Below are 57,671 nucleotides of genomic sequence, written 5' to 3' on the forward strand. Positions count from 1 at the left end.
TAAATACGGCGCTGAAATTGTACCGACCGATGGTTTCAACCAGTCTATTGATCTGGTTGTCCAGGGGCGTGCTGACGCCACCATTAACGACAACCTCTCTTACCTGGACTTCAAAAAACACAAACCGTCAGCGCCAGTAAAAATCGTCGCGACGGAAGATAACGCGGAAAAATCCGGCGTGCTGATCCGTAAAAACAATCCGGAACTGAAAGCCGCTATCGATAAAGCGCTGGAAGAGATCAAGGCCGACGGCACCTACGAACGTATTTCTCAGAAATACTTCGGTGCGGATGTGTCGAAATAAACGCTGTGTCTTATCTTCTGCAAAACCCCGCCTGGCGGGGTTTTTTCGTTTTATTCGCCATAACAGGTCAGCCAGTCAATAAAGGTTCTGACCGTGTCATCGTCCCGCTCGCCGGGCAGCAGGAAATAATTGCCGGTTTTTATTTTTTGCTGCGGAAAAGGTGAAACCAGACGCCCTGCGGCAAGATGCCGGGCGCAAAACAGATGCGGGATCACGGCCAGGCCGAGGCCATCTTCCGCGGCCTGGATGGCAGCGAACGTTTGATCGAGCGTGATCGGCTGCACATCAGGATCGAGCCTTACCCGATGAGCGTCCAGCCAGTACTGCCACAAATCTTCCCGCGCCCGGATATGGATCATGGTATGCCCGCGAAGATCATCCGCTGCACGTACAGCGTGCTGTTGCAGATAAGCCTGGCTGCAAACCAGCACGCTGTGTTCCTGCAGAAAAGGGATCGCTTTCAGCCCGGTAAAATGAGCCGGATCGCGGCGGATCGCCACATCGAAAAGCGCGCTGCGGTTCACCGCGCCCATACCGGTTGTGACCTCCACCGAGATATCCGGATGTGCCTCATTAAACGCCGCCAGCCTGGGCATCAGCCAGTGCATGGCAAACGTTGGCAGGCTTTGCACTACCAGGATGTGCGAGCGGGCATGCGCTGTTACGGCCTGTTCCGCTGCCGCGAGCTCTTGCAAGAGACGCGACGCCACTCGGGAAAAGACCACGCCAGCTTGCGTCAACCGGACGTACCGGTGCCCGCGATAAAACAGCGCCACACCTAACTTCGCCTCCAGGCTACGAATGTGTCGGCTCACTGCGCCAGTGGTCAGGAACAGTTCTTCTGCCGCAGCACTGAAACTTTCCAGCCGCGCCGCCGCTTCGAATGACGGAAGATGGGGTAGAGAGAGTAATCTTTTCATTGGTTGATTTTAGCTCAACCAACCTTAAGAAAAATGATCGTTTGTCACGCCCCGGAAGCCGTTCTTACCATGTGCTATTCAGTGAGATCCGGTGTGGCCAAAAATGAAACCCTTTCACGCGTTATGTATCAGTCGAGTGGGTACCTGCCTTGGTACAATGGCTTTTGCCGGTGCATTGCCGGTTTTTAGCCGCGAGTGGCAACTGAATGCGACCGACGCCGGAAGCATACAGACAGTGTTCAGTCTTACTAACGCGGGCGCGTTATTGGTGACCTCCTGGTTGAGTGACACGCATGGCGCACGCAAAATTTACCTGCTTTTTTCATGGCTGGGCTGCATCGCATTATTGCTGTTTGCTCTTTTTGCCGACTCGTATGCCAGCGCCCTGTTGATGATGGCCTTTGTCGGCCTGACCCAGGGCGGTGCTTACACGCCCGCCATGCTGCTGGCAATAAAGATGAACCGCGCGCCAAAGCGCGGCTATGCGCTGGGCATGATCCTTGCCGCCGGGTCGCTGGGATACCTGCTTTCGGTGTTTCTCTCCGGCTGGAGCGCATTGCGCTGGGGAGCATCTGCAGTGTTTTACCTGTGCGCGGCAGGCGCATTTATCGGCGCGTTATCCGGCACGCTGGCGCTCGCCTCGTTCGATGCGCGAACCCCGGTTTTCGCACCATGTTATGTTCCAGCAAAAGGCTATGCACTCAAAGGTGGCGCATTTTTACTGCTCGTCGGTTACATCGCCCACTGCTGGGAATTACTGGGAAACTGGGCGTGGACGCCAGCCCTCCTGGTTCAGGTCTTACAACCTTTCTCTTTTTCGCCCCTCATCGCCGGGTTTATCGTGGCAGTGGTTGTGCATCTGGCGGGGATGTTTGCCACACTTATCGTTGGCACAATTTCAGACTATTTTGACCGTTCTATCATATTGATCTTTATCGGCGGGATCGGTGCAGTGTGCTCTTTGTTGCTGGGATGGTCAGTGAGTTGGGGGGCGGGCTGGACGCTGTGGCTGGCTTTTATAGCGAGCTTTTTTATTCTCGGCGATTCCGGCGTGCTCTCAGCGGCCATTGCCGACAATGTACCCGCTCCCGTACTGGGGCGGATCATGGGGCTGCGTTCGTTGCTGGGGTTTGGTATTGGCTCGCTTGCCCCGCTCTCATTTGGCATGGCAATGGATGCCAGCCACCGCTGGGATGTGGCCTACAGTGTGCTGGCTGCCGGTGGCGCGACGGCGTTCATCTCTGCCCTGTTGCTACATTTTTATGGCCGGCAACGCACTGCATCGTGACAATCCATCCCTGCCTGTAAGGAATGTAGCAGCGACAATAAAAAACCCCGCATAGCGGGGTTTGTGTTGTCTGATGGATAAAATCAGAACGGAATGTCGTCGTCGAAATCCATCGGCGGTTCGTTAGACGGAGCCGGGGCAGATTGCTGCTGCGGGCGAGACTGCGCGCCGCCGCTGAACTGGTTGCCGCCCTGCGGCTGTTGAGGCTGGCCCCAGCCGCCCTGCTGCTGGCCGCCGCCTGCCGGTGCACCGCCGCCCTGGCGACCACCCAGCATTTGCATCGTACCGCCAACGTTAACCACCACTTCAGTGGTGTATTTTTCCTGACCGGATTGATCGGTCCATTTGCGGGTACGCAGCTGGCCTTCGATATATACCTGAGAACCTTTACGCAGGTATTCACCCGCGACTTCGGCCAGTTTGCCAAACAGCACAACACGGTGCCATTCAGTCTGCTCTTTGGTTTCACCGGTCTGCTTGTCACGCCAGGATTCGGAAGTAGCCAGCGTAATGTTGGCCACTGCGCCACCACTCGGCATATAGCGTACTTCCGGGTCCTGGCCCAGATTACCGACGAGAATCACCTTGTTTACGCCTCTGCTGGCCATGATCGTGTCTCCTGAAAACGTTTCTTAGTAGTGTAAACGCGCGAGTGTACCATTTCCATATGGCTTATTGATAGCTGCGAAGCTGGTTCCAGAGATCTCTCGCGGGGGGCATATTTTGACATACTTGCACGGAACATGCATGTGAATACTGTATATTCATTCAGGTTAAATTGTGTCATAATTAGCCGTTTCAGACCGCCGGTTGTCCTTCAAACACACCGGGCAAAAAGTGTTCCTCCGGGTAAAAGGTGAATGGATTGGATAAGATAGAAGTACGGGGCGCCCGCACCCATAATCTCAAAAACATCAACCTCGTCATCCCTCGCGACAAACTGATCGTTGTCACCGGGCTTTCGGGTTCTGGCAAGTCCTCGCTGGCTTTTGACACGCTTTATGCAGAAGGGCAGCGCCGTTATGTTGAGTCGCTTTCCGCATATGCACGCCAGTTTTTGTCGCTGATGGAAAAACCGGACGTCGACCACATTGAAGGCCTGTCGCCTGCTATCTCCATTGAGCAGAAGTCAACCTCGCATAACCCACGCTCGACCGTCGGTACCATTACAGAAATCCACGATTATCTGCGTCTGCTGTTCGCCCGTGTTGGTGAACCACGCTGCCCGGATCACGACGTGCCGCTGGCGGCGCAAACCGTCAGCCAGATGGTGGATAACGTCCTGTCACAACCGGAAGGCAAGCGCCTGATGCTGTTGGCGCCGGTGATCAAAGAACGTAAAGGCGAGCACACCAAAACGCTGGAAAACCTTGCCAGCCAGGGCTATATCCGCGCCCGTATCGACGGTGAAGTCTGCGATCTGTCCGATCCGCCGCAACTGGAACTGCAAAAGAAACACACTATCGAAGTAGTGATTGACCGCTTCAAGGTGCGTAGCGATCTGGCGCAGCGCCTGGCGGAATCGTTTGAAACTGCGCTGGAGCTTTCCGGCGGTACGGCCGTGGTTGCCGATATGGATGAGCCGACCGCAGAAGAATTGCTGTTTTCCGCCAACTTCGCCTGCCCGATTTGCGGCTACAGCATGCGTGAGCTTGAGCCGCGCCTGTTCTCATTTAATAACCCGGCGGGGGCATGCCCGACCTGTGACGGCCTGGGCGTACAGCAATATTTCGATCCTGACCGCGTTATCCAGAACCCGGAGTTATCCCTGGCTGGCGGTGCGATCCGCGGCTGGGATCGCCGCAACTTCTACTATTTCCAGATGCTCAAATCGCTCGCGGAGCACTACAAGTTCGACGTGGAAGCCTCGTGGGACAGCCTGAGCGCCAACGTACAGAAAGTTATACTGTTTGGTTCTGGTAAAGAGTCGATTGAATTCAAATACATGAACGATCGCGGGGACACCTCCGTGCGTCGACACCCGTTTGAAGGCGTGCTGCATAATATGGAGCGGCGCTATAAAGAGACGGAATCCAGTGCGGTGCGCGAAGAGCTGGCGAAGTTTATCAGCAACCGTCCATGCGCCTCGTGTGAAGGCACACGCCTGCGCCGCGAAGCACGCCATGTCTTTGTCGAAAATACCCCGCTGCCGGCCATCTCCGACATGAGTATTGGCCATGCGATGGACTTCTTCAACAACCTGAAACTTTCCGGCCAGCGGGCAAAAATCGCTGAAAAAGTATTGAAAGAGATTGGCGACCGTCTGAAGTTTCTTGTCAACGTCGGCCTGAATTACCTGACGCTGTCCCGCTCGGCGGAAACCCTTTCCGGCGGCGAGGCGCAGCGTATTCGTCTGGCGAGCCAGATTGGCGCAGGTCTGGTAGGAGTGATGTACGTGCTGGATGAGCCCTCCATCGGTCTGCACCAGCGCGATAATGAACGTCTGCTCGGCACGCTGGTTCACTTACGTAATCTCGGCAATACGGTCATCGTCGTTGAGCATGACGAAGACGCTATTCGCGCAGCGGATCATGTTATTGATATTGGGCCGGGCGCCGGTGTACATGGCGGCCAGGTTGTCGCAGAAGGCCCCCTGGACGCCATCATGGCCGTACCAGAATCGCTGACCGGCCAGTACATGAGCGGTAAGCGCAAAATTGAGGTGCCCAAACAGCGTGTGCCGGCCGATCCGGCAAAAGTCCTGAAACTGACCGGGGCGCGCGGCAATAACCTGAAAGACGTGACGCTGACGCTACCTGTAGGCCTGTTTACCTGTATTACCGGGGTTTCTGGCTCCGGTAAATCAACGCTGATAAACGACACGCTGTTCCCCATCGCGCAGCGCCAGTTGAACGGCGCCACCATTGCCGAACCCGCGCCTTACCGCGATATTCAGGGGCTGGAACATTTCGACAAGGTGATCGATATTGACCAGAGCCCGATTGGTCGTACACCACGTTCCAACCCGGCAACCTACACGGGTGTGTTTACGCCCGTGCGCGAATTGTTTGCCGGTGTACCGGAGTCCCGTTCACGGGGTTATACACCGGGTCGCTTCAGCTTCAACGTCCGCGGGGGTCGCTGCGAAGCCTGCCAGGGTGATGGGGTCATCAAAGTGGAGATGCACTTCCTGCCGGATATCTACGTGCCGTGCGACCAGTGCAAAGGCAAACGCTATAACCGCGAAACGCTGGAGATCAAATACAAAGGCAAGACCATCCACGAAGTGCTGGATATGACCATCGAAGAAGCCCGTGAATTCTTCGATGCGGTTCCGGCTCTGGCGCGTAAACTGCAAACGTTGATGGACGTTGGCCTGACGTATATTCGTCTTGGGCAGTCCGCCACCACGCTTTCCGGCGGTGAAGCACAGCGCGTGAAACTGGCGCGCGAGTTATCGAAGCGCGGCACCGGGCAAACGCTCTATATCCTCGATGAACCGACAACCGGCCTGCACTTTGCCGACATTCAGCAATTGCTGGACGTGCTGCACCAGTTGCGGGATCAGGGCAACACCATTGTGGTGATTGAACATAACCTGGATGTAATCAAAACGGCGGACTGGATTGTCGATTTGGGGCCGGAAGGTGGTAGCGGCGGCGGAGAGATCCTTGTCTCAGGTACGCCGGAAACCGTCGCCGAATGCGAAGCCTCGCACACGGCGCGATTCCTCAAGCCGATGCTGAAGTAATCACACGGTATATTGCTGTCTGAGCGGTTCAGGCAGCAATTCCATCGCCTGCTGATAGGAAGCATCCACCAGATAGTAAATCTGCGAATCCGGTAACGATCCATCAAGATACACCGTGCTCCAGTGAGCCTTATTTAAATGGCGACTGGGGCGCACATCCGCATGCTGTTGGCGCAACAGTTCCGCTAATTCCGGGCTGGTTTTTAACGACACTGCCGGGCGACCTTCGATCTCCTTCACCATCGCGAAAAGCACATCAGCGACCTTGATCTGCGTCGCTTTCCAGTCACTGTGCACGCTCTGCTCAGCCCCGGCTTTCGCCATGCAATATTGGAGTAACTCCGAGATTGTCATCTTTTTTTTCCTTGTCATGCCGCGGCCCGTTACCGCGAACGGCTGAAATGGTTATTTAAGCGTAGTGCATTGAAGAAAAAATCGACGATTGTTACAAATCCTGACACTCCGGGTGCCCTTACCGGACAGTAAACATAGCGGAACGGGCAAGAACAGCTGCATAAACGCGCTCGCGTTACGTTGCGATCGGGCAACAGAAGCGCGCCAGGAGAAAGTAAGACAGGTTTTTATTCCCCTTGCAGCGTCGCGATAATTTTCCGTGCCCCGCCGTGAATGCGATGCTCTCCCAGCCAAATCCCCTGCCATGTACCCAGTTGTACCTTCCCGTTTTGCACCGGCAACAACAGCGAGACGCCAAGCACCGAGGACTTAATATGCGATGGCATATCATCCGGCCCTTCGTAATCATGCTCGTAGTGCGCATTGTCCGGCACGGCTTTCAGGAAATGCTGTTCCATATCGAGGCGCACGGTGGGATCGCAGTTTTCATTAAGCGTGAGAGACGCCGACGTATGCTGAAGCAGCAGGTGCAATAAGCCAACGCGCACGTGGGAAATATCGCGGATTTGCCCCAGCACCTCCTCAGTGACCAGGTGAAAACCGCGCGACTTCGCACCAAGCGTAAGCGTTTGTTGGTACCACATAGGCAGTTCCTTAATCGACAGTGAAAACGCTTTAAGTGTGCAGCATCTCGCCGAAAGGTAAAGCCTGTTCAATAATCGGAATTAACGATCACCTCTTCACCCAGCGCACCGGCCTGCGGTAAAGGCCGATAAGTGGAGTTGGATGCGCGTAATACGCGGATTGGCCGGGCTTCGCTCTCGCGCGCAGCGGTGATGTCGCTGTCGGAATCGCCGTAGAAAATGCGGATCTGTTTGGCCTTCAGCCACTGGGTTTTATTGTTCTGCCCTGGCTGATCACCCGCAAAGATCACCGGGTTCATATTCGCTGCAGGAATGAGAAAATCATCCTGCAGTGTTTTTGTTACCGTTTCGGTTTTTGTCGCGCTGCGGCCGGTAATGAAATAAATGCTGTCGCCGCGCTTCACGTGCATGGCAATCAGTTGACGCGCGACCTCTTTCGGAATGCTGAATTCATCCCAGCCATTGTTCATCTTTTCCCAAAATGCCGGGTTATGTAGATATTCGTCGCTGTTGGGTGACCAAGTTTTTTTACCGCGCCAGAAGCCAGGACTGGAAAACAATACGGTGTCATCAATATCAAACCCGACCGCCATCGGCGGGCGCTCGACCAGCGAGCGTTCGATTTGGGCAACCGAGACCCAGTGAACAGGGGCTTGTTCAGCCAGTTTTGCGACAGTGGTGCCCTCGCTGGCAGGCGTTGGCGCTGAGGCATATGCCAGCGCGCCGCCGAAGGTAAACCACAGGCAGGCGGCGCTGAGAGCGAGTGTGAACTTTCGCATATTTATCCCTAATTTATCAGTTCGTTATATTTTATAAATGTTGCGAATGGTCAAAAGCCTTTCCGACCATAACCCCAGCGGCAGGTGAAACAAAGAATTTTCTGCGGATAAATACAGGAATGAGAGAGTACGGGAGGAAATTATCCCCTGCCGGGAGCAGGGGATCGGGCCTAAAAGTAAGTATTCACTTACATTACGGCGGCAAATGCCTGCGCAACGCGATGCACATTGCGGCCATTCAACCCGGCAACACAAATACGCCCGCTGGCGACCAGATAGACGCCAAACTCTTCGCGCAACCTTTCAACCTGGGCTGCGCTCAGGCCAGTGTAGCTGAACATACCGCGCTGCTTGAGCAGGTAGTCAAAATTGCCGCCCGGCACCGCCTCTTTCAGCACCTTCACCAGTTCCTGACGCATGGCCAGGATACGTGTACGCATGGCTTCCACTTCCGCCAGCCACGATGCTTTCAGACCGGCATCGCTCAGTACCATCGCCACCAGCTGCGCGCCAAAATTCGGCGGGCTGGAGTAGTTACGGCGCACCGTTGCTTTTAATTGACCAAGCACACGGTCCGCCGCCTCCGCGTCTTCGCAGACCACCGATAAACCGCCAACACGCTCGCCATAGAGAGAAAAAATCTTCGAGAAAGAGTTGCTCACCAGTGCAGGCAGCCCGGCACGGGCCATCGCGCGGATGGCATACGCATCGTCTTCCATGCCTGCGCCAAAACCCTGATAGGCAATGTCGAGGAACGGGATCAGATTGCGCGCTTTTGCCACCGACACCACCTCATCCCATTGCGCGTGGGTCAAATCCGCGCCAGTAGGATTGTGGCAACAAGGGTGAAGCAGGACGATGCTTTGTTCCGGCAGCGTGTTCAGCTTTTCCAGGAACGCGTCGAAACGCACACCATTGGTGACTTCATCGTACCAGGGGTAAGTGCTCACTACGAACCCGGCGCCTTCAAAAATGGCGATGTGGTTCTCCCATGTTGGATCACTGACCCATACTGCGGAGTCCGGGAAGTAACGTTTCAGAAAATCTGCGCCCACTTTCAGTGCGCCGGAGCCTCCCAGCGTCTGCACGGTGGCGACGCGTTTTTGCGCCAGTACCGGATGATCCGCGCCGAACAGCAGCGGAGCGATAGCGTGGCGGTAGCTGTTCAGCCCTTCCATCGGCAGGTAAAGTGAAGCGCCATGCGGCTGTGCATTAAGGCGGGCTTCCGCTTCAGCCACGGCTTGTAAGCGCGGAATGATGCCATCTTCGTTGTAATACAGCCCGATGCTGAGGTTTACTTTGTCGCTACGCGGATCTTCTTTGAAACGCTCCATGAGCGAGAGGATCGGATCGCCAGCATAGGCGTCAACTTTCTGAAACACGCGTGTATTCTCCAGGTTTACAGTAGGCAGGAACCACCACAATAAACTGGAAGTTCAGCCAGGTCGAGAGGAGTGCTGGCGGCAACAAAAAATAAGCGCGTCAGCTGCCTGCCACGGCGAGAATTTGCGCTACGCGCTGACTGACAGAACCCCGTACCCGCATAAAAGGTACGCCGCGCTGCGTCAGCTGTTCCACATACCAGGCCTGCTGGCGCTGGCGGAAGGTCTCATCCTGGCGCGTGCCATCCTGAACAAAGGGAAAATCATCCTCGCAAAGCACCACCAGATGATAGGACCGCTGCGCCAGCGTAAAGAGTGCATCAGGCGCTTTGCCGAACATCTCCAACGTATAAAATAACGTCGTCAGCGGCGAGGTATCGCACACCAGCCAGCGCACGGCATCGGCGTTGTCTTCACGGGCAACCTGGGTTTGCGCAATCGGCAGCATATCGTCATACGCCAGTTCACCGCCTTTTTCTTCCCAACGCTCACGTCCGTACTCCGCAACAAAAGCAGTGCCGAGCGCCTGGGCCAGTGCTGCGCTGAGCGTACTTTTACCGGTGGATTCCCCGCCAAGCAGGCAAATACGCTTTACAAAATCACGGTACACCACCGGCGACAACATCTGACGCCAGCGATGAACATCGCCGCGGATCAGCGTGCCGGACGGCGCGTGTGCGCCCTGCTCACGCTGCAAACGCACATGTGTTACAGGCTGTGCAAAACGCTCACTGAGTACCTGCGCAAACCCTTCACCATACGCTTCAGCCGTGAAGACTGCCTGCGGGCGGCAGCGCAGCACCTGCAAACAGAGATCGGCCATATAGTGCCGATGGAGGGAGTCTGGTGCGTCGTTATGCGGTAACGCGCCCAGTCCCCAGGACGTTACGCGCTCAGGCGTCAGCACGACAACCCCGCACTGCGGGAATCGCGCTTGCAGCCAGTGTTCGCGTTTGTCGGGTTCACAACCGGGCAGTTCTGGCTGCGAATAACTGATCAGCCAGACACGCTCACACTGCGCCAGCGCAGCATTGATTAGCCGCTCATGCCCACAATGCAAGGGCGCAAATTTACCGACCACCAGCCCGCTGGCGAAGCGCTTCATCGTGCCGCCAGCGCCTTACGCCACTGGTACAACCCATGCCAGGCATTACACCAGAACACAAGATACAACCCGGCGGTTAGCCACAAGTCGCGTGCGGCATAGAGCGGAACGGCGATAGTGTTGACCAGCAGCCAAAAGTACCAGCTCTCCAGCCGACGCCCCATCAGCATAAACTGCGCCAGTACGCTGAACACCATAATGGTGGAGTCCAGCCACGGCGACCACGCATTGGTAAAACGGTGCAACAACCAGGCATATCCTGCGGCCACCACCAGCGCACCAGCAAACATTGGCAACAGGTGACTGAAAGGCGTTTTGCGTACGGCCAGTTCATGGCCATGATTACCTTTCAGCCAGTTGATCCATCCGGCGATACTGCTGGCAATAAAGAACAGTTGCAGCGTGACGTCGGCATACAACTGCACGGAGTAAAACACCCAGCCATACAGCACACAACCGATGATCCCTGTCCACCAGGTGTGCATATTGTTGCGGGCGGCAAGCCATACAGAGAGGGCATACGCCAGGCAGGCGGCAATTTCCATCGGTGACACGCGGCGTTCCTTTTAATCGAGGTATTTCAGTGTCGCCCTGGTCGTCAGGCGAGTAATAAGTTCGTAAGCACTCACATTCGTGACGTCTGCGATGCGCTCAACGGGCAGCCCTTCTCCCCAGAGCATCACTTCATCCCCGGCGCGGTCCTGCGCCTGCGGCCCCAAATCAACGCAAATCATATCCATTGCCACACGCCCAACGATGGGCACTTCGCGACCATTTATCAGTACGGGCGTCCCCGAAGGTGCTGCCCGCGGGTAACCGTCGCCGTAACCCATGGCGACCACGCCCAGGCGGGTGTCTCGCGGGCTCTGCCACGTTCCCCCGTAGCCAACAGGATCGCCCGCTTTATGCTCGCGCACGGCAATCAGCTTTGACGTTAGCGTCATTACCGGCTGGAAACCAAAATCGGCCCCACGGGAGTGCCCCCCGAGCGGCGAAACACCGTAGAGGATAATGCCAGGACGAACCCAGTCGAAGTGCGATTGCGGAAACAGCAGCGTACCGCCGGAGGCCGCAATGCTGCGTAAACCGGGTTTACCGTCCGTAAAGGTCGTGAAGAGATCTAACTGGCGTTCTGTCGCACCACACTCCGGCTCATCAGCACGGGCAAAGTGGCTGGCAACATTCACCGGCAGGCGGACATTTTTGCATTGCGACAACCGGGTATAAAACGCGTCGGCTTCGTGGGGATGCACGCCCAGGCGATGCATGCCGGTATCAAGTTTCATCCATACCGTTACCGGTTCGCTGAGGGTGGCGCTTTCCAGTGCCGCCAGTTGTTCGACGCTGTGGATAATCGTCTGCAGGTGGTGGTCAGCCACCAGAGGCAAATCCTCCGCCGAGAAGAACCCCTCCAGCAATAGGATCGGCTGGGTGATCCCCCCCGCACGCAGTTCAAGGGCTTCTTCGAGACGGGAGACGCCAAAAGCGTCAGCATCAGGGAGCGTTCGCGCGGTCTCAACAAGACCGTGTCCATAGGCGTTCGCTTTCACGACCGCAACCAGTCGGCTGGCAGGAGCCAGTTCGCGTAGACGTTGCAGATTGTGTCGCAGAGCGCGGCGATTCACTACTACGGTTGCCGCTTGCATTTTTTTCCTTAATAACAGAATGTCCGGCAGCTATGAGGCCGGGGTGAGCTGGCGTAGTCAACGCCCCTGCGGCACAAAAGATGAAGAACCATTATTCGTCATCGTATTGCGGCCCCGCATAATTATCAAAACGCGACCATTGCCCGTTAAATGTCAGACGTACCGTCCCGATAGGGCCGTTACGCTGCTTACCAATAATGATTTCCGCAATGCCTTTTAAGTCACTGTTTTCGTGATAAACCTCATCACGGTAGATAAACATGATTAAGTCGGCATCCTGCTCAATGGAGCCGGATTCACGCAAGTCGGAGTTTACCGGTCGTTTGTCGGCGCGCTGTTCAAGTGAACGGTTAAGCTGCGACAGCGCAACGACGGGCACTTGCAACTCTTTCGCCAGCGCTTTCAACGATCGGGAGATTTCGGCGATTTCCAGTGTACGGTTGTCCGACAATGACGGAACGCGCATGAGCTGAAGGTAGTCGATCATAATAAGCCCAATGCCGCCATGTTCGCGGGCAATACGCCGCGCACGGGAGCGCACTTCCGTCGGCGTCAGGCCGGAGGAGTCATCAATATAGATATTGCGTTTTTCCAGCAGGATCCCCATGGTGCCGGAAATGCGCGCCCAGTCTTCATCATCCAGTTGGCCGGTACGAATACGCGTCTGATCGACACGCGACAGTGAGGCCAGAGAACGCATCATAATCTGTTCGGAGGGCATCTCAAGACTGAAGATCAGGACCGGTTTATCCTGCAACATGGCCGCGTTTTCGACGAGGTTCATGGCAAAGGTCGTTTTCCCCATCGATGGACGCGCGGCAACGATAATCAGATCCGACGGCTGCAAACCGGCTGTTTTTTTATTGAGATCATCGTACCCGGTGTTCACCCCGGTCACGCCATCGTGCGGTTGCTGAAAAAGTAGCTCAATACGCGCTACGGTCGCTTCCAGTACGTCAGCGATATTTTTCGGGCCTTCGTCTTTATTGGCGCGGCTTTCGGCGATTTTAAATACCCGAGACTCTGCCAGATCGAGCAAGTCTTCACTGGTACGCCCCTGCGGATCAAAGCCGGCGCTGGCGATTTCATTCGCCACAGCGATCATCTCACGGACAACCGCACGTTCGCGCACGATGTCAGCATAAGCGCTAATATTCGCTGCACTTGGCGTATTTTTGGACAGCTCCGCCAGGTAGGCAAAACCGCCCACAATGTCTAACTGCCCCTGTAGCTCCAGAGACTCCGCCAGGGTAATGAGGTCGATGGGTTTACCCATCTCCTGCAGGCGGTGCATCTCAGTAAAAATATGGCGGTGCGGGCGGGTATAAAAATCGTCGGCAACAACGCGCTCGGCGACATCGTCCCAACGTTCGTTGTCCAGCATTAAACCGCCCAACACCGACTGCTCCGCTTCGATGGAATGCGGAGGCACTTTCATCCCCTCGACCTGGAAATCACGGGGCTCAGTCTGTTTGTTGAAGGGTTTATTTCCTGCCATAGTGAATGGAGCTACCAAGGTAATGAATGGTTCGAAAGATTATCACAGCACTGAGTTCAGGAGGAAGCATGGCGACACGAATAGAATTTCACAAGCATGGCGGCCCCGATGTACTGAAAGCGGTAGAGTTTACCCCAGCGGATCCGGCGGAACACGAAATCCAGGTCGAAAACAAAGCCATTGGCATTAACTACATCGACACCTATATCCGTAGCGGTTTGTACCCGCCTCCGGCCTTACCGAGTGGCCTGGGCACCGAAGCGGCGGGCATTGTCAGCAAAGTGGGAAGTGCCGTCACACACATTAAAGCGGGCGATCGCGTGGTGTATGCGCAATCAGGGCTGGGTGCCTACAGTTCAGTGCACAACGTGGTTGCCGATAAAGCGGCAATCCTGCCTAATCCCATCTCGTTTGAGCAGGCTGCAGCCTCTTACCTGAAAGGATTAACGGTCTTTTATCTGTTGCGTAAAACCTGGGAAATCAAACCCGACGAAGTGTTTCTGTTCCATGCGGCGGCGGGCGGCGTCGGGCTTATCGCCTGCCAGTGGGCGAAAGCGCTGGGCGCAAAACTCATTGGTACCGTCGGCTCAGCGCATAAAGCGCAGCGCGCGTTGCAAGCTGGCGCCTGGCAGGTGATCAATTACAGCGAAGAAAATGTGGTAGAGCGCGTTAAGGAGATCACCGGCGGCAAAAAAGTGGGCGTGGTTTACGACTCCGTCGGCAAAGACACCTGGGAAACCTCCCTCGACTGCCTGCGCCGTCGTGGGCTGATGGTCAGTTTTGGCAATGCTTCCGGCCCGGTGACTGGCGTGAATATCGGTATTCTCAACCAGAAAGGCTCACTGTATGTGACCCGCCCGTCGTTGAATGGCTATATCACGACCCGCGAAGAGTTGCAGGAAGCCAGCAATGAGTTGTTTTCCCTGATTGCCAGCGGCGTGATTAAAGTGGATGTTGCAGAAAGCCAGAAGTTTGCGCTGGAGCATGCGCAGCGCGCACATGAGGTGCTGGAGAGCCGTGCAACTCAGGGTTCCAGCCTGTTGATCCCCTGAGCTATGTAGCAGAAAGAATTAGGGCTTCCCGCGGGAAGCCCTTTCTTTTTTTAGTTCGGCTGTAGTGTAGGGTACAGCGCGATGAATTCGTTAACGTCGCGATAGTGACAGATTTGATAAGTAAATCCTATGCGGTTCTAAGCGATGCGCCTGTAAATGTTTCAGGGATGTGACGCACCACTCAATACTTTAGTAACGCCAACGGTTATTGCGTTGATAACGTGGGAGCTTCGGCTCTTTAATCGCGCGGATCACCCAGACAACCGCAATCGCCAGCAACAACCATGGCAACATTTTGATCATCAGCGCAAAAAGCCCACCGAGAAACATCACTGCCGTCGCCACCAACAGCGCGACGATGATGCCCAGCAGCGAAACGCCGGTCACCAGTAACATGACAAAAAAGCCGATAATAAATAACAGTTCCAACATGGCGCTCTCCTGGAAATAGATCGTTTGCTTTGCTATTTCAAGAAACATGCCAAAACGAGTTAGTTGATTAATAAACAAAAAATCCCGCACAGCGGCGCGGGATGTGGTGAATTTGACGAGAATGTAGTGAATTTTATCGCTTTGAGGCGACCAGATTCAGTGCGTGCTCAACAACAGTAATGTCTGCTCCGGCTTTATGGGCGTTTTCACTCAGATAGCGTCGCCACTGGCGAGCACCCGGGATCCCCTGGAATAGCCCCAACATATGACGCGTGATATGACCGAGGTATGCCCCCTGGCTCAGTTCACGCTCAATATAAGGATACATGGCACGCACGACGGCAACCGGATCGGCATCGATCACGTCTGCACCGAAAATCTCGCGGTCAACCGACGCCAGTATCCCCGGGTTTTGGTAGGCTTCGCGCCCTACCATTACCCCATCCATGTGTTGCAGATGCGTTTTAGCCTCTGCCAGAGATTTAATACCGCCGTTGATCGACATTGTCAGATGCGGAAAATCTCGCTTCAACTGGTATACGCGTGGGTAATCCAGCGGCGGAATTTCGCGGTTCTCCTTCGGACTCAGTCCGGAAAGCCAGGCTTTGCGCGCATGGATAATAAAGGAGGAGCACTCGCCTTTACCGGCAACCGTACCGATAAAGTCGCAGAGGAAGGCATAGCTGTCTTGATCGTCAATACCAATGCGTGTTTTTACGGTAACGGGAATAGACACCACGTCACGCATGGCTTTAATGCAGTCTGCCACCAGCTGCGCTTCGCCCATTAAGCAGGCACCAAAGCGCCCGTTTTGCACACGATCGGACGGGCAGCCAACGTTAAGGTTAACCTCATCATAGCCGCGCGCTTCAGCAAGTTTTGCACAATGCGCCAGCTGCGCCGGATCACTGCCGCCAAGCTGCAGGGCTACCGGATGCTCTTCTTCGCTGTACGCCAGATAGTCACCTTTGCCATGAATTATCGCCCCGGTAGTCACCATTTCGGTGTACAGCAACGTCTGGCGCGACAGCAAACGCAGAAAGTAACGGCAATGTCTGTCCGTCCAGTCGAGCATCGGCGCAATAGAGAAGCGATGAGCAGGGAAAGTAGCGGACTGATTTTCTGGCAACATGGCGAATAATTAAGCATCGAAGGAAAAAGGGGCGCTACTATAGCACAAGCAAAACCGGAGGCGCAGCGCCTCCGGTTATTCATCAGAATGTCAGGCTCAGCTGTGCGCCCGCACCCCAGGTTTTATCTTCGCCCACCAGCCCCATCAGATCGACATGGACACGGTTAAACGGAGCAAAGCCAACACCGCCAGTGAAGACGTTTTTGTCATCGCCTTTCACATCAGCACGATAACCGGCGCGTACTGCCAGCCAGCTCAGCGGGCGAACTTCACCACCTACGCCGACATACTGAGAGTCTTTCTCGCTCTTGAAGCCCTTGGTTTCGGTTAAGTCACCATCCGCGCTCAGGGTCACGAGATCGTTATGCCAGGCCACACCCGCTGTTACTACCGGGCTGATCTGGTAGGTATCTTTGTAATTTACCGTATTGCCGGTTCTGCCATTACGGATCAGTACATCTTTGGTGTCGATATCACGGGAGATCAGGTTCGTGCCAGTTAACCCGACGGTAACGTTGTCGCCAAAGTCCGCTGCGGCACCCACATCGACGTTAAAGCCGCTGTCATCGGTACGGTAACGGCTGTTGCGCCACTCGCTGCTGCGATAGTCATAAATTGAGGTGGTGTAGTTCCAGACCCAGGTTTTTTGCAGCTTTGGCGTGACGCCGAGCGACAAAGGCACACCGGCGACTTCAAACTGACGCGCGATGGCAATCCCGTAATCAGAGACGATAGCCGCACGGCCTGACGCTGTGGAGTTGAGGTTTTTAGTGATTTCATCGCTGCCGTTCGGTGAAATCACCGCGTTTAACGCTTCGGTCGTAGCGGTAACCGTATTGTTCTGAATGCCGCGCAGATAGGTAATATCCTGCTGATCTACCGCCGTGCTCACGATCGCATGCGCGTAGGCTTTGGTGACAAACGCGACCGAGAGCACATCATTCGGGATACTCACCGCGATACCCGCTGCCGCTTTTGCCCGCGCCGTTTTCCCATCCAGGAAAGTCAGCTCGTCTGCCAGGTCTTTCGCGGCGCTCTGGAACTGGCCCACGGTACCGAGCGGGTTGGCAATGACCTGCGCCGCCGTCAGGTTATCAACGACATCACGATAGCCATCAATCTTGTCGCGGATATCATCGATCTCATCGCGCAGGTTATCTTTATCCGTGATCTGCGCCTGTACACTCGGCAGGATAACGGTGATGTCATCTTCCGGTTTTGCTTTTGCGAGCAATGCCGGGTTGATCAATACCCCACTGCCATAATTTGCGGAGGCAACACCCGTCCCCCCCATTGCATCGTTACGCGCTTCCGCCCAGGTATTGGCTGCTCCCGCCTGATTTGCCACAAAAAAGGAGACAGCTAAAGCGACCACCGAAAGTTTGAGATTTTTTTTCACAGTATGCGTCTCGTAGTCAGAATGAGTTTTTTTAAGCCTGATTAGTATTTGCTAAACAGGAATGCTCTATTGCTGCGAATAACAGAGGAAAAAGTAGCTAAATCTTCTGAATGTAAGAGAAACATGCAGAAGTTATTTTTGTGATTGACGACACTATTTATTTATAGAAGAAGGTAGAAGTTTCGTGAATATATTGGCGAAAAAGAGATCCCAGGTCGCGATCTCGGCGTTTACCGCCGAACATGGTAAAGTAGCGGTTTATTGTTTTGCCAACTGAGAGCGCCTATGGACAACACCACTTCGCAAGAGATGTTAGTGCAGGCTGAAAAGCTGTGCGCGCAACGCAACGTGCGCCTGACCCCTCAGCGCCTTGAAGTGCTGCGATTAATGAGCCTGCAACAGGGGGCGATCAGCGCTTACGATCTGCTCGATTTGCTGCGCGTGAACGAGCCGCAGGCTAAACCGCCGACGGTTTACCGGGCGCTGGATTTCCTGCTGGAGCAAGGGTTTGTTCATAAAGTCGAATCGACCAACAGCTATGTACTGTGCCATTTGTTCGATCAACCCACACATACGTCTGCTATGTTCATTTGCGATCGCTGCGGGTCTGTGAAAGAGGAACAGGCGGAGGGCGTTGAGGATATTATGCACGCACTGGCGGCAAAGATGGGCTTTGCACTGCGTCACAATGTTCTGGAAGCACATGGCTTATGTGCGGCCTGTGTGGAAGTAGAATCCTGCCGTCATCCCGATCATTGTCATCATGATCACAGCATAATGGTGAAGAGAAAACCACGCTAAGCGCGATCTTAGATTAATAACGGGATGATACTCTGAATGTTCTGAGTTCACCAAAAGCTGGGAGGTACATCCATGTACCGTTGGGCAGGAGCCGTCAGAGGGTTAACACATTGAGGGTCAGTGTTGTCGGCTACCAGCGATAATCGTTACGCGTTTCCCAGTCTTTCACTTCATTCTCGGCCTGGTCTTTCGCGTAACCGTAACGTTCCTGGATTTTCCCAACCAGTTGATCACGTTTACCTTCAATGACGGTCATATCGTCATCGGTAAGTTTGCCCCATTTCTCTTTAACAGTGCCTTTAAACTGTTTCCAGTTACCGCCGACTTCGTCTTTATTCATCATTGACTCCTTATCGTTCGGTTAAAAGTTACGTTCTCGTTGTGTTGAACGTACTGATAATTGTAGTCAGGAATATCGACCTTCGGGATACATTCGGAATCTTTAACCATCCAGGGCATCCCGGACAGTGGAAACGAGGCGAGAGTCATTATTAAAAATCGAGGAGAATGAAGAGCGATAAGCGCTGTCAGGAATGCCCAGTGTCAGAAAACCAGCTGCCGTTGCGCCAGTGACGCCGCCACAGCCACGCCAGTGTTAGCCCACGTAGCGCCAGAAACACCGCCAGCGATAACCACAGAGCATGATTACCCAGCACGGGGAGAGTCAGCAGCGTCAGGGCAAACCCTGCGGCAGCGACAGCCATACTGTTTCGCATCTCCGCTCCTCGCGTCGCGCCGACAAACATGCCATCCAGCAGATAACACCACACGCCGACCACCGGCAGGATCACCTGCCAGAACAGATAGAGCCCGGCCAATTGTTGCAACGCGGGCAGCGAGGTCAGCAGTGCAATGAGGTGCTTCCCTGCCAGCGCATAGAACATCGCAAAAGCCAGCGCTACCAAACCGGCCTGACGGCAAGCCGCATGCCAGACATGCATTAACTGGCTACCGTCTCTGGCTCCGTACGCCTGCCCGGAATGGGCTTCTACTGCGTAAGCGAAGCCATCCAGCGCGTAGGCAGTGAAGGTCAAAAACATCATCAGCACGGCATTCGCCGCCACCGTCTCGGGCCCCAGCCGCGCACCAAAAACGGTAATGGAGCCAAAACAGAGCTGGAGCAGTAAAGAGCGCAGCATAATATCGCGATTTAGCGACAGTAACCGCCTGACACCACCACGCCAGGCCTGGCGCAGCATCGGAATCGTTATGCCATGCATAATCAGTACGCGCCGCGCCATAAGCAACCCAATGACGAATGTCGCATATTCCGCGACCGCGGTTGCCAGCGCTGCGCCCTGCACATTCATGTGCAGCCCCATCACCAGCCAGACATCAAGCACAATGTTCAGCGCATTGCCCACCACCAGCAATATCACCGGAGCACGAGCATACTGCACGCCTAACAACCACCCCAGCAGTACCAGATTACCCAGCGATGCCGGCGCGCTTAGCCACCGGATCTCCAGGAAGCGCCGCGCCTGTTCCAGTACAGCCTCACTGCCACCAGTGATGTGCAATGCAAGATCGATTAACGGCGTACGTAGCATGGCAATTAGCACACCGACGACCAGAGCCAGCAGCAGTGGCTGGATCAGTGCGCGGGCCAGTGCAGAAGTGTCACGGGCACCAAACGCCTGTGCTGTAAGGCCGGTCGTGCTCATGCGCAGAAACAACAGCAGCATAAACAGAAAACTGGTTGCCGTTGCGCCAATCGCCACACCGCCAAGATAGACAGGGCTGTCGAGATGACCGATCACTGCTGTATCCACCAGCCCCAACAGCGGAACAGTGATATTGGAGAAGATCATCGGCAGCGCAAGTCGCCATAGCGCTTTATCGGAGGCACTTAACAATGACATAGCCGTGTAGGAATCAGTCGGGGAGAAAGGTTTTACGCTGCGGAGCGTATAACAGCACCGCAGCACATAAGCGGGGCGTTACAGCCACTGCCCATTGCGAATGACACCGACCGCCAGACCTTCAATGGTGAAGTTTTGATCGCGCAGGTCAACCACGATTGGGGTGAATTCGCTGTTTTCCGGTAACAATTCTACGGTGTTACCGTGTTTTTTGAGGCGTTTTACCGTGACTTCGTCTTCAATACGCGCCACAACAACCTGGCCGTTACGCACATCCTGCGTTTTATGCACGGCCAACAGGTCGCCATCCATAATGCCAATGTCTTTCATCGACATCCCGCTAACGCGCAACAAGAAGTCCGCATGCGGTTTAAAAAGTGAGGGATCGACCTGATAGTGACCTTCAATATGCTGCTGTGCCAGTAACGGTTCGCCCGCAGCAACACGCCCGACCAGCGGCAAACCTTGATCTTCTTCTTCTCCGAGCAGCAGGCGAAGACCGCGCGATGCGCCGGAAACTATTTCAATTACCCCTTTACGCGCAAGCGCTTTGAGGTGTTCTTCAGCCGCATTTGGGGAACGGAACCCCAATTGTTGTGCGATTTCCGCACGCGTCGGTGGCATACCGGTTTGATTGATGCGTTCGCGGATGAGATCGAACACCTCTTGCTGCCTGGCCGTTAAAGCTTTCATTCCGCCCCCTGGGTGTATATACAGTGATGCTGTGAGTATATACAGTTAAAGGCGATTTTGGAACCAAATTTAAGCAAAAAACCAGGCTCTTAACGAATTCCGGAAGCATTATCGAAAATATGACCAAAGCAACGAGATCCAGGTAAACAGCGCCAACAGGATAGACATCAGCACGGCGGCAGAGCCCATGTCCTTCGCACGCCCCGAAAGCTCATGGAATTCGGTACCAATTCGATCGACGACCGCTTCAATCGCACTATTCAGGATTTCCACAATCATCACCAGAGAAACCGAACCAATCAGTAACACGCGCGTGATCGCGTCAATATCAAGCCAGCAGGCGATAATAATGGCCAGCGTCACTGCAATCGCTTCCTGGCGAAACGCCGCTTCATTTACCCATGCAGCGCGCACCCCTTTCCAGGAATAACCGGCAGCTTTAATGATCCGGGTTAATCCAGTGGTATTATTAGCCATGAAAAAGAACCTTTTTATGTAATGAGCGTCAATGTCTATGTAAGCACGCAGCGGTACAACAGAAATTATGCGCGCTTTCTGATATTCTTTGCGGCGCAATGGCACTATTAACCAGAGGCTTTACATCCTTTATGTCCGGCTGGCCACGAATTTACTACAAATTACTGAATTTACCATTAAGCGTGCTGGTAAAAAGTAAATCGATCCCCGCAGAACCTGCACAGGAACTGGGTCTCGATACGTCACGCCCCATCATGTACGTGCTGCCTTACAACTCTAAGGCGGACTTACTGACACTCCGCGCACAATGCCTGGCACATGAGTTGCCAGACCCGCTGGAACCGCTGGAAATCGACGGCGCGCTCCTGCCGCGCTACGTGTTCATTCACGGCGGACCGCGTGTATTCACCTATTACACGCCGAAAGAAGAGTCCATCAAACTGTTTCACGACTATCTGGATTTACACCGCAGCCATCCAGACCTGGATGTGCAAATGGTGCCTGTGTCGGTGATGTTTGGCCGCTCGCCTGGGCGTGAAAAAGGTGAGGTGAATCCGCCGTTGCGCATGCTTAACGGCATTCAGAAATTCTTCGCTGTCTCCTGGCTGGGTCGCGACAGCTTTGTGCGCTTCTCGCCGCCAGTTTCCCTGCGTCGCATGGCGACTGAACACGGCACAGACAAAATTATCGCGCAGAAACTGGCACGTGTCGCCCGTATGCACTTTGCCCGCCAGCGTCTGGCCGCTGTAGGGCCGCGCCTGCCTGCCCGTCAGGATCTGTTTAATAAGCTGCTTTCCTCCAAAGCGATTGCCAGGGCAGTGGAAGACGAAGCGCGCAGCAAGAAAATCTCACACGATAAAGCGCAGCAAAACGCGATAGCCCTGATGGAAGAGGTCGCGGCGAACTTCTCGTATGAGATGATCCGTCTGACAGACCGTATCCTCGGCTTTACCTGGAACCGCCTTTATCAGGGCATTAACGTGCACAACGCCGAGCGTGTGCGCCAGCTAGCTCATGATGGCCATGAAATTGTCTATGTACCCTGCCACCGAAGCCATATGGACTATTTGCTGCTGTCCTATGTGCTTTACCATCAGGGACTGGTGCCGCCGCACATTGCTGCAGGCATCAACCTGAATTTCTGGCCAGCCGGGCCGATTTTCCGTCGGCTGGGGGCGTTCTTTATTCGTCGTACCTTCAAGGGCAATAAGCTCTATTCCACCGTGTTCCGCGAATATCTGGGCGAGCTGTTCAGTCGTGGCTACTCCGTGGAGTACTTCGTGGAGGGCGGTCGTTCGCGTACCGGGCGTTTACTGGATCCGAAAACCGGTACACTGTCGATGACCATTCAGGCGATGCTGCGCGGCGGCACGCGCCCGATCACGCTGGTGCCAATCTATATCGGTTATGAGCATGTGATGGAAGTGGGCACCTACGCTAAAGAGCTGCGTGGTGCGACAAAAGAGAAAGAGAGCCTGGTGCAGATGGTGCGTGGCCTGAGTAAGCTGCGCAACCTGGGTCAGGGTTATGTGAACTTCGGCGAGCCGATCCCGCTGATGAACTACCTGAACCATCATGTACCGGAGTGGCGCGAGTCTATTGATCCTATCGAAGCGATTCGTCCGGCATGGTTAACCCCGACGGTGAACAATATTGCGGCCGACTTAATGGTGCGTATTAACAACGCCGGCGCGGCTAACGCGATGAACCTGTGCTGCACGGCGTTATTGGCCTCTCGCCAGCGTTCATTAACACGTGAGCAACTGACCGAGCAATTGACCTGCTATCTCGATTTGCTGCGCAATGTACCTTATTCACCGGATTCAACAGCCCCTTCTGCCAGCGCCAGCGAGCTTATCGATCACGCGTTGCAGATGAACAAATTCGAAGTCGAAAAAGACACCATCGGCGATATCATCATTCTGCCGCGCGAGCAGGCAGTCCTGATGACCTATTACCGCAATAACATCGCGCATATGTTGATGTTGCCGTCGCTGATGGCGGCGATTGTCACTCAGCATCGCGCAATTTCGCAAAGTGAGATTCTGCGCCATGTAGAGCAGCTTTATCCGATGTTGAAAGCGGAATTGTTCCTGCGTTGGGAGAAAGCCGAACTGGCGAGCGTTCTGGAGAATCTGACCCAGGAGCTGTTACGTCAGGGGCTGATCACGCTGAAAGAGGATCGTCTGAGTATCAACCCGGCGCACTCACGCACGCTGCAGTTGCTGGCGGCAGGCGCCCGCGAAACGCTGCAACGCTACGCCATCACGTTCTGGTTGCTGAGCGCCAATCCGTCGATGAACCGCAGCACGCTGGAAAAAGAGAGCCGTACTCTGGCCCAGCGTTTGTCCGTGCTGCACGGCATTAACGCGCCGGAGTTCTTCGATAAGGCGGTGTTCAGTACGCTGGTGCTGACGCTGCGAGACGAAGGCTATATCAGTGATACCGGTGATGCGGAACCGGCACAGACGCTCAGCGTGTACCAGATGCTGGCGGAGCTGATTACATCGGATGTGCGTTTGACGATTGAGAGCGCAACACAGGCAGACGTGTAACGGTAAGATCCCCTCTCCCTGCCAGGGAGAGGGGAACAAATCAGAGCAGGTAGCTTAACGCCAGGCCTAAAAACAGCACCAGCCCAACGTAATTGTTGTTCAAAAACGCTTTGAAGCAGGCATCGCGATCACGGTTGGCAATCAGTTTCTGCTGATACACAAACAATGCCCCCGCCACCCCTACCGATGCGTAGTAAATACCGCCCAACCCGTTTAGCCAGCCCACTGTCGCCATCAGCATCATCACCGCAACCTGTAAAATACCGATGATCAGCTTGTCATGACGGCCAAACAGGATCGCCGTCGACTTGATACCGATTTTCACATCGTCATCCCGATCGACCATCGCATACTGCGTGTCGTAAGCCACCGCCCACAAGATATTGGCAAGGAACATAATCCAGCAGCTCAGTGGTACCGACTCGCTGACAGCCGCAAATGCCATCGGTATCGACCAGCCAAACGCTGCCCCCAGCACCACCTGAGGCAGGTGCGTATAGCGCTTCATAAACGGATAGACCCAGGCCAGCGCCAGCGCGGCAACTGACAGCAGGATCGTCATCATATTCAGAGTCAGTACCAGCGCGAAAGCCAGCAATACCAGTACCACGAACAGCGTTCGTGCCTCATTCTCAGTAACATCACCGCTGGGTAAAGGGCGGTTAGCCGTCCGCTTTACGTGACCATCAAATTTACGGTCCGCATAATCATTTACCACACACCCTGCTGCGCGCATCAGCCAGACACCCGCAACAAACACCAGCAAAATCCACAGCGGCGGCAAGCCCGGCGTCGCAACCCATAACGCCCATAATGTTGGCCACAGCAGCAGCAACGCCCCAATCGGTTTGTCCGTACGCATCAGCCGGTGAAAGGCCAACAGCTTATTCTGCGTGAGACTCCACTCCATTTTCATTTTCCTCTCAGTACAACGGCGACGCAGGCAAAAACAGTTCGGTCAGTATGAGCGGTTTTCCGCCCAGACGCAGACGGGAACGACGTCCCCACAGCTGCTCATGACGACCGATTTCAATAAAGTCACGCGTAAGCGTAGAAGAGGTAAAGAGATATCGCCCAAGCGGCGTAGTGCCCAACTGTTGCAACGCCAGTTCCGGGCCGCTCAGGGTAGACTCTGGCACCACTGTGCGCCCGGCAAGCCAGGGTTCACCATCGGCACACAGCAAGATTTCCCGCAGCCAGTAACGGGGTTCGGCAGGCAACAAGCCATGCTCCTGCTCAATGTCAGCCGCGCTGACAAAGGCTTCCCGAATTAACGTAACGCTTACCGTTTTGCCCTGCTGCTCAAAACGTTTAGTCATGGAATCTTCCAGCAACAGCCAGTCCAGTTGTTGCGGTTCTAGCGCAGGAATAGCATCGAGATAGCGCAGCGCACGCAGTTGCGTTAGCGCGGGGTGTGACATGCCTTACTCTCCGGTACATAACGTAGCATTATTGTATCGCAGAACGGGACATGCAGGCGGGAAAGTTCATTCAGTTTTCATCAGCGCAACAGATACGCAACAGTGCGCTACTGTGCCGGAAAAAAAGGTGCGTCAGGCGACGCACCAGTTGCTGCAAATATCAACATTGTGGGGAGACTGTTACCCCTTGCCTTTTACACTGCTGATAAAAGTGGAACGGGCTGACTTCGACCCGAGGCGCTCTGCTTCATCTAACAATTTCAATGCCTTATCAACATCCCCCTTCGCAACAGCCTGCTTAATAGCCCGGTTAAAATAGCTCTCCGTATCATTAAGCATTGGCTCGCTTTTCGCCGCAGGCGCAGCAGCCGGGGCCGCTACAGGTGCCGGTTGCGCGTTGTAAGCCGGTGCTGCGGTATTGCCGACAGTCACCGGGCCCGGGCCGGAGGAACCAAACAGTGGGCCAACCAGGATGCTGGAGCTGCTACTGTTTTTCACTTTCAGGTTCACCACCCCTTCCGCAATATGGCGCGCTATGGGATCCGGGATATCAGGGATCGCGTTGCCCACGCCTTTCGCATAGGCTTTAGCGGGATCAAGCAGCGTGGTGGTTTTCTGCAAATCACTTTCGGTGGTGAACGCAAGGATATAGAGCTTCTGCTGGCCCAGCGCAGGCGTAAGGCGCATAACCCCTTCCAGTCGGTCTGCACTTAAGACTCCCGGTTCCTGGTAGGTAAAATAGCTACTCGGGAAATAGGCCGCAGGTGACATATTCTGATCAAAGACCAGCACGTTTGGCGCAAATACACCGGTATTTTTATTAACATCGCTTGAAAGCGTCAGCGAAAGTTCACCGATGTTAGCTGGCACGCTAAACGCCGCAACTGGCCCGGTAATCCCCGGAACATTCAGATGCTGACCGCCAGTGGCAAGCCGCACCGTCTGGCTTTTGGACGTGTCGACGGGCGTCCAGGTGAGTTGTTGCAGTGCTGATGTCGGAATCGACGGCGCTGCCGCTGTGTTCTGTGGCACGATATTCACATCAGCCAGCGCGACACCCGGTACCGCCGCCAGCAACCCCGCGGAGAGGCACAGGGCAATGAAGTTTTTTTTCATTTTCATTTTAATCACCTTCAGGATGCAAAACAGCGGTGGCCAGGCAATAGCGCGCTGTTTGTAAGAATCAGAGGGGCTTACGCCCCTCTTTTGTTTACGCGAGTGAAACCCTTACCACCAGATTTCCATCTGAGCACCGAAGCTCCATTCGTCACTGTCGCCACGGCCAAAGCTTGAACCGCCTGTACCATTGCGGGTTGCCAGACCATAGTTGGCGTTCGTGCCCGGATTACCGCTGGTGTTGTAACCCCATTTTTCGTCCCATTTCGCATAGGTTGCGAAGACGCGAATGGCCGGGCGAGACCAGATGCTGTCGCCTGCCTGCCACTGTTGTGCGAGGGTGATTTTGTACTGGTTGTTCGTGTCGTTGGTGCGCTGAGACTTCACGTTGTCATAGCCCACTTCCAGCAGGGTGCTCATGATCGGCGTCCATTTGAACATTGGGCGCACACCCACCGTCCACCATTTGGTGCCGTTGTTGTTATCCCAGTCGATGTCCTGATACATACCGACATACATCAAATCCCAACGGTCGCCGAGAGAGATGGCACCGTGGTCGAGGATACGCAACAGGCTGCCGTTGTTATTAGTGCTGTAAGGCAGCTTACTGTCGCTTTCAATACCGATACCGGAGCCTTGCGATAACCCTTTGCCCTGCGATGTCAGCGCATCGGTCGCATATTGCACGACGAACTTGTTATAGCCTTTCAGCATGCTCTGAACGTGCTCAGCCGTGAACATCCAGCCGTCTTTCGTTTCGGTATTATCATATAAATGGTAGCCGTCACGGGTGTTAGCGCGGCCATAGTCAACGCCAAACTCCAACGTACCGCCCGGGTTGATGGCCATCTGCGCTAAACGCACGTCAAAAACATCGTTGGCGGTTTTTTCGGTGTAATCGTAAATGCTGTTGCTGGCGAAGGTAGAAGAGCCGCCAGCTTCTGTCGAACGGGTCGCAGCCAGAGAGAGTTTACCGAAGCCGAGATCGACGTTTTCCAGACCTGCGCCCGGGCCGGAAATATCCCAGTAGTAGAAGTCAATCATGTGCACGTCATGACGCTGGTAGAAACGTTTACCCGCCCAGATGGTCGAGCCTGGCAGCGCATCGATCAGGTTTTTACCCTGCACGTTAGCTTCACGGAATGCCGGGTCTGTTGCTTCCCAGTCATTTTGCTGGGCTACGGAATAAGCCACGTTAGTGTCGAAGTAGAAGCTTTTATCGCCCTCCTTCCACACTTCCTGGCCGAGTTTTAATTCAGCGTAGGTTTCACATTCGTTGCCGAGACGGTATTTAGAGCCTGCACCCGTCGCCTGGAAGCATTGCTGCTCGCCGCCGCTGCCTGTCCAGCCAATGCCGGAACGGGCATAACCTTTAAAGTCGACGGCGCCCGCCTGAGCAGACAAAATGCCTGCCGTAATGGCGAGAGCCAGTGGAAGTTTGCGCAGAGTAATCATCATTCTATCTCCTGAGATCATTGCTTTTCTTTTTACACATCCCCTTTTGCGCTATCTCTTGAGTGGCTGCAGCGAGATAGCGCGAATGGCTTTGTGTAAGTTTTTTGGAATGCTTAAACGCCAGGTTCTTTATGCAACCGGCGGCAGGCGGTGCCATCTTCACGGAACAGATGGCAACGCTCCGGCGGTAAACCGATGGCGAATGTGGCACCCTCTTCTACCAGCACCACGTCGGTCTGGCGGTAAACCAGGTTCTGACGTATTGCGGGGATCTGGATATGAATTTGTGTTTCGTGACCGAGCTGTTCTACGACCTGAACTTCACCCTCCAGCGTGACATCGGCGATGTCGCTGGGAAGCAAATGCTCCGGGCGAATGCCCAAAGACATGTTGGCGCCGACCTGCACATTGGCGCTGTCTACTGGCAGCCAGACTTGCTGGCGGTTAGGCAACTCAACCTGCACCTGCTCAATGGCAGTAGCCGTCACTTTTACCGGCAGGAAATTCATCTTCGGCGAACCGATAAACCCGGCGACAAAGCGGTCAGCCGGATAGTGATAAAGCTCCAGCGGTTTACCGACCTGCGCAACGCGGCCGGCATCCAGTACCACGATTTTGTCGGCCAGCGTCATCGCTTCGACCTGATCGTGGGTGACGTAAATCATCGTGCGGCCCAGTCGCTTATGCAGACGCGAAATCTCAATGCGCATCTGTACACGCAAGGCGGCATCAAGGTTGGAGAGGGGTTCATCAAGCAGGAAGACGCGGGGTTCGGCCACCAGCGTACGGCCAATCGCTACGCGCTGACGCTGACCACCGGAGAGTGCTTTCGGTTTGCGGTCCAGCAAATGCGCCAGTTGCAGGACTTCGGCAACCTGCGTGACACGCGTTTTGATGGTTTCTTTCTTCTCGCCCGCTAATTTCAGGCCAAAAGACATGTTTTCCGCGACCGATAAATGCGGATAGAGTGCGTAAGACTGAAATACCATACCAACGCCGCGTTCAGCGGGAGGAACCTCATTCATACGGGTATCGCCAATCAGCAAATCCCCGCTGGTAATGGTCTCCAGCCCGGCAATCATGCGCAGCAGCGTCGATTTACCACAGCCTGACGGGCCAACAAACACCACGAACTCACCTTCGTGGATCTCAAGGTTAATGTCTTTCGACACCACCACATCGCCCCAGGCTTTCGTTACATTACGCAGCTGTACGCTCGCCATGCCCTTCTCCCTTCGTTACAACCTTTCACCAACAGAAACATTCAACGTTGGCTGACTATGGGGCATCGGTACAGTGTGCGAATCCTCCACCCCCCCGGTTTTTTATGGGGGAGGAGATGGGAGGATGAGCAGGATGGCTCTGCCCCCCGGACGGGGGTGCTGCGGGCATTTTCGTGATGCGCTTTGCAAAAATCAGCGCTTTTTTGTGTGCGCTGAGACACATAACGAAAATTTATGCAGCACAGATCACACAAATCACCCCGGGGGCGTAGGTTTAAGGAGGATGAGAAGCGCTTGCCAAAAAAGGAGACTAATCCCGTCGAACCACCCTGAACGTATCCACGAGCACATCACCTAAAGGACGGGATATATGAAAATCAAAACAGGCGCACGCATCCTCGCATTGTCCGCAGTAGCGACGATGGTGTTTTCTGCCTCTGCCCTCGCCAAAATAGAAGAAGGCAAACTGGTTATCTGGATCAACGGCGATAAAGGCTATAACGGCCTTGCCGAAGTGGGTAAGAAATTTGAGAAAGACACCGGGATTAAAGTCACCGTCGAACACCCGGACAAACTGGAAGAGAAATTCCCACAGGTTGCCGCCACGGGCGATGGCCCGGACATTATTTTTTGGGCACACGACCGCTTTGGTGGCTATGCGCAATCTGGCCTGCTGGCGGAAGTCACTCCGGACAAAGCCTTCCAGGACAAGCTCTATCCCTTCACCTGGGACGCAGTGCGTTACAACGGCAAGCTGATCGCTTACCCGGTAGCCGTGGAATCCTTGTCGCTGATTTATAACAAAGACTTGCTGCCAAACCCGCCAAAAACCTGGGAAGAGATCCCGGCGCTCGATAAGACGCTGAAGGCGAAAGGCAAAAATGCCCTGATGTTTAACCTGCAAGAGCCATATTTCACCTGGCCGCTGATCGCTGCCGACGGCGGATACGCCTTCAAGTTTGAGAACGGCAAATATGACGTGAAAGACGTTGGCGTAGACAGCGCGGGTGCCAAAGCGGGCCTGAGCTTCCTGGTGAAACTGATTAAAGACAAGCACATGAACGCCGACACCGATTATTCAATTGCCGAAGCGGCGTTTAATAAAGGTGAAACCGCACTGACCATCAACGGTCCGTGGGCATGGGCCAATATTGAGAAGAGCAAAGTCAATTACGGCGTCGCCCCGCTGCCAACCTTTAATGGCAAACCGTCGAAACCGTTCGTCGGCGTCCTGAGCGCGGGCATCAATGCCGCCAGCCCGAATAAAGAACTGGCGAAAGAGTTCCTTGAAAACTACTTGCTGACCGATCAGGGTCTGGAAGAGGTGAACAAAGACAAACCGCTGGGTGCCGTGGCGCTGAAAACCTATCAGGATCAATTAGCAAAAGATCCGCGCATTGCCGCCACTATGGATAACGCGAAAACCGGTGAAATTATGCCGAATATCCCGCAAATGGCTGCCTTCTGGTACGCCACCCGGACTGCGGTTATCAATGCCGTGAGTGGCCGTCAGACCGTGGATGCTGCGTTGAAAGACGCGCAGGGTCGTATCACCAAGTAAGTCACAGGACAGGTGGCGCGGCGGGCAGGCCAGAGAAGCGCCGCGCCACCTGTCACTCGTTTTCATCGTTGTAAAAGGATGTTCCCATGGATGTTGTAAGAAAACGCCACTGGTGGCAAAGCCCGAAAATCGCCTGGGCCGCCATTACCCTTACCGGGCTTCTGGTGGCTTACCTTGTCGTCTTGATGTATGCCCAGGGGGAATACCTTTTTGCCATCACCACCTTGATCCTCAGTTCCGCAGGTCTGTATATCTTTGCAAACCGGAAGGCCTACGCCTGGCGTTATGTTTACCCAGGGGTAGCAGGCATGGGGCTGTTTGTGCTATTCCCGTTGATTTGCACCATCGCCATCGCCTTTACCAACTACAGCAGCACCAACCAGCTTACCCAGGAGCGCGCGCAACAGGTGTTGCTCGATCGTTCTTATCAGGCAGGGAAAGCCTACAATTTCGGCCTTTATGCGTCGGGTGACGCATGGCAACTGGCGCTGACCGATAGCGACACCGGCAAACACTACCTTTCCGACGCGTTCAAACCCGGTGGCGAGCAGAAAATCACCTTAAAAGAGGTGAATGCCCTGCCCGACGGTGAGCGCGCGAACCTGCGTGTCATCACTCAGAATCGCCAGGCACTCAACCAGCTGACGGCCATTCTGCCGGACGAAAGCAAAGTGATCATGAGTTCACTGCGCCAGTTCTCCGGCACCCGCCCCCTGTATCAATTGAGCGACGACGGGGTGCTGACCAACAACCAGAGCGGTGCGAAATACCGCGCAAATAACGCTATCGGCTTTTTCCAGGCGATCAATGCCGACGGAAGCTGGGGCAGCGAAAAACTCAGCCCCGGTTATACCGTGACCATCGGCTGGGACAACTTTACCCGTGTCTTTACCGATGACGGTATCCAGAAGCCGTTTATCGCCATCTTTGTCTGGACGGTGGTGTTCTCTGTGCTGACCGTGGTGCTGACTGTTGCCGTTGGCATGGTACTGGCGTGCCTCGTCCAGTGGGAATCGCTCAAAGGGAAAGCCATTTATCGTGTACTGCTGATCCTGCCCTATGCAGTGCCGTCGTTTATCTCGATTCTGATCTTCAAAGGGTTATTCAACCAGAGCTTCGGCGAGATCAACATGATGCTGAGCGCGCTGTTTGGCATTAAACCCGCATGGTTTAGCGATCCCACTACGGCGCGGACCATGATCGTGATCGTTAATACCTGGCTCGGTTATCCCTACATGATGATCCTCTGTATGGGGCTGTTAAAAGCGATCCCTGACGATCTGTATGAAGCCTCGGCAATGGACGGCGCCGGACCGTTGCAAAACTTTTTCCGCATCACCTTACCGCTGCTGATCAAACCGCTCACACCGTTGATGATCGCCAGCTTCGCCTTTAACTTTAATAACTTTGTGTTGATCCAGTTGCTGACTAACGGCGGCCCGGATCGCATTGGCACCACCACGCCTGCGGGCTATACCGATCTGCTGGTGAGCTACACCTACCGCATTGCCTTTGAAGGCGGCGGTGGTCAGGACTTTGGGCTTGCTGCCGCGATCGCCACGCTGATTTTCCTGCTGGTCGGTCTGCTGGCTATCGTCAACCTGAAAGCAACCCGCATGAAATTTGATTAAGGAGGACGACGCAAATGGCTATGGTGCAGGCGAAATCGCAAAAAGTGCGACTATTGGTTACTCACTTGTTATTGCTGGTATTTATTGCCGCCATTATGTTCCCGTTACTGATGGTGGTCGCTATTTCGCTGCGTGAAGGTAACTTTGCGACTGGCAGCCTGATTCCGGAAACTATTTCCTGGGAACACTGGCGTCTGGCGCTGGGCTTTAGCGTGGAGCACGCCGATGGTCGCGTTACCCCGCCGCCGTTCCCGGTGCTGCTGTGGCTGTGGAACTCGGTGAAAATCGCCGGAATTACCGCCGTGGGGATTGTTGCGCTATCCACCACCTGCGCCTACGCTTTTGCGCGTATGCGTTTTGCCGGTAAAGCCACGCTGTTAAAGAGCATGCTGATTTTCCAGATGTTCCCGGCGGTGCTGTCGCTGGTGGCGTTATATGCGTTGTTTGATCGCCTCGGTCAGTACATTCCCTTTATCGGGTTGAATACGCATGGTGGGGTGATCTTTGCCTATCTAGGCGGGATCGCGCTGCATGTGTGGACGATCAAAGGCTATTTCGAAACCATCGACAACTCGCTGGAAGAGGCCGCCGCCCTGGATGGCGCAACCCCGTGGCAGGCCTTTCGCCTGGTGCTATTGCCGCTGTCGGTGCCAATCCTGGCGGTGGTGTTTATTTTGTCGTTTATTGCGGCCATTACAGAAGTTCCTGTCGCCTCGCTACTGCTGCGCGACGTCGACAGTTACACGCTGGCCGTGGGGATGCAGCAATATCTCAACCCGCAGAACTATCTGTGGGGAGATTTTGCTGCAGCGGCGGTGTTGTCCGCCATTCCGATTACCGTGGTCTTTTTACTTGCGCAGCGCTGGCTGGTTAATGGCCTGACAGCAGGCGGCGTGAAAGGTTAAGTTTCATCGTTGTTATTACGCCCTGAAGATGTCGGGTGAGAGCAAGGCGGCGACGGTATTAATCCCTGAAGCTGATTAACGTCAGTAGCGGGGTAAATAACGGGAGCCACCACCGCTGTCACCCGAACGATGACGGGCGATGCCACTGCACCCTCAACTTGTATGATCCTAACTTGTGACTGTTGTTTGGCGATCCCCCGGATCGCCGTTTTTTTATTCGCGCTTCAGCCGTTTTGAGTTGCACAACCACAAGGTGATCACCAGCAGCAGGATCGCTGCAGAGTAGATCAGCACATCCATCGGCGACTGGTGATCGACAATGATCAACCGTACGATCGCGGTTATGCCGATGTAAATAAAATAGCGCAGCGGGAAGTGAAAGCCGGACTGAAAATACTTCACGATCAAGGCAATAAACTCGAAGTAAAGGAAGTAAACGACCAGCCCTTCTACCAGTTCATATTTACTGGTTTGTACCGGCGCAAACAATACGTCCGCCAGGTGCAGCGTCTCTTTGCCCAGAAAGACGATTAGGATCAGGCCCAGACTTAACAAACCCAGGTTCAGCACGGTTTGTAAAAGGGTCGATACAAACTCAGCGCGGGGGCGAGTGAGCGATGTCATAGCGGCACCTCATTCTGGAGTAAGACCCTTTGTATAACGTAAAAATGTGATCTTGATCTACATTATTTGCTTATATTTTGTGACACAGCGTGATGACATGTTGCATCGGTAAATTTCACGCAGGGAGCCTTAAACAGTGCTGACTATACGTAAAGCCCGCCCGGACGACGCCGCGTTATTGAGTGAGATGGGCTATGCCAGCTATACCCACCACTTTGCGCATCTGTGGCATGAACAACAGGAGCTGCAGGATTTTTTGCAGCAGGAATACTCCCTTAACGCTTTACAGCAGAGCCTGCAAAGCCAGGCCAGTGAGTGGTTTGTCGCACTGAGTACCGTGCCGGCAGGCTTTGCCAAAGTCTCCTGGCACTGTGCCATAGAGGGCGAAACCCAGGCGGGTACGCTGCTGCATAAGCTCTACCTGCTGCCGGGAGAAACCCGCAAAGGTTATGGAGAACAGATGATTGCCGAAATAGAACGCATGGCGAAAAGCCGGGGCGAAACCTTTCTCTGGCTGGAAGTGCTGGACGCCAACCCGCAGGCTTACCGTTTTTATCTTCGCCAGGGCTTTACGCACATCAAAGATACCGTCTTCAGCACCCCCTCTCAGCAAAGCACTTTGCATATTCTGGGCAAAGCCATTTAAGGAGCGAAAATGGATCTCCGCCAGACCGCCGTGCGCAATGTTACCTGCGGCGAAAATGTCGTTATTTATCAACCGGCAAATCTGTATAACTGCACCCTTGGCGATGATGTGTTCATTGGCCCTTTTGTTGAAATTCAGAGCCATACACACATTGGCAACGGCAGTAAAATTCAGTCACACAGCTTTATCTGCGAATACGTCACCCTCGGCGAGCGCTGTTTTATCGGCCACGGTGTGATGTTCGCTAACGATATGTTCCGCGACGGCAAACCCAATCCCGACCGCAAAAGCTGGGGGCGCATTGTGATTGGCAATGATGTGTCGATTGGCAGCGGCGCCACGATCCTGGCGGTGACGATTTGCGACGGAGCCGTTATTGGCGCAGGCAGCGTCGTGACCAAATCGATTAGCGAAAAAGGGGTGTATGCCGGGAATCCTGCGCGGTTACTGCGCAGGCTCTAACCCCTCTCCCGTAAGGGAGAGGGGCCAGGTATCACTGGAAGTTCAGTGTCTTATCGGTGGTCATATTATAGAGTTCAAACTTACGACCCAGTTTCTGGCCGCCATCACGCGTTAGCGGCGTCCAGCCGATACCTGCACGGCTGCGGGTCGCGCCAGTACTGAAGAGATCCAGCGGTACAGAGATATACACGCCTTTGGTGAAATCCCCTTCCCCATACTGTGCCGCCGACACGTTCGTCAGGGTCGCGTATGCACCCACTACGACGCCACTGTCGAAGTGTTTTGAGATATCCAGCGTGCCGCCTTTATCTCCCGCCAGATACTGCCCGACGCTGGCTTTCACCAGTACATCCTGGGCAAACCACGGCGTCCAGTAAGTGGTGAAATGGCCGGTCTTCGCGCTGTAGTCGGTGAACTTCATCATGTCCTGCGCGCTACGCCAGTCACGCTGTTTCACGTAGTTGGCATCAATACCGAACGCCCAGTTACTGTCTACCGGACGCCACAGCAGTTCAGCCCCTGCGCCGCCGTACATGGTCTCCAGATAACCGGCATACACCTGGCCATAGATGTCATTACCCAGGTACTGGAAGTAGTTGGCCTGCATGTTGTTAACGTACACATCGTTCTGCACGTATTCACGCACGCGGGTACGAACGCGCGGCAACGCCGAGTCCCTTGGCGGGTTGGTATAGTTGAATTTGTCGTAGTTATTGGCAAGGTTGGCAAACAGACTGCCGGTGGTCAGCAGGTGATCGGTCAGCCACCAGTCCGCTGTCGCCATCACACCAATCTGGTACATATAGAAGCCTTCCGGCCCACCAAGAGACTGGTTAAGCACCGGATCGATGTGGAAACCAAAACTGGCCTTATCCATGTACCAGCCTTGCTCTGTATTTTCCGGAACAATCGGCGTCACACGTTTTTGCGCCAGCACGGTATCATGACCCAGCGTTTCGCCTTCAAGGTGGCCTTTCAGGCTGGCGACATCCGTTTCGGTCGTCACCTGCGGCAGGTTCAGGCGATTTTGCGTCACGCGAATGGTACGAATGCCATCCGGCAAGTCGTTCATAATAATGCGGTTCGCACGCTCTATCCCTTCCTGCGTATTACGGTATTTCACCTGCTCGCCCGTCACATACAACGTATCGCCCTGAACCTGAATCTTCGGATCCGCCAGACCGGCATTATATTTCAGCAACGTAAGCTGATTGGCCACCACCGAGTGCTGCAGAATCGCATCCTGCGGCTGCGGCTGATACCGTGGACGCGGGTTGTCCCGGTAGGTGGGGCGCAGATTGTTGAAGTTGTTACGCAGGGTAAACCCAAACATCCAGGTATTCCCACGCTCATAGCTTAAATTGATGTCAGCCCAGTCGGTCACACGGTAGATAGCGCCAACGTTAAAGTTACTGCGCTGCGGCAGCTTACCGGCATAATCCTGCTGATAGTTGTTGCCTTCATATTCCAGTTTCAGGCGCAGCGGGTGCCAGGGCGTTTGATATTCCACACCGCCGAACAGCGATGCCGGGCCGCGAAACATTTGCGAAGTGTCGGTGGAACCTGCGGCTTTGTTGCTGTTATCACGGGTACAGAATTTTGCGTCGTAGGTACATAGCGGGTTTTTAATATTGCCGCTGGTCCCCAGGTAGCCCCAGCCAATACCGAGGGAAAAATCGAGCGGCCCCCAGTTTTTATTCGCTACCAGATATTCGCCATCAAACAGGCCAGTACCCCCAACGTCACGCGCCCCCACAGCCACCTGCGGCAACCAGTAACTTTCTTCCCACAACCGCACTTTTAAATCGAAGGCTTTATCTTTGTAGGATTGATCGCCGGAGAAGGCTTCAACCGAGCTGTATTTTCGCGTACGCACGTCGGTATAACGCAGCGTGGTTTCCAGCCAGGGCAGAAGCTGCACCGAAGCCGAATAGAAACGGTATTGATCATTGTCGCGGTAGTTAAGGCTAAGCTCACCTTCTGGCGCTACACGCGCCGTCGGGGTTTGCAACAGACCCACGCCGCCAAAATCCGACTGAGACGGGCCAACCGGGTCCGGGAACGTTTCGGCGTGACAGGCCGCGCTGACTCCCAGCGCCAACAAGCTTATTACAAACGATTTTTTCATTATTATTCCGGTATCCGATGCGTCAGGGACTCAAGAATGTCAGCGTTGAGCTCGTCATAAACGTTGTTCCACAGACCCGGTGCAAAGCCCACAAAAATGACGCTGCCAGGCATCGGCTCGACATGGCGTCGGTTCCAGTAAGCAACAGGCACTTTCTGCGTCAGGCCTGTGGGATAAACCACCCACGCATAGCTACGTTCGGCACCGCTCAGCAAGCTCATCTCATCCAGATAACTCACCACGTCCCGCCCTGGCGTGAACGGCTTTTTACCCGGACTGCTAATCAACCCCACCACCGTAATCGTGGTGGGGTGCGGCCCAACCCACAGGGAGTATTCGCCCTGCAGCGGACGGTTTGAGAGACGATGCAGACGAATATAATCCGGATCGAGCGGCACAATCTGACGCCCGGTGATTTTCATATCCTCTAACTGACGACGCAGAGAGATGATTGCCGCAGCATCGTCACCGCCTTCGTCGGCGGCAACCGTACTTAAGCGAGCCAGCAATGCCTGGTGGCGCGCCTGCTGTTCGACAGTTGCCTGACGTTCGCTCACCACCGCACCGGGCCACCAACTGTTCGCCAGCCGGGGCTGCCCGACCAGGTCACTTAAGTGTTCGGCATTAGTGAGTTTTTTCGGGCTGGCGTCTCCGGACATGTAAACATCCACACTGCCGGCTGCCAGAGCCAACGGTGAAAAGAGCGTTAAAAGCAGCGGAAGCAAAATACGTGTTTTCATTATTTTGCCGCCTTAATCAGGGTCATTCTCACCGGGAACCAGCCAGCACCCAGATATTGCACCGACTGGCGAATAAGCCCGTCCTCATCCACCCAATAGCGGTTGCGCCAGCTTTTCTGATCCGTGGTGACGTCTTCATCCAGAATGCGTACCGTCGTAACATCGCTGGCCACTTTGACAGTGTCCGTGCCGTTCCAGCGGAACTCAGAACGCGCAGTGGCGTAGCGTACCTGGCTGTGTTCGGTCCAGCCCATGGTGCGCGTCCAGCTGGCACCGTCCACAATCTGATTCGGTTTGGCGAGCGGGTCGGAACCCAGGTTATTCACTTCAATTAAGTTATCGCCGCCGAGCTTATCGCCGCCCAGCTGCGTTTTTACAATCCGTGAGTGCTGTGTCACAACAACGGCCTGATCCTGTGTCACCCATTTCTGCTGCCCGTTTTCTGCGAAAGCGAGCACCACAAACAACTGCGGGCCATCGTTAATCTGCATGTACTGGCTGGCGTAAGGCATATTCAGCAGTTCGTCATCCGTCAGATGAACACCAGGGGTACCAAACACACTATTCCAAAGCGACGTTCCCAGGCCTTTAATCGGGCCAGAACATGCCTGAAGGAGCAGGCAAAGCAAAATGATTCCAGGTCGCTTCACGACTCTTCTCCGAAAGGGGCGAAATAACCACACCGAAGTGTGGTTATAGTTAATGTCCCCGTGATTAACGGGTACTGGTTGTTGTGGTGGTCGTGGTTCCGGTGTTGGAGCCATCACCGCCACCGACTGCCGCAAGAGCGACACCCGCCGCAGAGCCTACGGTGCTGACGCTCGTCGCTGCAGAACTGCCTGCAGAGATAGAGGTCGCCGCCGACCCTGCTGCTTCACCGATTTGCACCGGTGCCGCGAAGGCAGACGTAGCCGCAAGTGCGGATATGGCAAAAATGCCATACAGGACTTTTTTCATATCAATTTCCCTTCATTGAATGAATGGAGATTTACCTGAAAAAGCTCAGGCGAGATCGAGTATACACAACTAAAGCAGATGAATTACGCCTCGGGAAATAGGCGGATGCGTTTTAGGAAAATTGGTATCTGGTGAGGTTTAAGAAAAGAATTGAAGAATAAATGTGATATTTATCAAATAATTAAATTATCACAGAAACATGACGCAATGAGGCTAGTCCTAAAATTTATAGCAATGATTGATGGCCTTGCTGCCATTTTCAGATAAACCTGATCAACCATTTCGCCATGAACAAATCCGCTCGTTCTTTATCATTTATCCGTAATAAAAATATCAATATTGGCTTTGCTTATATATGTCAAAGACAACGCCGCCAATATTTCTGGCGGCGTTTAATATACGGCAAAAAAAGCGCCGCCGGAGCGACGCTTTACCGATTAACCGCGCCAGGACTTGTAGCGGTTAATCAGGCCATTGGTTGAACTGTCGTGGCTGGAAACGGCGCTGGTATCGCCCAACTCCGGCAGAATGCGGTTCGCCAGCTGTTTACCCAGTTCAACCCCCCACTGATCAAAGGTGAAGATGTTGAGGATTGCGCCCTGAGTGAAGATTTTGTGCTCATACAGCGCAATCAACGCACCGAGGCTAAACGGGGTGATTTCGCGCAACAGGATAGAGTTGGTCGGGCGGTTGCCTTCAAAGACTTTGAACGGCACGACGTGATTCAGCTGAGCCGGATCTTTACCCTGATCGCGATACTCCTGCTCTACCACGTCGCGGGATTTACCGAACGCCAGCGCTTCGGTCTGAGCAAAGAAGTTAGACAGCAGCTTCTGATGATGATCGGAAAGCGCGTTATGGGTTTTTGCCGGGGCGATAAAATCGCACGGCACCATTTTGGTCCCCTGATGGATCAACTGATAGAACGCGTGCTGACCATTGGTGCCCGGTTCACCCCAGATAATAGGACCAGTCTGGTAATCCACCGCGTTGCCATTACGGTCAACGTACTTGCCGTTGGACTCCATGTTGCCCTGCTGGAAGTAAGCTGCAAAGCGGTGCATATACTGGTCATACGGCAGGATAGCTTCGGTTTCGGCACCAAAGAAGTTGTTGTACCAGATACCAATCAGCGCCAGCAGTACCGGCAGGTTTTTCTCAAGCGGGGTGGTGGAGAAGTGCTTGTCCATCGCGTGCGCACCGGAGAGCAGCTCCACGAAGTTGTCATAGCCCACAGAGAGAATGATCGACAGACCAATAGCGGACCACAAAGAGTAACGACCGCCAACCCAGTCCCAAAATTCGAACATGTTTGCAGTGTCGATACCAAACTCGCCCACCGCTTTCGCGTTGGTAGAGAGCGCCGCAAAGTGTTTCGCCACATGTTTATTATCACCCGCGGTTTTCAGGAACCAGTCACGCGCACTGTGGGCGTTGGTCATGGTTTCCTGCGTGGTGAACGTCTTAGAAGCCACCAGGAACAGGGTGGTTTCCGGGTTCACTTTTTTCAGCACTTCGGCGATATGGGTGCCGTCGACGTTAGAAACAAAGTGCATATTCAGATGGTTTTTGTACGGACGCAGCGCTTCGGTCACCATAAACGGGCCAAGGTCAGAACCGCCGATACCGATGTTCACCACGTCGGTGATCGGCTTGCCGGTGTAACCTTTCCACGCACCGGAGATGATCGCTTCAGAGAAGGATTTCATCTTCTCCAGCACCGCGTTCACTTCTGGCATAACGTCTTTGCCATCAACCACAATCGGGGTATTGCTACGGTTACGCAGCGCAACGTGCAGCACCGCGCGATCTTCCGTGCGGTTGATTTTCTCACCAGAGAACATGGACTTGATGGCGCCAGCCAGTTCTGTCTCTTTTGCCAGCGCCAGTAAGGCGTTCAGCGTCTCTTCGGTAATGCGGTTTTTGGAAAAATCCACCAGCATTAAATCGTCGAACGTTGCGGAAAACTTCGTGAAGCGATCATTATCTTTCGCGAAAAGATCAGCGATCGTAACGTCCTTCATGTCAGCGTAATGTTTCTGTAATGCCTGCCAGGCAGAGGTCTGCGTTGGATTGATGTTTTTCATAGCAATACTCTTCTGATTTGAGAATTGTGACTGCGGTCGATTGTAGCGCCTGCCAGGGAAAATTGTGATGGTTTTTGTTTCGCACCCGGTGCGCAATGCGCAAAACGCCCGCAATAAGCGGGACATTTGCACACAACATAAGGCATTTTACTGATCCCCAAAGCACCATGAAAAATCCGCATAATCCCGTCGTTGACAGCGTACCCGCTGACGCTTTATTTATAACGGCACACTCCGCGCGTACGCGGCGTAAATTGAGTTGTATTACCGAGCCGTAAAAGGCAAAGGTACTTATTACCAGCGTATTTCGCGCATTTCGTCAGCAGCAAGGCGGCAACTGAGCGCATCTCCAGGAACTTACATCGGTAAGTGACTGGGGTAAGCGAAGGCAGCCAACACCGCTGCGGCGCGAAAGGCGAAGGTAATAGCCAGAAGAGGCGCGTTGCCCAGGTACACGGTGTTCGAAGTGCCAGACTAAAGACGACACCTGAGGGGGAGCAACGCCGAGATAACAACACGCCTGGCAGCGCTTGTTATCGGCTACAGAGGCTGAATCCTCTGGGTTGTCACCAGAAACGTTCCCAGTCGGGCGTTTCGCAAGGTGGAGCACTTCTGGGGAAAACGTAGTTGCTTTGATATCTGCGCCCACCCCGTTTTTCGCTCTTCCCTTGTGCCATGGCTGAAATAGTGGATCCCCTGACACGAGGTTGTTATGTCTAATTTAGTTGTCGCCAAATTCGGCGGCACCAGCGTTGCCAATTACGATGCCATGAACCGCAGTGCGGACGTGGTCCTGTCCGATTCACAGGTACGCCTGGTGGTGCTTTCTGCTTCCGCTGGCGTGACGAATCTGCTGGTCGCTCTGGCAGAAGGCCTGGAAGCCAGCGAGCGTTTCGTCAAGCTCGACGCCATTCGCAAAATTCAGTTTGATATCCTCGAACAGCTCTCGAACCCGGATGTGATCCGTGAAGAGATCGAACGCCTGCTGGAAAATATCACCACACTCGCCGAAGCCGCCTCTCTGGCAACCTCTACCGCGTTGACCGACGAACTGGTTAGCCACGGGGAGTTGATGTCGACCCTGCTGTTTGTTGAAGTGCTGCGCGAACGTAACGTGCAGGCACAGTGGTTTGACGTGCGCAAAGTGATGCGCACCAGCGATCGTTTCGGCCGTGCCGAGCCGGATGTTGCCGCACTGGCGGAACTGGCCTCTGCGCAACTGGCTCCACGCCTTAGCGACAGCCTGGTCGTGACACAAGGGTTTATTGGTAGCGAGGCCAAAGGGCGCACCACCACGCTGGGCCGCGGCGGTAGCGACTACACCGCCGCCCTGCTGGGTGAAGCGCTGCACGCCACGCGCGTGGATATCTGGACGGACGTGCCTGGCATCTACACCACCGATCCTCGCGTGGTGCCAGCGGCAAAACGCATTGATGAAATCGCCTTTGAAGAAGCAGCAGAGATGGCGACCTTTGGCGCGAAAGTGCTGCATCCTGCCACATTGTTGCCAGCTGTTCGCAGCGACATTCCGGTGTTTGTTGGCTCCAGTAAAGATCCTAAAGCGGGCGGCACACTGGTCTGCAATAAAACGACCAATCCACCGCTGTTCCGTGCCCTGGCGTTGCGCCGCAAACAGACGCTGCTGACGCTACACAGCCTCAATATGTTGCACTCCCGTGGTTTCCTGGCAGAGGTGTTCGGGATTCTGGCGCGGCACAATATCTCCGTTGACCTTATCACCACGTCCGAAGTCAGCGTCGCACTGACGCTGGATACCACCGGATCCACCTCAACGGGTGATACTTTGCTGACGCAGGCGCTGCTAACCGAGCTGTCCTCATTGTGCCGCGTGGAAGTGGAAGAGAACCTGGCGCTGGTTGCGCTGATCGGCAACGATTTGTCGAAAGCCTGCGGCGTGGGTAAAGAGGTCTTTGGGGTGCTGGATCCGTTTAATATCCGCATGATCTGCTACGGTGCCTCCAGCCATAACCTGTGCTTCCTTGTGCCGGGGGCAGAAGCCGAGCAGGTGGTGCAGAAGTTGCACCATAATCTGTTCGAGTAAGCCTTGCCGGATAATGGTTTTGCTTTATCTGGCCTGCGCAGACTGCAGGCCAGATAAGCTCAACACGCCATACCTTACGTCATGCCATTACCGTCTGATACAGCAACCGATCGAGTTCGCTTACCTTACCGCTACGGCTTTCCGGCAGTGTTTCCGGCTCTTCGCCTCGCGCCAGCTCATGCTGGATAAAGGCATGCAACAGTGGCCGACGCGCGCCATATTGCGCCTCTCCTGCCCGCTGTTTTATCGCTAACAGGTCGTCGATTTCCGCGCGTAATGGCATGCCCAAATCGCTGCCGTCCAGCAAAGTGGCAAAACGCATCGGCGGCATGCCTTTTCCGGCTTCTATCCATCGCACGGCCAACAACGGGCGCAGCACGTAGAAGTATTTCTTGAGCCGTACCTGCTCATCCTGCAAATAGTCGCGAAAGTTTTTCTTTGCCATCGAATAGTAATGCCAGCGTGCTCTCACCGGGGAGAACCAGTGCGGCACCTGAGCACGCAGCGCGGCCAGCGTGGCGTCATCCTGCAGGTAAACAACCGGCGAATCCAGCCACTCTATCAGGGTCGGGTTGGCCCCCTTCAGCAACCCCAGCGCTTTTCGCCACTCCCAGCCGCACACGTCCAGTTCAGCGTCTATGGGCAGCTCTATCACATCACGTTGTGGTTCAACGCGCAGGTACCACTGCGGTTGATGCACATATAAAAAACGCACATCGTAGTCGCTGTCCGGGGAGGCAAAGCCCCACCCGCGACTGCCGGATTCGCAGGCATACAGCACTTTCACGCCATATTTCTGCTCAACCTCGTGTAAAACCTGCCGCACACGCTCGCGCATTGCGGCATCAACACTGTGAAACGCCATACCTTTTATCCTTTTACACACACCACCTGGCGCAGGGTATGCACCACTTCCACCAGCGAGGCTTGCGCCGTCATCACGGCATCAATATCTTTATAAGCCATGGGGATCTCATCGATCACATCGCTATCTTTGCGGCATTCCACATGCGCCGTTGCACGGATCTGGTCTTCTACGGTAAAGCGTTTCTTTGCTGCCGTACGGCTCATTGTTCGACCTGCGCCGTGGCTGCACGAACAGAAGCTCTCTTCATTTCCCAGACCGCGCACGATAAAACTCTTTGCGCCCATCGAACCAGGAATAATACCCATCTGGCCTTTCTGAGCGGAAACCGCCCCTTTACGCGTCACCAGGATCTCTTCACCAAAGTGCGTCTCTTTTTGCACATAGTTATGATGGCAATTGACGGCTTCCTGCTGCGTCATAAACGGTTTGCTGACAATGCGCGACAGCGCAGCAAGCACGCGCGACATCATCACTTCGCGGTTATGACGGGCAAAATCTTGCGCCCATTCCACCGCCTCCAGGTAGTCGTCGTAATGCTGACTCCCTTCCTGGAAGTAGGCCAGGTTTCGGTCCGGCAGGTTGGCGATATGCTGCTGCATATCCTGCTGGGCCAGCGTGATAAACACATTGCCAATGGCATTCCCCACGCCACGCGAACCGCTGTGCAACATCACCCATACCCGCTGTTGCTCATCCAGGCACACTTCAATGAAGTGGTTACCGGTACCCAATGTTCCCAGGTGCTGGTAGTTATTGGTTTTTACCAATCCGGGATATTTATCCGTCAATCGCTTAAAGCGCGGCGCCAGTTGCGCCCAGTGGTTATCCACTTCCTCTGGCGGTGTTTCCCACGCCCCTTTATCACGTTTCGATCGGTTAACTGAACGCCCGTGCGGCACCGCCTGCTCAATGGCGCTACGCAACCCGCTCAGGTTATCCGGCAGATCGTTTGCCAGCAGCGACGTGCGTACGGCAATCATTCCACAGCCAATATCCACGCCAACCGCCGCCGGGATAATCGCCCCTTTGGTCGGGATCACGCTGCCAATGGTCGAGCCTTTCCCGAGATGGACATCCGGCATTACCGCCAGATGTTTGAAGATAAATGGCATTTTGGCTGTATTCAGCAACTGGTCGCGCGCCTCCGGCTCCACCGGTACGCCGTGCGTCCACATTTTTACTGGCGCGGTATTGGCCTGCGCCAGCAGTTGATAATCGTTATGCTGCATCATGATTTCCTTTAATATTCACAAGGCCATGCAATACCTGGTCCAGACCACCGAAGACCGAGATCTTATCGATGCGTTCCGCCACACGCTCCAGGGTTTCCATCTCTTTCAGTCGCAGGGCGACCGGGTTGCTTTCCATTACTTTCGCCGTGTTCAGCAAGGAACGAGTGGCGGCGGTCTCCTCCCGACGGCGGATCACGTTGGCCTGCGCCGTTTTTTCTGCTTCGACCAGGCGAGACAAAATGGCTTTCATCTCACCAGGCAGAATGATGTCTTTCACCCCCAGCGATGCCACTTCAATGCCAAACGCCGCCATGCGGTTCGCTACCTGCAGGCTGACCACATCATCAATAATCTGCTTGTCTTCCAACAGTTCATCCAGCGTGCGGGTACCCACCGCTTCACGCAGCGCAAATTGCAACTCGCGGTAGAGGTGATCCAGTGGTTTACTCAATTGCGCAAATGCGCTCAGCACGTCGGTATAACGCCAGTTCGCCGCCAGGTTCAGACGCAACGTGACTTTGTCTTTCGTCAGGATCTCCTGACCGCTCACTTCAAGTACCTGCAAACGCAGATCCACCACTTCGGCCTCAACCAGATGGTTCACTTTCCAGTAACCGCTTAACCCAGCCGGTAACAGCGCCTGCGTGACGCCATCAACTTTCAGCACCCCGGCATGCCAGGCCGGCACCTGCACCGCCAGAATTGCGTCGCGCCCTTTTACCGTCGCGCCACGTTTTGGTTGTAACACTGCATTGAGGATCTCTGCGGGCACGCTCACATCACGGGTGCTCATGCGCACCAACTTCAGGGTATCATCCGCTTTCCAGTACAGACGGCGCGTCGACGGCGGCAAAATCTCCTGCAGTGCGCCGTTCAGATACAGCGCGCCCGCTTCATCATCCTGCATATCCGCAACCAGGCAAAAACGGTCTACCCATTCCGGCTGAAAGCGGCGCAAATACTCCGCCAGCCCTTCGGCTACTTCGCTGCCGTCAATATTGACCACCAGCACCTGGGGTTTATTGAACCACGGCAGGCGGTGTTCTCCGGCTTCCAGCACCGCGTAGTAGTCGCCCTCTTTTGCCAGTAAACCTAACTGACCTTTACGTATTGTGATTTTATTGGTCATAACGCTTTCCTTAAATTGTTTTGCCTTAACGACCGCGGATGCAGGGGCGAAACCACAGGGGAAACACTGTTTTGCCTGCGGCCCGGCGCCGTTACCGGCGGTCGTCGGGGGTAGCCCTGAACAACGGGCTACCGGGTACTGCATCATGGTTATCTGCATAGATAATTGGTTGCGATTCGGGATTCGAACCCGAGAGAAAACCGACTTCTCGCATAGGTCTTTCCACTGACGGAACGCCCCTGCGGAAAACGACACTCGCCGTTCCCGGTGCGCCGGCGGGTAAACAACTCCCTGCTAACCAGTGTGCTGACAGGATAGTTATTGCCAGAAGTGTGCCAAAATAAAAAAATGGTGCGTTATTTTTCTTAATTAATTGAATATTAATATTTTTATTTTTCTAACTGATTAACTTCATTGCAGCGGAAGACATTCTTTTTTATCCTTTATTATCGCTTTTTATCTTTTGGGATAATCATGAAACGTCGGGTAGTGATTGGTGTTCTCGGTACCGTGCTGGATAAGCGCGGTAAAAGACAGAATCGTTTTCGCAAATGGCGACCCACAGTCGGCCTGTGTCAACAACCGGACTTGCCGGTGGACCGGCTGGAGTTGCTGCACCAACCACGCGATGAAGGGCTGGCCCAGCAGACCGCGGATGACATCACACAACTCTCCCCGCAGACTCAAGTGCGTAAGCATGCAGTGATGATTAAAAATCCGTGGGATTTCGAGGAGGTGTATGCCGCATTCCTCGATTTTGCGACCCACTACCCTTTCGACACCGAGAATGAAGAGTACCTGGTGCATATCACCACCGGGACGCACGTCGCGCAGATCTGCTGGTTCCTGCTGACCGAAGCGCGCTACCTTCCCGCCAGCCTGTTACAAACCGGCCCGGCGGCAAAAGGTGCGTCTGACGAGGCCATTGCTGCCGGTGTCTGTTCGGTCATCGACCTGGATTTGAGCCGCTACGCGACGCTGACCAGCCGTTTTCAGCGTGAACAGCAGCAGTCGGTGTCGTTTCTGAAATCCGGCATTGATACCCGCAACGCCACCTTTAACCGGCTGATCGATCAAATCGAGCGCGTCGCACTGCGATCGACTGCGCCGATCCTGCTGACCGGGCCAACCGGCGCCGGAAAGTCGTTTCTCGCCAAACGTATCTTCCAGTTGCGCCAGTCCCGGCACCTCGTGCAAGGGCGACTGGTCGCGGTGAACTGCGCCACGCTGCGCGGCGATAACGCCATGTCAACGCTGTTTGGCCATGTGAAGGGAGCATTTACCGGCGCGCAGCAGGCGCGTACCGGTTTGCTGCGCGAAGCCGATGGCGGCGTACTGTTTCTGGATGAGATTGCCGAACTGGGGCTGGATGAACAGGCTATGCTGCTGAAAGCCGTTGAAGAAAAGACTTTTTTCCCATTCGGTTCTGATAAAGAGGTCCACAGCGACTTTCAACTGATCGCCGGGACGCACCGCAATATGCAACAGTGGGTCGAGGAAGGTCGCTTCCGCGAAGATCTCTTTGCCCGTATTAATATGTGGACTTTCGCGCTACCGGGGCTGGCTGAGCGCCGGGAAGATATCGCCCCCAATATTGAGTACGAACTGCAACGCTTCTCCGCTGAGCAACAAACACAAATCCGTTTTGATAAAGGCGCGCGCGAGCGCTATTTGAGTTTTGCGTGTTCACCGCATGCCGCCTGGCGCGGCAACTTCCGTGAGCTCAGCACCTCCATTGCACGCATGGCCACGCTGGCTGAGCAGGGGCGCATTACGGATGCGCTGGTTGACGAGGAGATTCAGCGGCTGGAGCATCACTGGCGCGGCGTACCGGTATCGGGATCGTCTGCGCTGGATTTCAGCACGCTCGATCTGTTCGATCAACGCCAGTTAGAAACGGTGATAGAAGTGTGCCGTCGATGCCAGACGTTGTCGGAAGCCGGACGTGAACTGTTTGCCGTTTCCCGGCAGAAAAAAGCCAACCCGAACGATGCCGATCGCCTGCGTAAATACCTTGCCCGCTTTGGCCTGAGCTGGGAGAGCCTGCACAGCGCAACATAAAACATCTTCATCATAATTTGTTTGAATAATATTCCTTAGCACGATAAACAATAACTATGGTCGGGCTCGATCCCGGCCTGTTTATAACAAAACACAACACAACGATCGCAAGGAATATCCCCATGCTCGCAACTCTCACGCGGCTGTTCCCGTTATGGGCACTGCTGCTCTCCGTTCTCGCTTACTTTTTCCCACCCACCTTTGTTGCTATTGGCCCGTGGGTCACGACGCTGCTGATGCTGATTATGTTCGGCATGGGTGTGCATCTGAAAATCGATGATTTTAAACGGGTCTTATCCCGCCCGGCACCGGTAGCTGCGGGGATTTTCTTGCACTATTTGGTGATGCCGTTGGCCGCATGGCTGCTGGCGCTGATTTTCAAAATGCCGCCCGACCTCTCCGCCGGGATGGTGCTTGTTGGCAGCGTTGCCAGTGGCACGGCGTCCAATGTAATGATTTTTCTGGCAAAAGGGGATGTTGCGTTGTCGGTGACCATCTCCTCTGTGTCGACGCTGGTTGGCGTGGTGGCGACACCGCTGCTGACACGCCTGTACGTGGATGCGCATGTTCAGGTCGATGTGATGGGCATGCTATTAAGTATTTTACAGATCGTGGTGATCCCCATTGGCCTGGGGCTGATTGTGCACCACCTGTTCCCTCGCCTGGTGAAAGCCGTTGAACCGTGGCTGCCCGCCTTTTCGATGGTCTGTATTCTTGCCATTATCAGTGCCGTGGTAGCGGGCTCTGCAGCGTATATTACGTCGGTTGGCCTGGTGGTGATCGCCGCCGTGATCCTGCATAACAGCATTGGGCTGCTCGGGGGTTACTGGGGCGGGCGGCTGTTTGGCTTCGATGAATCCACCTGCCGTACGCTGGCGATTGAAGTAGGCATGCAAAATTCAGGTCTGGCTGCCGCACTGGGTAAGATCTACTTCTCTCCGCTTGCTGCGCTGCCTGGCGCGCTATTCTCCGTCTGGCACAATCTTTCCGGCTCGCTGCTGGCGGGTTACTGGTCTGGTAAACCGGTCGATCAGCGCAACGTTGAAGCAGTAAAAGCGCGTTAATTCACGTGGGTTAATGCCGGATAACCGTGCGTTATCCGGCACCGTCATCGTCGTTTATCCTCTGGCTCCCTCCCAATGAGAGAGCGCTTTCATTTGCAGTTTTTGCCTTTCCTGTAGACAGTCATATTGTCTTTTTAAAAATTTTGGGACTACGCAATGAAATCTGAAGCCACGCCTTACAGACGCCGCCTGAATATTTTTATGCTGACTTCTGTGCTGATTGTCACCGTTGCAGGATATACGCCGACAACACACGCTGCAGACAGTAAACCTGTGAATATAGCGGTTTACAGAGGAGAAGCCGGTTGTGAGGGCTGCTCAGAAATGGTGGTCAAATCACTCGCTAAAACAGGTTTAAAACTGTCCATTAGCTACATAGGCGAGAACGAAAAGCTCAAGTTGAACCGCCACAACCTGAAAAATTTTGATTTGTATATTCAGCCCGGAGGCGGGCAGGACATCCCTGCAGCTTACGATGCGATAGGTGATGACGGCGCTGAAGCTATCCGTGATTTTGTGCGTTCTGGTAAAGGGTACCTTGGGCTGTGTATGGGTGCGTACCTGGCTGACAGAGACTGGATAGGGCTTATTAATGCCCCCCTTGACTCAGAGGTTGGCAGACCAGGTGCCGATGCCCACAACGAAGGGGATTACACGCTGTCGGTAAAATGGGATGGTAAGAAAGAATCTTTTTACTATCAGGATGGCCCCTTTCTGAGTAACAGCACTGGGAGCCCTGGCTATACCCCCATCGCTTATTACAACAATGGAGACGTTGCAATGGCGGCCTATGCCTATGGAAAAGGGAACGTTGTGCTTACCGGGCCTCATCCTGAAGCGGATGAGAGCTGGATTGATGCCAGTAAACCCGGCTACATCCCCGCACAAAGTAAAATGACACGCCTGCTGAATTATTTAGCCATCGCGAAAGAGTAACCTCGCGCACCGACGGCTTGAATACCAGGGATTCGACAAGCGGGTTCATATTGAGCAAACGCGTGTACTTATTCTGAATAACTGCCCGTCGCTAAGGCGTCAGGCCAATTTTGCACAAAATAATAATCTGCAGCTATCGCAGCAATACATAACGCTGGCGGCAAGACTGCCGATAACCGGATCAGTCTAACTTTTTCCGGTAAAACTGATGCGTATGCCCTCCCTTAAACACATTTTTTCTCTGAGCCGCCTGCGTTCGTCCGCTTCCTATAACGCGCTGTGCAAGAACAAGCCTGTCATTGAATTCAGCCCGGAGGGGATAATACATAAGGCCAGCCCACTTTTTCTTTCCACTATGGGATACCGTGCTGATGAAATCATCGGTCATCACCATCGGATATTTTGCCCGCCTTCGCTGGTTAACTCCCCGGACTACAGCCAGTTCTGGCAGCGTCTCGCCAGGGGAGAAAGCTTTAGCGGCAAGTATCTGCGGCTTGCCAGGGGAAATCGTCCTGTATGGCTTGAAGCCAGTTATATCCCCGTGACCGATCGACGTGGCCGGGTGACAAGGGTCATTAAAATAGCGGCCGATATTTCAGAACGCGTACATGTCGCGCTTGAGCAGGAAGCCATCGTCAATGCTATTGGCCGCTCGATGGCGATCATCGCCTTTAACCCGGAAGGGGTCGTGCTCGAGGCAAATGAAAACTTCCTGAAGACCACGGGGTATAAACGGGAAGACGTTGTCGGTAAACATCACCGGCTGTTCTGTTCAGAAACACTTTATAAAAGTGACGAATACCGGCAGTTTTGGGAAAAGCTGAATCAGGGCGAGTTTTTTTCCGGCGAGTTTCCACGCCTTAACCGTCGGGGAGAGCCTCTGTGGCTCCGTGCAACCTATAACCCGGTCTTTAATAGCGACGGGCAGCTTTACAAAATCGTGAAGTTTGCGACAGATGTAACGGCACAGGTTCTGCGTAATCAGAGAGAGCAGGAAGCGGCAGTGCATGCATGGGATATGGCCGTGCAGACCCGTGGAAGCGCGCAGGCAGGTGCCAGTGTTATCGAAAACAGCATCCGGATGATTGACAGGATCGCGCAGGGGATGGGGGCCGTGTCGACCGATGTATCACGGCTTAATGATCAGTCTGACAGTATTGACGGTATGGTTGAAACCATCCGAAGCTTTGCCATGCAGACAAGACTGATTGCCCTGAATGCCGCGATTGAAGCGGCAAGGGCGGGTACCTACGGAAGAAGTTTTGCTGTTGTTGCGGCAGAAGTGCGTACGCTCGCCGCGAGCGTCAGTAGCGCGACCGAAGAAATTGAGCGGGTTGTGGCGAGCAACAATCAGCTGGCTAAAGAGGTGCTTAATGGCATTGAAAACAGCCTGATGAACACCACTGAAGGCGCTGCTCTCATGCGTGAAGCGGGTGAAGTAATCGCCAGCATTCAGGAAAATGCAGAAGGCGTTGTGAGTGCGGTGAATGATGTCGCCCAGTCTGTGAAAGCCGGTTAACGACAAACCGGCTCCGACAACCGGAATTATGTGCCGCTGCACCCCGCTTCAGCCCTTCTCATCCCGATTGATGCGCAGCGGGGAAATGCCAGCTTTTTGCAGATAACCGAATGAGGTAGTCGCCAGATCAACAACAACATGTCCTCGACCACTGACAAAAAACTTTTTTGAATAATTGCCTGGCAACCACCTTTCGATGAGGGCTGCGTACAGCGTTCACCCGATCCCTTATTTTTCCTGAGTCAGAAAGGCGGGGGCTTTCCTGTCAGGTCCTCTAAAGTCACGCTTCTGCCAGCGTTGCAAGGTGCCAGAAATGGACTCTGTCGTTCCGAAAGCGGCTTGCTGTTTGAGCGAAAGGTAGGGCAATCTGGGGAGCCTGAACTGATACAGGGAACTATGCCAGATGGATATGATGCTAAAATTCATGCTCTCTCAGTATGCTGAACTGCCCGTGCCCCAGGACATCCTCCATAGCTGGCTTGAAAAATGGATTTCTGAGCAGGAAAAATACTGTGTGGATAGTACCTTTTCATCACGGTTCCCGTGGAAAGAAACTGGCTTACCACAGGCGTATTTTCTACAGCGAAAACTCAATATTGATGGCCAGCAGTTTCTTACTGGTCCGCGTTACCGTGGGGGCGATATCAACAGCCCTTTCATTGATATCGTCGCTTCAGACTCCAGCATCAATTGTTCTGTACTTAAATCTGTCTGCCAGGAGTGGGCGCAGCTAAAGCCACAGTACATTCGTATTCTCACGCCCGGCCACGAAAAAGTTCACGGTATAACAGACCAACTCATCTATGCAGCCTGGCTGTCTGGTGCTGCAGAATATGAGGATGACACAGTAACCCTGAGACTGGCTGAATACGCCGATTTTGAATGGTGTCGACAGGCTCTGATAGATGCCTATCAGCATGCGTTGTTAGCTATCCCAGCCTTAAGAGGCAACCTGTGCTCTGTCGATGACGAAGAGCTCAGCGATCATATTTCAGAAGGCGATGCGCATATTGTTTACGAAGAGGGAATTCGTGTCGGACTGATAATTTGCGAAAAAGGAGACGTCGCTTTTTTACGTGGTTACCGAATTTCTGAAGAGGTTATCCTTCCTGCCTTTCGCGGACGCTCTCTGGCTTCCCGGGCTCAACGCCTGCTTTGTCACCCTCTTTACCACGCCAGTCGGGAACCCATCCTGGTGACAGGAACTATCCTGCCGGAAAATTTACCGTCAATAAAGACAGCTGAAAAAGCGGGAAGGGCATGTATTCTCAGATACGCGTTTTTACCTGCGATTTATTGTTGACTAACTTGCCTGCAAACTGATTGTGTTAACGTTCACGCGTGGTACAAAACTGCCGATACGAGCCGCTTTCCGACATTGTGCATCCCGTGCATGCATGCTACGCCGGTATCACGTACACTCGTTGCACTTCCTGAGGAGAGAGTCCTATGGCACTGACCCGATTGACGCAAAAAGAGATGACGGAGAGTGAGCAGCGGGAGCTGAAAACGCTGCTCGATCGCGCCCGCATCGCACATGGACGCCCGCTGAGTAATTCTGAAGCGAACCACGTAAAAAAAGAGTATATCGATAAGCTGATGGCGCAGCGCGAAGCGACTGCAAAGAAAGCCCGCCAGGTGAAAAAACAGCAGGCTTATAAACCGGATGAGAATGCCAGCTTCTCCTGGTCTGCTAACACGTCCACGCGCGGCAGGCGCTGATCAGCGCCCTTTCTTTTTCCGCCCAGGCTGGGTAAAGCGTTTCCCTGCGGGTTTGGCCCGGCTTTTCTCTTCAGGCCGGGCAGCTTTGGCAACGGGCTTCTTCGCCGCCGACTGCGGTTTCGCTTTGGCTTTCGGCTTCGCTTCGGACGATGAGTTCTCAATCAGTTTAAACAATGCAATCAGTTCATCATCGGTAAGGTCACGCCATTCTCCCGGCGGCAAGCCAGTCAGACTCACGTTCATAATGCGGGTACGCTCCAGCTTCGTGACCTCATAACCGAAGTGTTCGCACATGCGGCGGATTTGGCGGTTGAGCCCCTGAACCAGCGTAATACGGAAGCTAAACGGCGCTTCTTTTTTCACCTTACATTTTTTGGTTACCGTGCCGAGGATCGGCACGCCTGCCCCCATGCCACGAATAAATTCATCGGTCACGGGTTTATTAACCGTCACCAGGTACTCTTTTTCGTGGTCATTGCCGGCACGCAGGATTTTATTCACCAGGTCGCCGTGGTTGGTCAGGAAAATCAGCCCCTGTGAATCTTTGTCCAGGCGGCCAATCGGAAAAATACGGCTGCTGTGGTTCACAAAATCAACGATATTGTCTTTTTCGCCGTCTTCGGTGGTGCTCACAATGCCAACGGGTTTATTCAAGGCGATAAACACCAGATCTTCTTCGTTTCGCGGTTCGATAAGTTGACCATTGACCTTAACAACGTCACCGGCGACCACCTGATCGCCAATGCCGGCGCGCTTGCCGTTGATAAAGACATTTCCTTGTTCAATATAACGGTCAGCCTCGCGGCGTGAGCAAATCCCGCTTTCGCTAATGTACTTGTTTAAACGTGTTGATTGAGCTGGCAGCATAAATTCTCCTGTAAAAGCGGAATATAACTGTCTTCGGGAGGAGATAAAAACGGATTTTAACACCGCAAATTGTGATTTGTGCACTAACCCAATGAAAGTGGGCTTTTAGCGCCGTGCCCGCCGACACGGCAGTTTTTAGTAGTCGTCGCGTTCGTCATCTTCATCCGGCTGCTCCAGCACACTGTAGGCCACTGAGCAGAACAGCGAGTTCAGACGTTTCATATCACCCAACAGGCCAAGATGCAGCGAACTGGTTTCAATACTCTGCACGTTCTGTTGATGCAAGCGGTCCACATGCGCGTGAGCATAGCGGCGGTTCATAATACGAAAGCGATGTTTGCTGCGGCGCAGACGGCGCGCGCTGGTCACATCGCTGGAGAAAAACACCGACATGGCAAGTTTCAGGTTCCCGACCAGGCGTTCGTGCAGGGCATCCAGCTCTTGCAGCCCTTCAAGGGAGAACGCACGCCGCGCCGCCAGTGATTTATCGGCAATTTCACTGCCCATTCGTTCGACAATGTCCGATGCCTGCTCGAGATTCAGCGACATTTCGATGATCTCCGCCCAGCGTTTAGACTCCTCTTCAGCCAGCTCCTCTTTGGGCATCCGCGCCAGATAAAGTTTGATAGCCGTATAAAGCACGTTGATGTCATCGGCTTGTTTGCGGAGCTCTTTTTCCTGCCGCGGCTGGCCGTGCATGACTTTATGTAGCCCTTCAAGCATCAACTCCATCGCATCTCCCATACGCAGGGTTTCTCGCGCGGCGTTGGCCAGCGCCAGCGTTGGGGTATCCAGCGCGCTGCTGTCGAGATGCTTCGGTTTCAGGCGGGCATCCAGTTCCGGCTCTTCACGAATAATACGTTTACAGAACTGCGCCATCGGCCCGGCAAACGGTACCATCACCAGGCAACGGATCAGGTTGTAGAAAACGTGGAAATAGATAACCAGCTCGGCTTCCGGCAACGGCAGTTTGTGCATCGTTCGCGCCAGCACATGCACAAAAGGCAGAATCATCAGGCTGCCTACCAGTTTAAACAACAGACTGCCCAGTGCCACACGGCGGGCGGCGGCATTAGCGGCGCTGTTATTGATCATGGCCAGCAGCCCCGAACCGAGGTTCGCGCCAATCACCAGACATAACGCCACCGGGAAAGAGATAATGCCTGCCGTGGTGAGCGTGGCGGTCAGCAACACGGCCGCCAGGCTGGAGTAACTGACAATGGCAAACACCGCGCCGATTAGCGCATCGAGCATAATGTCGCCGGTCAGCGAAGCAAAAATTACCTGCACGCCATTAGCCTGCGTGATCGGCGTTACCGCCTGCACAATCAGCTCCAGCGCCAGCAGGATCAAGCCAAGCCCGATACTCACCCGCCCCAATTGCCCTTCACGGGTTTGTTTACGGCCAAGGAAGAAGATTACGCCAATAAATATCAGTAGCGGCGAGAGCCAGGAGAGATCAAAGGTGAGGATACGCGCCATCAGCGCGGTCCCGACATCTGCGCCCAGCACAATAACCAGCGCCGGGGTGAGCGCCACCAGATCCTGCGCTACAAACGATGTCACCAGCATTGTGGTCGCATTACTGCTCTGCACCAGCGCGGTGACGCCGATACCAGCACAGAAGGCGAGCGGTTTTTTCTCTACGCTACGGCTCAGGACAGTGCGCAGACGCGCGCCGAAAACACGCATCACGCCAGTACGGACAATATGCGTGCCCCATACCAGTAAGGACACTGCAGAGAGCAAATGAAGCAACGTCAGCACGGATTGAGGTTCTCCTTATCGTTATGCGTTGTGTTTTCCCCACCGGGGGAAGATCAACATTATGCGTTAAGTATAAGGTGTTAAAGCGCGGAAAAGCGCAGAGCACCGATCTGGCGCCCTGTGAGTTGTAAGGAAAAATGACAGTTTTGTGACAGCGGTAAGCTTTCGCTGTTAGTCCATCGCTGCAGGTGCTGTGCCTGGGCGATCCTGCCGTTTAGCCCAAACAATGGAAGCTATCTTTATCGCTTCCGAGAAGATAAACAGCAGAATCGCCAGCCATGTTGCCCGCGAACCGGTGAGATGCATAAACAGCGGAATAATGGTCAGCGAGCATTTTAACGACACGACCCTGGCTATTTCCTGAACAATAAAGAGGCTGTTGGGTATATCTTTTTTTACCAGTAACCACCAGCCGGAAAAAACCAAAGAAACGATCATCAGGATATTGATGAAAAACATCACCTGAATAATTCCGCCCATCAGGCCACCGACGCCCATTTGCGCATAATTCGAGTAGAAGCCGTGAATGTCGGAATAAAAGGGAACTTTCCCGCTTTGCAGTGAAAAAAATAAATAGCTGACCAGAGCCAGCGCATCCATAATACCCCAAAAAACAAAAATCTTATTTTTTAAATTCATAATCCTCGTCCCTTACGCCTGGGATCCATTGCCATGATTTACCCGATTGCGCCCAGGCATCATCACCCTCCAGATATTTCTGGTACACCACCCGCTTTTCCCCATAGCGGCGGATCACCGAACGAGTATAGAGGATTTCCCGCGTGTCCGGCGCGACGCTGTCCGGAATGGGCGTCCACAGCTGAACTTTATCCCGCGAGGTGTTCATATAGTCCTTGCCATCGGAGCCAAACACCCGCCCTTCATCCCCCATGCTGGTCGCACGGTTGAGCAGCATCATCGCCGCATTTTTAACACCATGATAATCATTTTCGCTTGTTTTCCAGTAGCCTGGACCATACTCCGCCGTCACGGGCACAAAACTGCTGCGAGTTGGTGCCGGGCGGCCATGTACGGCAACGCTGTCTTTAAAACCGTTCAGGATCGTTCTGATAAACACGGCGTTAAATGAAAGGCTTTGCACACAGAACAGATCCGCGTTTTCGGCAATAAAGAAGGGATAAGAGAACCGGCTGCGCGCGCTGACGTTGGGTCGCACCACCACCACCACGCCTTTATCCACCAGGCCATCGATATGCTTTTCTTTTTGATGCCCTAACGGATCATGCGGTAAACCATATTTAAAACCGTGATGCCGCTTAATGGTATAGCCATCAATACTGCCCAGAATATTATTCGGGCTATTTTCAATGAAATATTCCTTTTTGATAATATTCTTCGCAACATCCGGGGCCAGGATATTTTCATAATCCTTCGGCAATAGATTTCTTTTTCTTATATCATAAATATCCATTTCATAATACCTAAGTTAAATTTATGACAATTAAATGAAGCG

Annotated in this window: 53 protein-coding genes and 1 riboswitch (1 of these 54 only partly in view); of the genes, 18 read left to right on the forward strand and 35 right to left on the reverse strand. The window is 54.1% G+C overall.

Translation table 11 applies throughout. From position 1 onward, the window contains the following. Window positions 1-304: the end of an amino acid ABC transporter substrate-binding protein gene (locus RTX30_RS13065; protein ID WP_312690396.1), read on the forward strand. Its footprint begins 470 nt before the window's first position; 304 of the gene's 774 nt are visible here — the last part of the coding sequence; its start codon lies off the left edge, out of view; the stop codon is at window positions 302-304. Window positions 305-354: 50 nt separating this feature from the next. Here the strand turns inward: RTX30_RS13065 and RTX30_RS13070 are convergent, their stop codons facing one another. Beyond that, window positions 355-1,224 carry a LysR substrate-binding domain-containing protein gene (locus tag RTX30_RS13070; protein ID WP_312690398.1) on the reverse strand — a complete coding sequence of 290 codons (870 nt, stop codon included), beginning with the start codon at window positions 1,222-1,224 and terminating at the stop codon, window positions 355-357. Between the two features lie 103 nt (window positions 1,225-1,327). On the opposite strand from RTX30_RS13070, the gene RTX30_RS13075 reads away from it, so the two are divergent. After that, window positions 1,328-2,512 (forward strand): MFS transporter, encoded by a 1,185-nt coding sequence (locus RTX30_RS13075; RefSeq protein WP_312690400.1) that lies wholly within the window; start codon window positions 1,328-1,330, stop codon window positions 2,510-2,512. An 83-nt stretch (window positions 2,513-2,595) separates the two neighbouring features. Here RTX30_RS13075 and ssb1 read toward each other — a convergent pair whose 3' ends face one another. Continuing rightward, a complete protein-coding gene (ssb1, locus tag RTX30_RS13080) occupies window positions 2,596-3,120 on the reverse strand; it encodes a single-stranded DNA-binding protein SSB1 (protein WP_017459456.1) in 525 nt (174 codons plus the stop codon). A 257-nt stretch (window positions 3,121-3,377) separates the two neighbouring features. Here ssb1 and uvrA point away from each other — a divergent pair, with 257 nt between their 5' ends. Continuing rightward, complete coding sequence (gene uvrA, locus RTX30_RS13085) at window positions 3,378-6,203, forward strand: excinuclease ABC subunit UvrA (RefSeq protein WP_312690406.1); 2,826 nt, start codon at window positions 3,378-3,380, stop codon at window positions 6,201-6,203. Here uvrA and RTX30_RS13090 read toward each other — a convergent pair whose 3' ends face one another. From RTX30_RS13090 to dnaB, 8 genes are all read right to left on the reverse strand, one after another. After that, a complete protein-coding gene (locus RTX30_RS13090; protein ID WP_312690407.1) occupies window positions 6,204-6,557 on the reverse strand; it encodes an MmcQ/YjbR family DNA-binding protein in 354 nt (117 codons plus the stop codon). It abuts the gene before it with no gap. 227 nt (window positions 6,558-6,784) lie between these two features. Next, window positions 6,785-7,201 (reverse strand): secondary thiamine-phosphate synthase enzyme YjbQ, encoded by a 417-nt coding sequence (locus RTX30_RS13095; protein ID WP_312690409.1) that lies wholly within the window; start codon window positions 7,199-7,201, stop codon window positions 6,785-6,787. A gap of 68 nt (window positions 7,202-7,269) precedes the next feature. After that, entirely contained in the window at window positions 7,270-7,980 is a 711-nt protein-coding gene (gene aphA / locus RTX30_RS13100) for an acid phosphatase AphA (protein WP_312690411.1), read from the reverse strand. A gap of 188 nt (window positions 7,981-8,168) precedes the next feature. Then, entirely contained in the window at window positions 8,169-9,362 is a 1,194-nt protein-coding gene (tyrB, locus tag RTX30_RS13105) for an aromatic amino acid transaminase (RefSeq protein ID WP_312690413.1), read from the reverse strand. Between the two features lie 100 nt (window positions 9,363-9,462). Then, complete coding sequence (locus tag RTX30_RS13110; protein WP_312690415.1) at window positions 9,463-10,467, reverse strand: AAA family ATPase; 1,005 nt, start codon at window positions 10,465-10,467, stop codon at window positions 9,463-9,465. Continuing rightward, on the reverse strand, window positions 10,464-11,021 hold the full coding sequence (pnuC, locus tag RTX30_RS13115; RefSeq protein ID WP_312690416.1) for a nicotinamide riboside transporter PnuC: 558 nt from the start codon (window positions 11,019-11,021) through the stop codon (window positions 10,464-10,466). The genes RTX30_RS13110 and pnuC overlap by 4 nt, the downstream gene beginning before the upstream one ends. A gap of 12 nt (window positions 11,022-11,033) precedes the next feature. Next, a complete protein-coding gene (gene alr / locus RTX30_RS13120) occupies window positions 11,034-12,113 on the reverse strand; it encodes an alanine racemase (RefSeq protein ID WP_312690418.1) in 1,080 nt (359 codons plus the stop codon). A 91-nt stretch (window positions 12,114-12,204) separates the two neighbouring features. Continuing rightward, window positions 12,205-13,611 (reverse strand): replicative DNA helicase, encoded by a 1,407-nt coding sequence (gene dnaB, locus RTX30_RS13125; RefSeq protein ID WP_312690420.1) that lies wholly within the window; start codon window positions 13,609-13,611, stop codon window positions 12,205-12,207. A 68-nt stretch (window positions 13,612-13,679) separates the two neighbouring features. Between dnaB and RTX30_RS13130 the strand changes: the two genes are divergently transcribed. Then, the gene (locus tag RTX30_RS13130; protein ID WP_312690422.1) at window positions 13,680-14,663 is read left to right on the forward strand and encodes a quinone oxidoreductase; all 984 of its coding nucleotides are present in this window, start codon (window positions 13,680-13,682) and stop codon (window positions 14,661-14,663) included. 189 nt (window positions 14,664-14,852) lie between these two features. Here RTX30_RS13130 and pspG read toward each other — a convergent pair whose 3' ends face one another. The 3 genes from pspG to RTX30_RS13145 form a co-directional block, all read right to left on the reverse strand. After that, window positions 14,853-15,095: an envelope stress response protein PspG gene (pspG, locus tag RTX30_RS13135; RefSeq protein WP_312690423.1), complete on the reverse strand. Its 243-nt coding sequence runs from the start codon at window positions 15,093-15,095 to the stop codon at window positions 14,853-14,855. Between the two features lie 133 nt (window positions 15,096-15,228). Continuing rightward, on the reverse strand, window positions 15,229-16,227 hold the full coding sequence (gene dusA / locus RTX30_RS13140; RefSeq protein WP_312690424.1) for a tRNA dihydrouridine(20/20a) synthase DusA: 999 nt from the start codon (window positions 16,225-16,227) through the stop codon (window positions 15,229-15,231). Between the two features lie 82 nt (window positions 16,228-16,309). Continuing rightward, the gene (locus tag RTX30_RS13145) at window positions 16,310-17,626 is read right to left on the reverse strand and encodes a conjugal transfer protein TraF (protein WP_312690426.1); all 1,317 of its coding nucleotides are present in this window, start codon (window positions 17,624-17,626) and stop codon (window positions 16,310-16,312) included. A 285-nt stretch (window positions 17,627-17,911) separates the two neighbouring features. Here RTX30_RS13145 and zur point away from each other — a divergent pair, with 285 nt between their 5' ends. Further along, window positions 17,912-18,427 (forward strand): zinc uptake transcriptional repressor Zur, encoded by a 516-nt coding sequence (gene zur / locus RTX30_RS13150; protein ID WP_312690428.1) that lies wholly within the window; start codon window positions 17,912-17,914, stop codon window positions 18,425-18,427. A gap of 130 nt (window positions 18,428-18,557) precedes the next feature. Here the strand turns inward: zur and RTX30_RS13155 are convergent, their stop codons facing one another. The 4 genes from RTX30_RS13155 to RTX30_RS13170 all read right to left on the reverse strand — a co-directional run bounded on the left by RTX30_RS13155 (window position 18,558) and on the right by RTX30_RS13170 (window position 21,459). Continuing rightward, on the reverse strand, window positions 18,558-18,767 hold the full coding sequence (locus RTX30_RS13155; protein WP_312690516.1) for a CsbD family protein: 210 nt from the start codon (window positions 18,765-18,767) through the stop codon (window positions 18,558-18,560). Window positions 18,768-18,954: 187 nt separating this feature from the next. After that, on the reverse strand, window positions 18,955-20,289 hold the full coding sequence (dinF, locus tag RTX30_RS13160) for an MATE family efflux transporter DinF (RefSeq protein ID WP_312690430.1): 1,335 nt from the start codon (window positions 20,287-20,289) through the stop codon (window positions 18,955-18,957). Window positions 20,290-20,367: 78 nt separating this feature from the next. Then, entirely contained in the window at window positions 20,368-20,982 is a 615-nt protein-coding gene (gene lexA, locus RTX30_RS13165; protein ID WP_312690432.1) for a transcriptional repressor LexA, read from the reverse strand. A 108-nt stretch (window positions 20,983-21,090) separates the two neighbouring features. Beyond that, a complete protein-coding gene (locus RTX30_RS13170) occupies window positions 21,091-21,459 on the reverse strand; it encodes a diacylglycerol kinase (protein ID WP_312690434.1) in 369 nt (122 codons plus the stop codon). Between the two features lie 131 nt (window positions 21,460-21,590). Here RTX30_RS13170 and plsB point away from each other — a divergent pair, with 131 nt between their 5' ends. Continuing rightward, window positions 21,591-24,014 (forward strand): glycerol-3-phosphate 1-O-acyltransferase PlsB, encoded by a 2,424-nt coding sequence (gene plsB / locus RTX30_RS13175; RefSeq protein ID WP_312690436.1) that lies wholly within the window; start codon window positions 21,591-21,593, stop codon window positions 24,012-24,014. 40 nt (window positions 24,015-24,054) lie between these two features. Here the strand turns inward: plsB and ubiA are convergent, their stop codons facing one another. The 5 genes from ubiA to malK form a co-directional block, all read right to left on the reverse strand. Next, window positions 24,055-24,924: a 4-hydroxybenzoate octaprenyltransferase gene (gene ubiA / locus RTX30_RS13180; RefSeq protein WP_312690438.1), complete on the reverse strand. Its 870-nt coding sequence runs from the start codon at window positions 24,922-24,924 to the stop codon at window positions 24,055-24,057. A 13-nt stretch (window positions 24,925-24,937) separates the two neighbouring features. Continuing rightward, entirely contained in the window at window positions 24,938-25,435 is a 498-nt protein-coding gene (ubiC, locus tag RTX30_RS13185; RefSeq protein WP_312690440.1) for a chorismate lyase, read from the reverse strand. A gap of 180 nt (window positions 25,436-25,615) precedes the next feature. Further along, on the reverse strand, window positions 25,616-26,557 hold the full coding sequence (gene malM / locus RTX30_RS13190) for a maltose operon protein MalM (RefSeq protein ID WP_312690442.1): 942 nt from the start codon (window positions 26,555-26,557) through the stop codon (window positions 25,616-25,618). A gap of 105 nt (window positions 26,558-26,662) precedes the next feature. After that, window positions 26,663-28,009, reverse strand: a complete 1,347-nt coding sequence (locus RTX30_RS13195) for a maltoporin (protein WP_312690444.1) — start codon at window positions 28,007-28,009, stop codon at window positions 26,663-26,665. A 110-nt stretch (window positions 28,010-28,119) separates the two neighbouring features. Then, window positions 28,120-29,229 (reverse strand): maltose/maltodextrin ABC transporter ATP-binding protein MalK, encoded by a 1,110-nt coding sequence (gene malK, locus RTX30_RS13200; RefSeq protein WP_312690446.1) that lies wholly within the window; start codon window positions 29,227-29,229, stop codon window positions 28,120-28,122. 370 nt (window positions 29,230-29,599) lie between these two features. On the opposite strand from malK, the gene malE reads away from it, so the two are divergent. The 3 genes from malE to malG all read left to right on the forward strand — a co-directional run bounded on the left by malE (window position 29,600) and on the right by malG (window position 33,326). Next, a complete protein-coding gene (gene malE / locus RTX30_RS13205) occupies window positions 29,600-30,790 on the forward strand; it encodes a maltose/maltodextrin ABC transporter substrate-binding protein MalE (RefSeq protein WP_312690448.1) in 1,191 nt (396 codons plus the stop codon). A gap of 86 nt (window positions 30,791-30,876) precedes the next feature. Beyond that, a complete protein-coding gene (gene malF / locus RTX30_RS13210) occupies window positions 30,877-32,421 on the forward strand; it encodes a maltose ABC transporter permease MalF (protein ID WP_312690450.1) in 1,545 nt (514 codons plus the stop codon). 14 nt (window positions 32,422-32,435) lie between these two features. Continuing rightward, a complete protein-coding gene (gene malG / locus RTX30_RS13215) occupies window positions 32,436-33,326 on the forward strand; it encodes a maltose ABC transporter permease MalG (RefSeq protein ID WP_312690452.1) in 891 nt (296 codons plus the stop codon). A gap of 213 nt (window positions 33,327-33,539) precedes the next feature. On the opposite strand, the gene psiE is transcribed toward malG, so the two are convergent. Continuing rightward, window positions 33,540-33,950 (reverse strand): phosphate-starvation-inducible protein PsiE, encoded by a 411-nt coding sequence (gene psiE / locus RTX30_RS13220; protein ID WP_312690454.1) that lies wholly within the window; start codon window positions 33,948-33,950, stop codon window positions 33,540-33,542. 136 nt (window positions 33,951-34,086) lie between these two features. Here psiE and RTX30_RS13225 point away from each other — a divergent pair, with 136 nt between their 5' ends. Both RTX30_RS13225 and RTX30_RS13230 read left to right on the forward strand, forming a co-directional pair. Next, window positions 34,087-34,596, forward strand: coding sequence for a GNAT family N-acetyltransferase (locus RTX30_RS13225; RefSeq protein WP_312690456.1), 510 nt, complete (start codon window positions 34,087-34,089; stop codon window positions 34,594-34,596). Window positions 34,597-34,605: 9 nt separating this feature from the next. Beyond that, window positions 34,606-35,058, forward strand: a complete 453-nt coding sequence (locus tag RTX30_RS13230) for an acyltransferase (protein WP_312690458.1) — start codon at window positions 34,606-34,608, stop codon at window positions 35,056-35,058. A 31-nt stretch (window positions 35,059-35,089) separates the two neighbouring features. Here RTX30_RS13230 and RTX30_RS13235 read toward each other — a convergent pair whose 3' ends face one another. The 5 genes from RTX30_RS13235 to pgi all read right to left on the reverse strand — a co-directional run bounded on the left by RTX30_RS13235 (window position 35,090) and on the right by pgi (window position 40,970). Next, window positions 35,090-37,186 (reverse strand): YjbH domain-containing protein, encoded by a 2,097-nt coding sequence (locus tag RTX30_RS13235; protein WP_312690460.1) that lies wholly within the window; start codon window positions 37,184-37,186, stop codon window positions 35,090-35,092. A gap of 2 nt (window positions 37,187-37,188) precedes the next feature. Then, on the reverse strand, window positions 37,189-37,926 hold the full coding sequence (locus RTX30_RS13240) for a capsule biosynthesis GfcC D2 domain-containing protein (RefSeq protein WP_312690462.1): 738 nt from the start codon (window positions 37,924-37,926) through the stop codon (window positions 37,189-37,191). Beyond that, window positions 37,926-38,576: a YjbF family lipoprotein gene (locus tag RTX30_RS13245; protein WP_312690464.1), complete on the reverse strand. Its 651-nt coding sequence runs from the start codon at window positions 38,574-38,576 to the stop codon at window positions 37,926-37,928. Before RTX30_RS13245 ends, RTX30_RS13240 begins: the two co-directional genes overlap by 1 nt. A 64-nt stretch (window positions 38,577-38,640) precedes the next feature. Further along, window positions 38,641-38,883, reverse strand: coding sequence for an exopolysaccharide production protein YjbE (gene yjbE / locus RTX30_RS13250; RefSeq protein ID WP_312690466.1), 243 nt, complete (start codon window positions 38,881-38,883; stop codon window positions 38,641-38,643). A gap of 437 nt (window positions 38,884-39,320) precedes the next feature. After that, entirely contained in the window at window positions 39,321-40,970 is a 1,650-nt protein-coding gene (gene pgi, locus RTX30_RS13255) for a glucose-6-phosphate isomerase (RefSeq protein WP_312690468.1), read from the reverse strand. Window positions 40,971-41,394: 424 nt separating this feature from the next. After that, window positions 41,395-41,590, forward strand: a riboswitch (Lysine riboswitch). Window positions 41,591-41,682: 92 nt separating this feature from the next. Here pgi and lysC point away from each other — a divergent pair. Beyond that, a complete protein-coding gene (lysC, locus tag RTX30_RS13260; RefSeq protein WP_312690469.1) occupies window positions 41,683-43,032 on the forward strand; it encodes a lysine-sensitive aspartokinase 3 in 1,350 nt (449 codons plus the stop codon). Between the two features lie 79 nt (window positions 43,033-43,111). Here the strand turns inward: lysC and RTX30_RS13265 are convergent, their stop codons facing one another. The 3 genes from RTX30_RS13265 to RTX30_RS13275 are packed head-to-tail and all read right to left on the reverse strand — an operon-like array spanning window position 43,112 to window position 46,261. Next, a complete protein-coding gene (locus tag RTX30_RS13265; RefSeq protein WP_312690470.1) occupies window positions 43,112-43,897 on the reverse strand; it encodes a nucleotidyltransferase domain-containing protein in 786 nt (261 codons plus the stop codon). A 5-nt stretch (window positions 43,898-43,902) separates the two neighbouring features. Beyond that, the gene (locus tag RTX30_RS13270) at window positions 43,903-45,129 is read right to left on the reverse strand and encodes an RtcB family protein (RefSeq protein WP_312690518.1); all 1,227 of its coding nucleotides are present in this window, start codon (window positions 45,127-45,129) and stop codon (window positions 43,903-43,905) included. Further along, window positions 45,119-46,261: a slipin family protein gene (locus RTX30_RS13275; RefSeq protein WP_312690472.1), complete on the reverse strand. Its 1,143-nt coding sequence runs from the start codon at window positions 46,259-46,261 to the stop codon at window positions 45,119-45,121. The genes RTX30_RS13270 and RTX30_RS13275 overlap by 11 nt, the downstream gene beginning before the upstream one ends. Before the next feature lie 471 nt (window positions 46,262-46,732). On the opposite strand from RTX30_RS13275, the gene rtcR reads away from it, so the two are divergent. From rtcR to RTX30_RS13305, 6 genes are all read left to right on the forward strand, one after another. Then, window positions 46,733-48,322, forward strand: coding sequence for an RNA repair transcriptional activator RtcR (rtcR, locus tag RTX30_RS13280; RefSeq protein WP_312690520.1), 1,590 nt, complete (start codon window positions 46,733-46,735; stop codon window positions 48,320-48,322). A gap of 122 nt (window positions 48,323-48,444) precedes the next feature. Beyond that, the gene (gene panS / locus RTX30_RS13285) at window positions 48,445-49,386 is read left to right on the forward strand and encodes a ketopantoate/pantoate/pantothenate transporter PanS (protein ID WP_312690474.1); all 942 of its coding nucleotides are present in this window, start codon (window positions 48,445-48,447) and stop codon (window positions 49,384-49,386) included. Window positions 49,387-49,542: 156 nt separating this feature from the next. After that, window positions 49,543-50,322, forward strand: coding sequence for a BPL-N domain-containing protein (locus RTX30_RS13290; protein ID WP_312690476.1), 780 nt, complete (start codon window positions 49,543-49,545; stop codon window positions 50,320-50,322). 214 nt (window positions 50,323-50,536) lie between these two features. Then, window positions 50,537-51,841, forward strand: coding sequence for a methyl-accepting chemotaxis protein (locus RTX30_RS13295; protein ID WP_409429818.1), 1,305 nt, complete (start codon window positions 50,537-50,539; stop codon window positions 51,839-51,841). Between the two features lie 403 nt (window positions 51,842-52,244). Beyond that, entirely contained in the window at window positions 52,245-53,144 is a 900-nt protein-coding gene (locus RTX30_RS13300) for a hypothetical protein (RefSeq protein ID WP_312690480.1), read from the forward strand. A gap of 146 nt (window positions 53,145-53,290) precedes the next feature. After that, the gene (locus tag RTX30_RS13305; protein ID WP_312690482.1) at window positions 53,291-53,563 is read left to right on the forward strand and encodes a DUF3811 domain-containing protein; all 273 of its coding nucleotides are present in this window, start codon (window positions 53,291-53,293) and stop codon (window positions 53,561-53,563) included. Here RTX30_RS13305 and rluF read toward each other — a convergent pair whose 3' ends face one another. The 4 genes from rluF to RTX30_RS13325 all read right to left on the reverse strand — a co-directional run bounded on the left by rluF (window position 53,564) and on the right by RTX30_RS13325 (window position 57,596). After that, window positions 53,564-54,430, reverse strand: coding sequence for a 23S rRNA pseudouridine(2604) synthase RluF (gene rluF, locus RTX30_RS13310; RefSeq protein ID WP_312690483.1), 867 nt, complete (start codon window positions 54,428-54,430; stop codon window positions 53,564-53,566). Window positions 54,431-54,565: 135 nt separating this feature from the next. Further along, the gene (locus RTX30_RS13315; RefSeq protein ID WP_312690485.1) at window positions 54,566-56,197 is read right to left on the reverse strand and encodes a Na/Pi cotransporter family protein; all 1,632 of its coding nucleotides are present in this window, start codon (window positions 56,195-56,197) and stop codon (window positions 54,566-54,568) included. Window positions 56,198-56,368: 171 nt separating this feature from the next. Continuing rightward, window positions 56,369-56,836, reverse strand: a complete 468-nt coding sequence (locus tag RTX30_RS13320) for a hypothetical protein (protein ID WP_312690487.1) — start codon at window positions 56,834-56,836, stop codon at window positions 56,369-56,371. Beyond that, window positions 56,820-57,596, reverse strand: coding sequence for a hypothetical protein (locus RTX30_RS13325; protein WP_312690489.1), 777 nt, complete (start codon window positions 57,594-57,596; stop codon window positions 56,820-56,822). The genes RTX30_RS13320 and RTX30_RS13325 overlap by 17 nt, the downstream gene beginning before the upstream one ends. Window positions 57,597-57,671: the final 75 nt, after the last annotated feature.

The organism is Kosakonia sp., assembly GCF_032052965.1.
GTDB lineage: Bacteria > Pseudomonadota > Gammaproteobacteria > Enterobacterales > Enterobacteriaceae > Kosakonia.

Bases quoted from the DNA above. Each gene is read 5' to 3' on its own strand.
- rluF (WP_312690483.1), bottom strand. From the start codon at position 54,430: ATGCTGCCAGCTCAATCAACACGTTTAAACAAGTACATTAGCGAAAGC.
- RTX30_RS13295 (WP_409429818.1), top strand. From the start codon at position 50,537: ATGCCCTCCCTTAAACACATTTTTTCTCTGAGCCGCCTGCGTTCGTCC.
- RTX30_RS13195 (WP_312690444.1), bottom strand. From the start codon at position 28,009: ATGATGATTACTCTGCGCAAACTTCCACTGGCTCTCGCCATTACGGCA.
- panS (WP_312690474.1), top strand. From the start codon at position 48,445: ATGCTCGCAACTCTCACGCGGCTGTTCCCGTTATGGGCACTGCTGCTC.
- RTX30_RS13230 (WP_312690458.1), top strand. From the start codon at position 34,606: ATGGATCTCCGCCAGACCGCCGTGCGCAATGTTACCTGCGGCGAAAAT.
- RTX30_RS13235 (WP_312690460.1), bottom strand. From the start codon at position 37,186: ATGAAAAAATCGTTTGTAATAAGCTTGTTGGCGCTGGGAGTCAGCGCG.
- zur (WP_312690428.1), top strand. From the start codon at position 17,912: ATGGACAACACCACTTCGCAAGAGATGTTAGTGCAGGCTGAAAAGCTG.
- malK (WP_312690446.1), bottom strand. From the start codon at position 29,229: ATGGCGAGCGTACAGCTGCGTAATGTAACGAAAGCCTGGGGCGATGTG.
- plsB (WP_312690436.1), top strand. From the start codon at position 21,591: ATGTCCGGCTGGCCACGAATTTACTACAAATTACTGAATTTACCATTA.
- RTX30_RS13130 (WP_312690422.1), top strand. From the start codon at position 13,680: ATGGCGACACGAATAGAATTTCACAAGCATGGCGGCCCCGATGTACTG.
- yjbE (WP_312690466.1), bottom strand. From the start codon at position 38,883: ATGAAAAAAGTCCTGTATGGCATTTTTGCCATATCCGCACTTGCGGCT.
- psiE (WP_312690454.1), bottom strand. From the start codon at position 33,950: ATGACATCGCTCACTCGCCCCCGCGCTGAGTTTGTATCGACCCTTTTA.
- malG (WP_312690452.1), top strand. From the start codon at position 32,436: ATGGCTATGGTGCAGGCGAAATCGCAAAAAGTGCGACTATTGGTTACT.
- malF (WP_312690450.1), top strand. From the start codon at position 30,877: ATGGATGTTGTAAGAAAACGCCACTGGTGGCAAAGCCCGAAAATCGCC.
- RTX30_RS13265 (WP_312690470.1), bottom strand. From the start codon at position 43,897: ATGGCGTTTCACAGTGTTGATGCCGCAATGCGCGAGCGTGTGCGGCAG.
- pgi (WP_312690468.1), bottom strand. From the start codon at position 40,970: ATGAAAAACATCAATCCAACGCAGACCTCTGCCTGGCAGGCATTACAG.
- RTX30_RS13300 (WP_312690480.1), top strand. From the start codon at position 52,245: ATGGATATGATGCTAAAATTCATGCTCTCTCAGTATGCTGAACTGCCC.
- RTX30_RS13110 (WP_312690415.1), bottom strand. From the start codon at position 10,467: ATGAAGCGCTTCGCCAGCGGGCTGGTGGTCGGTAAATTTGCGCCCTTG.
- RTX30_RS13075 (WP_312690400.1), top strand. From the start codon at position 1,328: ATGAAACCCTTTCACGCGTTATGTATCAGTCGAGTGGGTACCTGCCTT.
- RTX30_RS13070 (WP_312690398.1), bottom strand. From the start codon at position 1,224: ATGAAAAGATTACTCTCTCTACCCCATCTTCCGTCATTCGAAGCGGCG.
- dnaB (WP_312690420.1), bottom strand. From the start codon at position 13,611: ATGGCAGGAAATAAACCCTTCAACAAACAGACTGAGCCCCGTGATTTC.
- lysC (WP_312690469.1), top strand. From the start codon at position 41,683: ATGTCTAATTTAGTTGTCGCCAAATTCGGCGGCACCAGCGTTGCCAAT.
- RTX30_RS13275 (WP_312690472.1), bottom strand. From the start codon at position 46,261: ATGACCAATAAAATCACAATACGTAAAGGTCAGTTAGGTTTACTGGCA.
- RTX30_RS13155 (WP_312690516.1), bottom strand. From the start codon at position 18,767: ATGAATAAAGACGAAGTCGGCGGTAACTGGAAACAGTTTAAAGGCACT.
- ssb1 (WP_017459456.1), bottom strand. From the start codon at position 3,120: ATGGCCAGCAGAGGCGTAAACAAGGTGATTCTCGTCGGTAATCTGGGC.
- aphA (WP_312690411.1), bottom strand. From the start codon at position 7,980: ATGCGAAAGTTCACACTCGCTCTCAGCGCCGCCTGCCTGTGGTTTACC.
- pspG (WP_312690423.1), bottom strand. From the start codon at position 15,095: ATGTTGGAACTGTTATTTATTATCGGCTTTTTTGTCATGTTACTGGTG.
- RTX30_RS13305 (WP_312690482.1), top strand. From the start codon at position 53,291: ATGGCACTGACCCGATTGACGCAAAAAGAGATGACGGAGAGTGAGCAG.
- ubiC (WP_312690440.1), bottom strand. From the start codon at position 25,435: ATGTCACACCCCGCGCTAACGCAACTGCGTGCGCTGCGCTATCTCGAT.
- dusA (WP_312690424.1), bottom strand. From the start codon at position 16,227: ATGTTGCCAGAAAATCAGTCCGCTACTTTCCCTGCTCATCGCTTCTCT.
- RTX30_RS13270 (WP_312690518.1), bottom strand. From the start codon at position 45,129: ATGCAGCATAACGATTATCAACTGCTGGCGCAGGCCAATACCGCGCCA.
- RTX30_RS13090 (WP_312690407.1), bottom strand. From the start codon at position 6,557: ATGACAATCTCGGAGTTACTCCAATATTGCATGGCGAAAGCCGGGGCT.
- dinF (WP_312690430.1), bottom strand. From the start codon at position 20,289: ATGTCATTGTTAAGTGCCTCCGATAAAGCGCTATGGCGACTTGCGCTG.
- ubiA (WP_312690438.1), bottom strand. From the start codon at position 24,924: ATGGAGTGGAGTCTCACGCAGAATAAGCTGTTGGCCTTTCACCGGCTG.
- malE (WP_312690448.1), top strand. From the start codon at position 29,600: ATGAAAATCAAAACAGGCGCACGCATCCTCGCATTGTCCGCAGTAGCG.
- alr (WP_312690418.1), bottom strand. From the start codon at position 12,113: ATGCAAGCGGCAACCGTAGTAGTGAATCGCCGCGCTCTGCGACACAAT.
- lexA (WP_312690432.1), bottom strand. From the start codon at position 20,982: ATGAAAGCTTTAACGGCCAGGCAGCAAGAGGTGTTCGATCTCATCCGC.
- RTX30_RS13240 (WP_312690462.1), bottom strand. From the start codon at position 37,926: ATGAAAACACGTATTTTGCTTCCGCTGCTTTTAACGCTCTTTTCACCG.
- RTX30_RS13320 (WP_312690487.1), bottom strand. From the start codon at position 56,836: ATGAATTTAAAAAATAAGATTTTTGTTTTTTGGGGTATTATGGATGCG.
- RTX30_RS13095 (WP_312690409.1), bottom strand. From the start codon at position 7,201: ATGTGGTACCAACAAACGCTTACGCTTGGTGCGAAGTCGCGCGGTTTT.
- malM (WP_312690442.1), bottom strand. From the start codon at position 26,557: ATGAAAATGAAAAAAAACTTCATTGCCCTGTGCCTCTCCGCGGGGTTG.
- RTX30_RS13170 (WP_312690434.1), bottom strand. From the start codon at position 21,459: ATGGCTAATAATACCACTGGATTAACCCGGATCATTAAAGCTGCCGGT.
- RTX30_RS13290 (WP_312690476.1), top strand. From the start codon at position 49,543: ATGAAATCTGAAGCCACGCCTTACAGACGCCGCCTGAATATTTTTATG.